At 65.5% G+C, this 55,842-nt stretch carries 58 protein-coding genes; 32 read left to right on the top strand and 26 right to left on the bottom strand.

The window, feature by feature from the left end; genetic code table 11:
* Window position 1: 1 nt before the first annotated feature.
* On the top strand, window positions 2-793 hold the full coding sequence (locus ATE67_RS00280) for a response regulator (protein WP_058814700.1): 792 nt from the start codon (window positions 2-4) through the stop codon (window positions 791-793).
* Window positions 794-800: 7 nt separating this feature from the next.
* Here the strand turns inward: ATE67_RS00280 and ATE67_RS00275 are convergent, their stop codons facing one another.
* Together ATE67_RS00275 and ATE67_RS00270 are read right to left on the bottom strand one after the other, a co-directional pair.
* Complete coding sequence (locus ATE67_RS00275; protein WP_443028728.1) at window positions 801-1,403, bottom strand: sigma-70 family RNA polymerase sigma factor; 603 nt, start codon at window positions 1,401-1,403, stop codon at window positions 801-803.
* Between the two features lie 97 nt (window positions 1,404-1,500).
* Window positions 1,501-1,905 (bottom strand): BLUF domain-containing protein, encoded by a 405-nt coding sequence (locus ATE67_RS00270; protein ID WP_058814698.1) that lies wholly within the window; start codon window positions 1,903-1,905, stop codon window positions 1,501-1,503.
* Between the two features lie 153 nt (window positions 1,906-2,058).
* On the opposite strand from ATE67_RS00270, the gene ATE67_RS00265 reads away from it, so the two are divergent.
* From ATE67_RS00265 to ATE67_RS00235, 7 genes are all read left to right on the top strand, one after another.
* Window positions 2,059-2,316 (top strand): NepR family anti-sigma factor, encoded by a 258-nt coding sequence (locus ATE67_RS00265; RefSeq protein ID WP_058814695.1) that lies wholly within the window; start codon window positions 2,059-2,061, stop codon window positions 2,314-2,316.
* A gap of 38 nt (window positions 2,317-2,354) precedes the next feature.
* The gene (locus ATE67_RS00260) at window positions 2,355-2,981 is read left to right on the top strand and encodes a sigma-70 family RNA polymerase sigma factor (RefSeq protein WP_058814693.1); all 627 of its coding nucleotides are present in this window, start codon (window positions 2,355-2,357) and stop codon (window positions 2,979-2,981) included.
* Window positions 2,982-3,062: 81 nt separating this feature from the next.
* Entirely contained in the window at window positions 3,063-4,238 is a 1,176-nt protein-coding gene (locus tag ATE67_RS00255; protein ID WP_058814691.1) for a PQQ-dependent sugar dehydrogenase, read from the top strand.
* Between the two features lie 10 nt (window positions 4,239-4,248).
* Window positions 4,249-4,989, top strand: a complete 741-nt coding sequence (locus ATE67_RS00250) for an esterase/lipase family protein (RefSeq protein WP_058814689.1) — start codon at window positions 4,249-4,251, stop codon at window positions 4,987-4,989.
* Window positions 4,990-5,046: 57 nt separating this feature from the next.
* Entirely contained in the window at window positions 5,047-5,367 is a 321-nt protein-coding gene (locus ATE67_RS00245; RefSeq protein ID WP_058814687.1) for a hypothetical protein, read from the top strand.
* A 236-nt stretch (window positions 5,368-5,603) separates the two neighbouring features.
* Window positions 5,604-6,818, top strand: coding sequence for a S41 family peptidase (locus ATE67_RS00240; protein ID WP_197411860.1), 1,215 nt, complete (start codon window positions 5,604-5,606; stop codon window positions 6,816-6,818).
* Window positions 6,802-7,287 (top strand): MarR family winged helix-turn-helix transcriptional regulator, encoded by a 486-nt coding sequence (locus ATE67_RS00235; protein ID WP_058814684.1) that lies wholly within the window; start codon window positions 6,802-6,804, stop codon window positions 7,285-7,287. Before ATE67_RS00240 ends, ATE67_RS00235 begins: the two co-directional genes overlap by 17 nt.
* Here ATE67_RS00235 and ATE67_RS00230 read toward each other — a convergent pair.
* Together ATE67_RS00230 and ATE67_RS00225 are read right to left on the bottom strand one after the other, a co-directional pair.
* Window positions 7,284-7,676 (bottom strand): acyl-CoA thioesterase, encoded by a 393-nt coding sequence (locus ATE67_RS00230; RefSeq protein ID WP_058814681.1) that lies wholly within the window; start codon window positions 7,674-7,676, stop codon window positions 7,284-7,286. The two genes, ATE67_RS00235 and ATE67_RS00230, sit on opposite strands and share 4 nt — an antisense overlap.
* On the bottom strand, window positions 7,673-8,920 hold the full coding sequence (locus ATE67_RS00225; protein WP_058814679.1) for a threonine ammonia-lyase: 1,248 nt from the start codon (window positions 8,918-8,920) through the stop codon (window positions 7,673-7,675). The genes ATE67_RS00230 and ATE67_RS00225 overlap by 4 nt, the downstream gene beginning before the upstream one ends.
* 59 nt (window positions 8,921-8,979) lie before the next feature.
* Here ATE67_RS00225 and ATE67_RS00220 point away from each other — a divergent pair, with 59 nt between their 5' ends.
* From ATE67_RS00220 to ATE67_RS00205, 4 genes are all read left to right on the top strand, one after another.
* Complete coding sequence (locus tag ATE67_RS00220; protein ID WP_156416840.1) at window positions 8,980-9,858, top strand: NAD(P)-dependent oxidoreductase; 879 nt, start codon at window positions 8,980-8,982, stop codon at window positions 9,856-9,858.
* A complete protein-coding gene (locus ATE67_RS00215) occupies window positions 9,855-11,519 on the top strand; it encodes an amidohydrolase (RefSeq protein ID WP_058814674.1) in 1,665 nt (554 codons plus the stop codon). The genes ATE67_RS00220 and ATE67_RS00215 overlap by 4 nt, the downstream gene beginning before the upstream one ends.
* Window positions 11,509-12,777, top strand: coding sequence for an FAD-dependent oxidoreductase (locus ATE67_RS00210; RefSeq protein ID WP_058814673.1), 1,269 nt, complete (start codon window positions 11,509-11,511; stop codon window positions 12,775-12,777). Before ATE67_RS00215 ends, ATE67_RS00210 begins: the two co-directional genes overlap by 11 nt.
* 106 nt (window positions 12,778-12,883) lie before the next feature.
* Entirely contained in the window at window positions 12,884-14,032 is a 1,149-nt protein-coding gene (locus tag ATE67_RS00205; protein ID WP_058815194.1) for an alpha-hydroxy acid oxidase, read from the top strand.
* Window positions 14,033-14,113: 81 nt separating this feature from the next.
* Here the strand turns inward: ATE67_RS00205 and creD are convergent, their stop codons facing one another.
* Window positions 14,114-15,550 carry a cell envelope integrity protein CreD gene (gene creD, locus ATE67_RS00200; protein WP_058814670.1) on the bottom strand — a complete coding sequence of 479 codons (1,437 nt, stop codon included), beginning with the start codon at window positions 15,548-15,550 and terminating at the stop codon, window positions 14,114-14,116.
* A gap of 43 nt (window positions 15,551-15,593) precedes the next feature.
* Here creD and ATE67_RS21970 point away from each other — a divergent pair, with 43 nt between their 5' ends.
* On the top strand, window positions 15,594-15,722 hold the full coding sequence (locus ATE67_RS21970) for a hypothetical protein (protein WP_269433422.1): 129 nt from the start codon (window positions 15,594-15,596) through the stop codon (window positions 15,720-15,722).
* Between the two features lie 50 nt (window positions 15,723-15,772).
* Here the strand turns inward: ATE67_RS21970 and ATE67_RS00195 are convergent, their stop codons facing one another.
* Both ATE67_RS00195 and ATE67_RS00190 read right to left on the bottom strand, forming a co-directional pair.
* The gene (locus tag ATE67_RS00195; protein WP_231727992.1) at window positions 15,773-16,474 is read right to left on the bottom strand and encodes a TorF family putative porin; all 702 of its coding nucleotides are present in this window, start codon (window positions 16,472-16,474) and stop codon (window positions 15,773-15,775) included.
* A gap of 356 nt (window positions 16,475-16,830) precedes the next feature.
* The gene (locus tag ATE67_RS00190; protein WP_058814666.1) at window positions 16,831-17,580 is read right to left on the bottom strand and encodes a TorF family putative porin; all 750 of its coding nucleotides are present in this window, start codon (window positions 17,578-17,580) and stop codon (window positions 16,831-16,833) included.
* A gap of 257 nt (window positions 17,581-17,837) precedes the next feature.
* On the opposite strand from ATE67_RS00190, the gene ispG reads away from it, so the two are divergent.
* Window positions 17,838-18,989 carry a flavodoxin-dependent (E)-4-hydroxy-3-methylbut-2-enyl-diphosphate synthase gene (gene ispG, locus ATE67_RS00185; protein WP_058814664.1) on the top strand — a complete coding sequence of 384 codons (1,152 nt, stop codon included), beginning with the start codon at window positions 17,838-17,840 and terminating at the stop codon, window positions 18,987-18,989.
* Between the two features lie 196 nt (window positions 18,990-19,185).
* The gene (locus tag ATE67_RS00180) at window positions 19,186-19,671 is read left to right on the top strand and encodes a GNAT family N-acetyltransferase (RefSeq protein ID WP_058815193.1); all 486 of its coding nucleotides are present in this window, start codon (window positions 19,186-19,188) and stop codon (window positions 19,669-19,671) included.
* Between the two features lie 4 nt (window positions 19,672-19,675).
* Here ATE67_RS00180 and ATE67_RS00175 read toward each other — a convergent pair whose 3' ends face one another.
* The 4 genes from ATE67_RS00175 to ATE67_RS00160 form a co-directional block, all read right to left on the bottom strand.
* Window positions 19,676-20,782, bottom strand: a complete 1,107-nt coding sequence (locus ATE67_RS00175) for a S41 family peptidase (protein ID WP_197411859.1) — start codon at window positions 20,780-20,782, stop codon at window positions 19,676-19,678.
* A 79-nt stretch (window positions 20,783-20,861) separates the two neighbouring features.
* Window positions 20,862-21,065, bottom strand: a complete 204-nt coding sequence (locus tag ATE67_RS00170) for a hypothetical protein (protein ID WP_058814661.1) — start codon at window positions 21,063-21,065, stop codon at window positions 20,862-20,864.
* 12 nt (window positions 21,066-21,077) lie between these two features.
* Window positions 21,078-22,211, bottom strand: a complete 1,134-nt coding sequence (locus ATE67_RS00165; RefSeq protein ID WP_231727991.1) for an acyltransferase family protein — start codon at window positions 22,209-22,211, stop codon at window positions 21,078-21,080.
* Window positions 22,212-22,329: 118 nt separating this feature from the next.
* Window positions 22,330-23,847, bottom strand: a complete 1,518-nt coding sequence (locus tag ATE67_RS00160) for an acyl-CoA carboxylase subunit beta (protein ID WP_058814657.1) — start codon at window positions 23,845-23,847, stop codon at window positions 22,330-22,332.
* A 56-nt stretch (window positions 23,848-23,903) separates the two neighbouring features.
* On the opposite strand from ATE67_RS00160, the gene ATE67_RS00155 reads away from it, so the two are divergent.
* From ATE67_RS00155 to ATE67_RS00145, 3 genes are all read left to right on the top strand, one after another.
* Entirely contained in the window at window positions 23,904-24,392 is a 489-nt protein-coding gene (locus tag ATE67_RS00155) for a thioredoxin family protein (RefSeq protein WP_058814656.1), read from the top strand.
* 10 nt (window positions 24,393-24,402) lie between these two features.
* The gene (locus ATE67_RS00150; RefSeq protein ID WP_058814653.1) at window positions 24,403-25,182 is read left to right on the top strand and encodes an SDR family NAD(P)-dependent oxidoreductase; all 780 of its coding nucleotides are present in this window, start codon (window positions 24,403-24,405) and stop codon (window positions 25,180-25,182) included.
* 196 nt (window positions 25,183-25,378) lie between these two features.
* Window positions 25,379-26,281, top strand: coding sequence for a DMT family transporter (locus tag ATE67_RS00145; RefSeq protein ID WP_058814651.1), 903 nt, complete (start codon window positions 25,379-25,381; stop codon window positions 26,279-26,281).
* A 182-nt stretch (window positions 26,282-26,463) separates the two neighbouring features.
* Here ATE67_RS00145 and ATE67_RS00140 read toward each other — a convergent pair whose 3' ends face one another.
* Window positions 26,464-27,411 (bottom strand): L-threonylcarbamoyladenylate synthase, encoded by a 948-nt coding sequence (locus ATE67_RS00140; RefSeq protein WP_058814650.1) that lies wholly within the window; start codon window positions 27,409-27,411, stop codon window positions 26,464-26,466.
* Window positions 27,412-27,462: 51 nt separating this feature from the next.
* Here ATE67_RS00140 and ATE67_RS00135 point away from each other — a divergent pair, with 51 nt between their 5' ends.
* The 6 genes from ATE67_RS00135 to ATE67_RS00110 all read left to right on the top strand — a co-directional run bounded on the left by ATE67_RS00135 (window position 27,463) and on the right by ATE67_RS00110 (window position 37,198).
* On the top strand, window positions 27,463-29,205 hold the full coding sequence (locus ATE67_RS00135; RefSeq protein ID WP_058814648.1) for an acyl-CoA dehydrogenase: 1,743 nt from the start codon (window positions 27,463-27,465) through the stop codon (window positions 29,203-29,205).
* A gap of 137 nt (window positions 29,206-29,342) precedes the next feature.
* A complete protein-coding gene (locus ATE67_RS00130; RefSeq protein ID WP_231727990.1) occupies window positions 29,343-31,613 on the top strand; it encodes an EAL domain-containing protein in 2,271 nt (756 codons plus the stop codon).
* A 688-nt stretch (window positions 31,614-32,301) separates the two neighbouring features.
* Window positions 32,302-34,260, top strand: a complete 1,959-nt coding sequence (locus ATE67_RS00125) for a ribonucleoside-diphosphate reductase subunit alpha (protein ID WP_058814645.1) — start codon at window positions 32,302-32,304, stop codon at window positions 34,258-34,260.
* Window positions 34,261-34,379: 119 nt separating this feature from the next.
* The gene (locus ATE67_RS00120; RefSeq protein WP_058814644.1) at window positions 34,380-35,444 is read left to right on the top strand and encodes a ribonucleotide-diphosphate reductase subunit beta; all 1,065 of its coding nucleotides are present in this window, start codon (window positions 34,380-34,382) and stop codon (window positions 35,442-35,444) included.
* A 129-nt stretch (window positions 35,445-35,573) separates the two neighbouring features.
* Window positions 35,574-35,804, top strand: coding sequence for a hypothetical protein (locus ATE67_RS00115; RefSeq protein WP_058814643.1), 231 nt, complete (start codon window positions 35,574-35,576; stop codon window positions 35,802-35,804).
* An 86-nt stretch (window positions 35,805-35,890) separates the two neighbouring features.
* On the top strand, window positions 35,891-37,198 hold the full coding sequence (locus tag ATE67_RS00110; RefSeq protein WP_082660112.1) for an ATP-dependent nuclease: 1,308 nt from the start codon (window positions 35,891-35,893) through the stop codon (window positions 37,196-37,198).
* A gap of 174 nt (window positions 37,199-37,372) precedes the next feature.
* Here ATE67_RS00110 and ATE67_RS00105 read toward each other — a convergent pair whose 3' ends face one another.
* Window positions 37,373-37,879, bottom strand: coding sequence for a hypothetical protein (locus ATE67_RS00105; protein WP_231727989.1), 507 nt, complete (start codon window positions 37,877-37,879; stop codon window positions 37,373-37,375).
* Between the two features lie 166 nt (window positions 37,880-38,045).
* On the opposite strand from ATE67_RS00105, the gene ATE67_RS21250 reads away from it, so the two are divergent.
* Together ATE67_RS21250 and ATE67_RS21965 are read left to right on the top strand one after the other, a co-directional pair.
* Complete coding sequence (locus ATE67_RS21250; RefSeq protein WP_156416839.1) at window positions 38,046-38,222, top strand: hypothetical protein; 177 nt, start codon at window positions 38,046-38,048, stop codon at window positions 38,220-38,222.
* 122 nt (window positions 38,223-38,344) lie between these two features.
* Entirely contained in the window at window positions 38,345-38,797 is a 453-nt protein-coding gene (locus ATE67_RS21965; protein ID WP_058814641.1) for a hypothetical protein, read from the top strand.
* 216 nt (window positions 38,798-39,013) lie between these two features.
* On the opposite strand, the gene ATE67_RS00095 is transcribed toward ATE67_RS21965, so the two are convergent.
* Window positions 39,014-39,253, bottom strand: a complete 240-nt coding sequence (locus ATE67_RS00095) for a DUF2171 domain-containing protein (RefSeq protein ID WP_058814640.1) — start codon at window positions 39,251-39,253, stop codon at window positions 39,014-39,016.
* 139 nt (window positions 39,254-39,392) lie between these two features.
* Between ATE67_RS00095 and ATE67_RS00090 the strand changes: the two genes are divergently transcribed.
* Complete coding sequence (locus ATE67_RS00090) at window positions 39,393-40,058, top strand: hypothetical protein (protein ID WP_156416838.1); 666 nt, start codon at window positions 39,393-39,395, stop codon at window positions 40,056-40,058.
* Here the strand turns inward: ATE67_RS00090 and ATE67_RS00085 are convergent.
* From ATE67_RS00085 to mnmA, 5 genes are all read right to left on the bottom strand, one after another.
* On the bottom strand, window positions 39,998-40,621 hold the full coding sequence (locus ATE67_RS00085; protein ID WP_082660111.1) for a thermonuclease family protein: 624 nt from the start codon (window positions 40,619-40,621) through the stop codon (window positions 39,998-40,000). The genes ATE67_RS00090 and ATE67_RS00085 overlap by 61 nt on opposite strands.
* Before the next feature lie 116 nt (window positions 40,622-40,737).
* The gene (locus ATE67_RS00080; protein ID WP_058814638.1) at window positions 40,738-41,049 is read right to left on the bottom strand and encodes a hypothetical protein; all 312 of its coding nucleotides are present in this window, start codon (window positions 41,047-41,049) and stop codon (window positions 40,738-40,740) included.
* A gap of 55 nt (window positions 41,050-41,104) precedes the next feature.
* On the bottom strand, window positions 41,105-41,791 hold the full coding sequence (locus ATE67_RS00075) for a DsbA family oxidoreductase (protein ID WP_231727988.1): 687 nt from the start codon (window positions 41,789-41,791) through the stop codon (window positions 41,105-41,107).
* 420 nt (window positions 41,792-42,211) lie between these two features.
* Window positions 42,212-42,631, bottom strand: a complete 420-nt coding sequence (locus tag ATE67_RS00070; protein ID WP_058814637.1) for a hypothetical protein — start codon at window positions 42,629-42,631, stop codon at window positions 42,212-42,214.
* 52 nt (window positions 42,632-42,683) lie between these two features.
* Window positions 42,684-43,820 carry a tRNA 2-thiouridine(34) synthase MnmA gene (gene mnmA, locus ATE67_RS00065; RefSeq protein ID WP_058815189.1) on the bottom strand — a complete coding sequence of 379 codons (1,137 nt, stop codon included), beginning with the start codon at window positions 43,818-43,820 and terminating at the stop codon, window positions 42,684-42,686.
* A gap of 226 nt (window positions 43,821-44,046) precedes the next feature.
* Here mnmA and ATE67_RS00060 point away from each other — a divergent pair, with 226 nt between their 5' ends.
* From ATE67_RS00060 to ATE67_RS00050, 3 genes are all read left to right on the top strand, one after another.
* Window positions 44,047-44,349, top strand: coding sequence for a hypothetical protein (locus ATE67_RS00060; protein WP_156416837.1), 303 nt, complete (start codon window positions 44,047-44,049; stop codon window positions 44,347-44,349).
* 2 nt (window positions 44,350-44,351) lie between these two features.
* Window positions 44,352-44,651 (top strand): CtrA inhibitor SciP, encoded by a 300-nt coding sequence (sciP, locus tag ATE67_RS00055; RefSeq protein ID WP_058814635.1) that lies wholly within the window; start codon window positions 44,352-44,354, stop codon window positions 44,649-44,651.
* Window positions 44,652-44,794: 143 nt separating this feature from the next.
* Window positions 44,795-45,070 carry a hypothetical protein gene (locus ATE67_RS00050; protein ID WP_058814634.1) on the top strand — a complete coding sequence of 92 codons (276 nt, stop codon included), beginning with the start codon at window positions 44,795-44,797 and terminating at the stop codon, window positions 45,068-45,070.
* Window positions 45,071-45,284: 214 nt separating this feature from the next.
* Here the strand turns inward: ATE67_RS00050 and ATE67_RS00045 are convergent, their stop codons facing one another.
* Window positions 45,285-45,920, bottom strand: coding sequence for a GNAT family N-acetyltransferase (locus tag ATE67_RS00045; protein WP_058814633.1), 636 nt, complete (start codon window positions 45,918-45,920; stop codon window positions 45,285-45,287).
* A gap of 212 nt (window positions 45,921-46,132) precedes the next feature.
* On the opposite strand from ATE67_RS00045, the gene ATE67_RS00040 reads away from it, so the two are divergent.
* Together ATE67_RS00040 and ATE67_RS21790 are read left to right on the top strand one after the other, a co-directional pair.
* Window positions 46,133-46,495 (top strand): helix-turn-helix domain-containing protein, encoded by a 363-nt coding sequence (locus tag ATE67_RS00040; RefSeq protein WP_058814632.1) that lies wholly within the window; start codon window positions 46,133-46,135, stop codon window positions 46,493-46,495.
* A gap of 523 nt (window positions 46,496-47,018) precedes the next feature.
* The gene (locus ATE67_RS21790) at window positions 47,019-47,297 is read left to right on the top strand and encodes a hypothetical protein (RefSeq protein WP_231727987.1); all 279 of its coding nucleotides are present in this window, start codon (window positions 47,019-47,021) and stop codon (window positions 47,295-47,297) included.
* A gap of 42 nt (window positions 47,298-47,339) precedes the next feature.
* On the opposite strand, the gene ATE67_RS00030 is transcribed toward ATE67_RS21790, so the two are convergent.
* From ATE67_RS00030 to ATE67_RS00005, 6 genes are all read right to left on the bottom strand, one after another.
* Window positions 47,340-48,119, bottom strand: coding sequence for an SDR family NAD(P)-dependent oxidoreductase (locus tag ATE67_RS00030; protein WP_058814630.1), 780 nt, complete (start codon window positions 48,117-48,119; stop codon window positions 47,340-47,342).
* Complete coding sequence (locus ATE67_RS00025) at window positions 48,116-48,934, bottom strand: glucose 1-dehydrogenase (RefSeq protein ID WP_058815188.1); 819 nt, start codon at window positions 48,932-48,934, stop codon at window positions 48,116-48,118. The genes ATE67_RS00030 and ATE67_RS00025 overlap by 4 nt, the downstream gene beginning before the upstream one ends.
* Window positions 48,935-49,051: 117 nt before the next feature.
* Window positions 49,052-50,875 (bottom strand): translation elongation factor 4, encoded by a 1,824-nt coding sequence (lepA, locus tag ATE67_RS00020; RefSeq protein WP_058814629.1) that lies wholly within the window; start codon window positions 50,873-50,875, stop codon window positions 49,052-49,054.
* Window positions 50,876-51,219: 344 nt separating this feature from the next.
* On the bottom strand, window positions 51,220-54,147 hold the full coding sequence (locus ATE67_RS21785; protein WP_058814628.1) for a DNA methyltransferase: 2,928 nt from the start codon (window positions 54,145-54,147) through the stop codon (window positions 51,220-51,222).
* 261 nt (window positions 54,148-54,408) lie between these two features.
* Window positions 54,409-55,293 carry a transposase gene (locus tag ATE67_RS00010; protein ID WP_197411857.1) on the bottom strand — a complete coding sequence of 295 codons (885 nt, stop codon included), beginning with the start codon at window positions 55,291-55,293 and terminating at the stop codon, window positions 54,409-54,411.
* A partial coding sequence (locus ATE67_RS00005; RefSeq protein ID WP_197411856.1) for a HEAT repeat domain-containing protein occupies window positions 55,281-55,842 on the bottom strand: 562 nt, incomplete at its 5' end. The genes ATE67_RS00010 and ATE67_RS00005, both read right to left, overlap by 13 nt.

The following is a 55,842-nucleotide window of genomic DNA, read 5'->3' as shown; positions in this document are numbered from 1 at the left end:
GATGAGCTTGGGTGAAGAAATCCGCGGGCATCTGCCGTTCCTGCGCCGCTACGCGCGCGCGCTGACGGGGAGCCAGCAGCATGGCGACAATTTCGTTCACACCACGCTTGAGGTCATCGTCGCCGCCCCCGACGAATTTCGCACCGGCGCCGATACCCGCATCGACCTCTACCGCAGTTTCCACCGCATCTGGGAAAGCGCCTTCATTTCCGACGGCGAGGGCGACGACGAAACCGACCCGCTGATCCGCGCCGCGAACCGCCGGCTTCGGCGGATCACGCCGCTCGGCCGCCAGATGCTGCTGCTGACCGCGCTCGAAGGCTTTTCGGTCGAGGAGACCGCGCAGATCACCGGCGCCGACAACGAAATGGTCGAAAGCCTGCTCGCCGAGGCGGTGGACGAGATGGACCGCGAGGCGCGCACGTCGGTGCTGATCATCGAGGACGAGCCGCTGATCGCGATGGACCTCGAACAGATCGTCCGCGGCCTCGGCCACGACGTCGCCGGGGTCGCGACCACGCACGAGGACGCGGTTGCCGCGTTCGAGAACAGCGACGCGGGGCTCGTGCTTGCCGATATCCAGCTCGCCGACGGTTCGTCGGGGATCGACGCGGTGCAGGACATTCTGGCGATCGCCCCGGTCCCGGTCATTTTCATCACCGCCTTTCCCGAGCGGCTGCTCACCGGCAACCGCGTCGAGCCGACTTTCCTGATTTCGAAACCGTTCGGCGAAAACACCGTCCGCGCCGCGATCAGCCAGAGCCTGTTGTTTACGCCGCAACTCGCCGCGTAGATCGCCGTCAATCGGGCGGCGACACGCCGCCCGACAGCTTGTCGACATCGCCCATGATGGTCGCGAAGGCGTCGTTGGGCGTAAGCGGGTCGTCGCTGCGCAGCGGCATTTCTCCGCCCTCCAGAATCGTCTGCAACGCCGAGCGCGCCCGCGACACGCGGCTTTTCATCGTGCCCACCGCGCAGCCGCAAATCTCGGCGCCTTCCTCATAGGATAGCTGTCCCGCACCGATCAGGATCAGCGCCTCGCGCTGGTCCACCGGCAGCATCAACAGCGCGCGCTGCACGTCGGCGAGGTGCAGGCTGTCCGCCTGATCGTCGGGCGCGACGAGCAATCGCTCGGCGGCGAGTTCGTCATACTCGGCGGTGAATTTCTTGCGCCGCATCTGCGACAGGAAGCAATTGCGCAGGATCACGAAGGCCCAGCTCTTCATGCTCGCCGGGCCGGGAATATAGCTGGCGCGCGCCTTCCACGCCTTCAGCATCGTTTCCTGGACCAGATCGTCGGCCAGATCGGCATTGCCGGTCAGGCTGCGGCCGAACGCGCGCAGGTGCGGCAACATCGCCGCCAGCTCCTGTTTGAAGCTGGCGTCGTCTAGCGGCTGGGGCACGGTGTCGCTGATAAATGGGCCTTTGTCGGTTGTGGAATTGGCAAACCCGGTGTCCCGGCTTAGCGCCTCGAAAGCGCAATGCAAGACCGCGTCCCGGTCACTTCCCCGGGTAGCGGCGGCCGAGCGCAATGAAATTGCTCATCATTTTCTCGTCTTCAGCATCCAGCCTGGCGTTCGCGGCGAGCCGCGCCAGATTCTCGCCATATCCAGCGAATCCGGGATCGTAGAGCATCGACCATTCGGCGAAATCGCGCACCTCGATGATGCGTCGGCGAATCTCGGTCATCCCGTTGTGCCGCGGATCGGCGCGAATGACGTCGAGGCATGTATCGACGGCCTTGGCCGGGCCTTCGAGCAGCTGCATGAAATTATGGCCGTTGTAGATCAGCGCGCCGGTCAGCCCGTCGCGGAGGTTGTTGCGGCGGGCCGCGATCAGGATGTCGGCAATATCCTTGTCGCGGATCAACGGATCGGCGACACTCACATAGATGACGGATAGCAAGGGGGGTCAACTCCGGTCGCTTCGGCACAGGCCGGGCAAAATGTGACCCCTCACGAAACCCTGATTAGGAACACTGTTGTTTCTTGGCAACGCATTCGTCGCAAAAAAATCGAAAGACGGGAACCAGCGCCGCATTTCCTCGTTGCTCCTGACATGGCAACGCATGGAAACGACAGGACCGAAAACGGACGGAACCGGCCCCAGCCCGCCGCCGACGAGCCGCGCCGGTCGAACGGGACGTTCCCGGGCACTGGCAGCGACCAGTGGCACCGCACGCTGACCGGGCGCCAATCGCCCGAGCCGGTGAGCGCGAAGCTGCGCATGATCTATGGCAATGTCGTCGCCGAGCAGCTTCCCGACAATATGCTCGATCTCCTGTCGCAACTCGACCAGAAGAATCCGAAGCAATAATGGCTTGCCCCAATGCTGTGCCCCCCAGCGCTGCTGCCATGCCGCAGGATGAGGCCCCCGCCGCCGAAAACACTCTGTCCGACGGCGAATTCAAATCGCTGCTGGCGGGCGTGATTCCGCACCTGCGCGCCTATGGCCGCAGCCTGTCGGGCAATCCCGACCTCGCCGATGACCTGACGCAGGATACGATGGTCAAGGCCTGGGCCTCGCGCGAGCGGTTCGAGCGCGGGACGTCGATCAAGGCGTGGACCTTCGTCATCCTGCGCAACACCTTCCTGTCGCAGATGCGCCGCAACAAGTTTCACGGCGAATATGACGAGGTCGTGGTCGAGCGCACGCTGTCGACACCCGCCAGCCAGGAGGACAGCGGCGAAATGGCCGACCTGCAGCGCGCGCTGATGGAGTTGCCGCAGGACCAGCGCGAGGCGCTGATCCTCGTCGGCGCCGGCGGCCTGTCTTACGAGGAGGCCGCAAGCATCTGCGACTGCGCGCTCGGCACGATGAAGAGCCGCGTCTCGCGAGCGCGCACCGCGCTCGAAGAGATCATGAACGGCGGCCAGTTCGCACAGAAGCGCGCCGACGCGCCGCCCGCCAGCGACGCGATCGACGCGATCATGGGGAGCGTCGAGGAGATCACGGCTCGCCGCGAGGCGGCCAGCCGCTGACGCCCCCTCGACTTTGTAGCCGCGGCGCGCCAGATTGATCCCCAGACCGATCCTCTGTCCCCCCAACAAAGCGAGCCCCCCATGAAGACACCCTCCGCCCTCGCCCTGTCCGCGGCGATGATCATTGCCGCCTGTTCGGCCGGCACCACCAGCAGTGCGGCGCCCGCCGATACGGCAAAGCTCGACGCCACGGGCGACCAGCCCGCAACCCCGCTCGCCGACGCGCCGTTCACGGTGCAGGAAGTCGCGGGCTTCAACGAGCCCTGGGCGATGACCTTCCTGCCCGGCGGCCGGCAGGCGCTCGTCACCGAGAAATCGGGCAAGTTGAAGTTTTGGCAGGAAAATGGGCCGACGCTCGACGTCGCGGGCGTTCCGGCGGTCGCCTATGGCGGTCAGGGCGGCTTCGGCGACGTAATCCTCGCCCCCGACTTCGCGACCAGCGGCACCATCTACCTCAGCTGGGTCGAGGCAGGCGACGGCGGCACCTTCGGCGCGGTCGCGGGCAAGGCGAAATTCGTTTCGGGCGGCGCCCCGCGGCTCGACGGACTGCAGATCATCTGGAAACAGGATCCGAAAGTCACCGGCCGCGGTCATTTCTCGCACCGCCTCGCCTTCTCGCCCGACGGCAAATATCTCTTCATCGGCTCTGGCGAGCGCCAGAAGTTCGATCCCGCGCAGGACATGAAGGCGAACCTCGGCAAGATCCTCCGCCTCAACCCCGACGGCAGCGTGCCCGCCGACAATCCGTTCGCGTCGCAAGGCGGCGTCACCGCGCAAATCTGGTCGCTCGGCCACCGCAATATCCTCGGCCTCGCCTTCGACGGCAGCGGCAAGCTGTGGAATCAGGAAATGGGGCCGAAGGGCGGCGACGAGGTCAATCTCGTCGCGGCCAAGGCGAATTATGGCTATCCGATCGTCTCGAACGGCGACCATTATGACGGCAAGGATATTCCCGACCATCCGACGCGCCCCGAATTCGCGGCGCCGAAGCTGTGGTGGAACCCCTCGGTCTCGCCCGCCGGGCTCGTCTGGTACGATGGCGACGTCTATCCGGGCTGGAAGAACAGCCTGCTGATGGGCGCGCTTTCGGGCGAGGGGCTGATCCGGATGGGCATCGACGGCGACGCGCTGCACAAATCCGACCGCTGGGATTTCGGCCAGCGCATCCGCGAGGTCGAGGTACGCGAGGACGGCACCGTGTGGCTGCTCACCGACGGCAGCGAGGGGAAGCTTTTGAAACTCGCGCCGAAGGGATAAGAGCCGCGGCATGATCCGCGGCTTCCTGACCCGGCGCGCCGAATGGCCCGCGCGCATTCCCGATCCCGACGCGCCGCCGCCGCTATCCCTGCTGTGGCGCGAAGCGGGGGCGTTGATCCGCGCCATGTGGGGCCGCATCCGCGCAATGCCGCGGGAGCCCAACCCCGACAGCGCCCACCCGCCGGTGATGGTGCTCCCCGGCTTCCTGTCGGGCGACTGGGCGACGAAGGCGCTGCGCGCCGACCTTCGGCGCGCCGGTTTCCGCTGCTACGCCTGGGGCCTCGGGTTCAACCGCGGCGCGACCGCCGACATCATCGAGCGCATCGATACCCGCGTGCAGTGGATCATCGACCGCACCGGTCATGCCCCCGCGCTCGTCGGCTGGAGCCTCGGCGGCATTTACGCGCGCGAATATGCCAAGCATCACCCCGACAAGGTCGCGCGTGTCGTGACGCTCGGCTCGCCTTTCTCCGGCAGCCGCCGCGCCAACCGCGCCTGGCGCCTCTATCACCTGATCGCGCGCCACCCGGTCGACAACCCGCCGATCGACTTCCACCCCGCGCCGCGCCCGACGATGCCGACCTTCGCGCTCTGGTCCGCGCATGACGGCGTCGTCGCGGTGAACAGTGCGCGCGGGGAGGTCCATGAAAGCGACCGGCAGGTCCAGGTCGACTGCGGCCACATGGGCTTCGCCTATGCATCCAATTCGGTTGCGGCCATCGCGAAGGCGTTAACCGAAGAGATAGGATGATCGGGCAAGCCGCGGCGTCGCCTCCCCTTGCCCTCCCCTTCGGAAAGACCCGACCCCATGCTGACAATGACGACCGCCGCGCTCGCCCTGATGATGCAGGGCGCGCCCGCCCCGGCCTGTACCCTCGGCCGCATCGCCGGCGATCCGCGCGAAAAGCGGATCTGGGCGTCGCTGGCGCCGTCGCCCGGCGCACGCAAGATCGCGAAGGTGAAGCCCGGTCAGCGCATCCTCCTGTGCGGCCGGAAGCGCGAGTGGATCTTGATCCGCTTCGCCGACCGCCGACACAGCTGCGGCGGCATCGGCGGCCGCCCGGCCGGCGCCGGCTCGACCTGCGCCGAGGCGTGGATCGAGAGGCGGCGGATCATTTCCGACCGCTAGAGCGGGCGGCGGCGCAAGCACGTCGGCCGGCCCCCTCAAGACCCATGTCCGAAATTTCATCCTTGCCCCGCTCATTTATACAATATATTGCGCAATATATTGTATAAATGAGCGGGGATGATAGAGTAATGCTGCGTTCGAAATTTCTGACGGCGCTTCTGGCGGGTATGACAGCCTTGTCCGCATGCCCCGCGTCGGCCAGCGAAGCTCCGCTTTCCGGCGCCGATCGCCGGGCCGTGGTCGACAATCTGGTCGGGGCGCTCGAGGCGAATTATGTCTTCCCCGACAAGGCGAAGACGATCGCAGCGGCTTTGCTCGCGCATCTCGACAAGGGCGATTACGACGATGCCGCCGACCGCCAAGCGCTCGCGGACGCGCTGACGCGGGACCTGATCGCGGCATCGGGCGACCTCCATTTCTTCGTCGGGGTCGACCCCCAATTCGTCGCCGATCATGCCGCCAAAGCCGATCCTGCGGTCGCCGCGGCGCTTCGCGAAAAGGAGCGGCAGGCCGAACAGCGCGACAATTTCGGGTTCGCCGACCTGCGCATCCTCGACGGCAATGTCGCCTATGTCGGGCTGACACACTTCGCCGATCCCGAACTCGCCTACGACACCGCCGCCGCCGCGATGCGCTTTATCGAGAACAGCGACGCGGTGATCTATGACATGCGCTACAACAATGGCGGGACGCTCGAGATGGCGCAGCTGCTCGCGAGCCAACTCTTCCGCGGCGACAGGGATCAGGAGCTGTTCGACTATTATTACAGCGACGACGACAAGCGGATCGAGCGCGGCCAGTGGGTGCTCCCTGCGCTGCCCGCCAAACGCCTGACCGGCAAACCCGTCTATGTCCTGACCGGATCGACCAGCTTCTCGGCCGCCGAATGGTTCGCCTATTCGCTCCACAAGCTCGGCCGCGCGACGCTCGTCGGCGAACGCACGGCGGGCGGCGCGCATCCCGTCGACCGCAAGCCCGTCGGCCACGACTTCTTCGTGCAGGTGCCGATCGGCCAGATCAAGGACCCCGTCGACCGCGGCGATTTCGAGGGACAGGGTGTCGCCCCCGACCATGCCGTTCCGTCCGCCGAGGCGCTGACCGTGGCGCATCGTCTGGCGCTGGCCGATATCGCAAAAGCCGATCCCGCCAAGCGCGCCGACGCCGACTGGTTTGCCCCGACACTCGCCGCGCCCGCCAAAGTCGCACCGGCCGAACTCAAGGCCGTCGCCGGCCAGTACGAGGGCCGCCGGATCGACTTTGCCGGCGGCAAGCTGCTCTACACCTGGCGCGAGCGTTTCCGCCTGACGCTCGAACCGCTGGGCGGCGACCTGTTCGGGCTGGAGGGCGTCCGCGACTTCCGCTTTCGGATCCTGCGCAAAGCGGGCAAGGTCGCGGCGCTGCAACGCCTCAACCGCGACGGAACGACGACCGACTATGCCCGCCTCGACTGACCTCCCGAATCCCCTCGACGACATCAGCTTCCTCGGCCGCCTCGCCGAAGCGCTGAGCACGCGGATCGAAGAGCAGACGCGCCCCTTGTTCGACGCCGCCGGCATCGTCGTGCCCGTCAAATCCTGCTCGTTGCTCACCGCGCTCGGCAAGGCGGGCGAAGCCTCGGCCGCCGAACTCGCCCGCACGCTTGGTCAGTCGCACCAGCTGGTCGTCCAGAAATGCCCCGCGCTGCTCCGCCTGGGGCTGATCACCCAGCACGCCGACCCTGCCGATGCGCGGCGCAAGATCTTCCGGCTGACCGACGCCGGCCGCGACCAGCTCGCCCGCATCGAGATATATAGCGCGCGGATCACCGGCGTGTATCGCAGCCTCTTCGAAGAGGTCGGCGATGTGCATCGCGTGATCGTGAAGGCGCTGCGGGCCTTGGAAAATAGGCCGCTCGCCGAACGCCTCGCGCCCGAGACCTAGCCCATAAAGGGCGCGACGATTTCGGCGGTCACGCGCAGCGGCCGGCCGCTCGCCTTGTCGAGCAGCGCCCACACCGTCCGCGCCCGCACATGCACTTTGCCGTCGGCGCCGGTGAATTCCATGAAGCGGTCGAACTTTGCGCCCTGCGGCTTGTCGGCGACCCACGTCCGCGCGATCACCGTCTCGCCGGGGCCAAGCGCGCGGAGATAATCGATCTCGTGCCGCACGACGACCCAGATATAGGCGTCCTTGTGGGTCTGCGGCGCGGCGGCGTCCCAATGTCCGGTGGCAACCTGCTGAATCCACTGGACCCAGACGGCGTTGTTGACATGGCCGAGCTCGTCGATGCTGTCGGGCGTCGCGACGAAGTCGAGCGTGAACTCCCTCACGCCAGCTCGACGGTTGTCACCATATAGCCCGCGTCGCGAAGCGAGGCGACGAGGCTGTCGAGATGCTCGCGGTCGCGCGCTTCGCACTCGATGTCGGTGATCAACCCCTTCGCGGGCAGCGTCGTGAAGATGCGCTGATGATAGATTTCGATGATGTTCACCTGCTTTTCGTCGAACAGCTTCATCACCTTGAATAAGGCGCCCGGCCGGTCCTGCAGGCGAATGCGCAGCCGCGCGATGCGGCCCGAGCGCGCGAGGTCGCGCAGCAGCACATTGGCGAGCAGCCGCGTGTCGATATTGCCGCCGGTCAGCACCAGCCCGACCTTGCGGCCCGCAAATTCCTCGGGATGCGCGAGCATCGCCGCGAGCCCCGCCGCGCCCGCGCCCTCGACCACGGTCTTTTCGATCTGGAGCAGCAGGCTGACCGCGCGTTCCAGATGGCGCTCGGCGACGAGCACGATGTCGTCGTTGAGTTCGGCGACGAGCCTCCGCGTGTAGCCGCCCGGCTCCTTCACCGCGATACCCTCGGCCAGCGTGTCGCCCTCGCACGCCATGTCGACGCCGTTCAGTTCGGCGTACATCGACGGATAGAGCTCGGCCTGCACCCCGACGAGGCGCATGTCGTTCTTGATCCCGCGCGCCGCGGTGCCCATGCCCGCGAGCAGCCCGCCGCCGCCGATCGGCACGATCAGCGTGTCGAGTTCGGGCACATCCTCCAGCATTTCGAGCGCGACCGTCCCCTGCCCCGCCGCGACATGAGGATGGTCGAAGGGGTGCACGAAAGTGAGCCCGCGCTCGACTTCCAGCTCGCGCGCGTGGGCATAGGCGTCGTCGAAGGTTTCGCCGTGGAGCACGATCGTCGCGCCATGGCTTGCGGTCTGCGACACCTTCACCTGCGGCGTCGTCTTCGGCATCACGATGGTGACCGGCACGCCGAGCCGCTTGCCATGATAGGCGAGCCCCTGCGCATGATTGCCCGCCGACGCCGCGATCGCGCCGCGCGCCTTCGCCTCGTCGCTGAGCAGCAGCAGGGCGTTGAGCGCGCCGCGTTCCTTGTAGGCGGCGGTGAATTGCAGATTCTCGAACTTCAGCCAGACCTCGGCGCCGACCAGCTCGGACAGGGTCTGCGAATGCAGCGTCGGCGTCCGCACGACCGCGCCGTCAATCCGCGCCGCCGCCGCGCGGACATCGTCGAGCGAGATCACCGGAAGGTCGGCGGCGGGAGCGGTTGCGAGGTCTGTCATAGCGCGGCTGGCCCTAGCCTATCTGGCGCGCCGCGCAAACCATGGTTATGACCTCTGCCATGAGTGAAGAAAAATTGCGCATCAGCTTCATCGGCACCGGCGTCATGGGCGGACCGATGGCGGGGCACCTCGCGAAAGCAGGGCACGACCTCACCGTCTACAACCGCACAAGGTCGAAGGCCGAGGCCTGGGTCGCGACCTATGGCGGCAAGTCCGCAGCCACGCCCGCGGACGCCGCGGCGGACGCCGACGTCGTGCTGACCTGCGTCGGCAACGACGACGATCTGGCGCAGGTGACGCTCGGCCGCGACGGCGCCTTTCGCGCCATGAAGAAGGGCGCGCTGTTCATCGACCACACCACCGTTTCCGCCCGCATCGCGCGCCAGCTGTCGGTCGAGGCCGACGGGCTCGGCCTGCTCTGCGTCGACGCCCCCGTCTCGGGCGGCGAGGCCGGGGCGCAGAACGGCACGCTCTCAACAATGTGCGGCGGCACCAAGGCCGCCTTCGCCGCCGCCGAGCCGGTGATGAAGGCCTATTCGGCGCGGATGGTGCATATCGGCGGCCCCGGCGCGGGGCAGACGACGAAGATGGTCAACCAGATCGCGATCGCCGGCGTGCTGCAGGGCCTGTCCGAAGCCTTGCGCTTCGCGCAGGCGTCGCGCCTCGATACCGACAAGGTGTTCGAGGCGGTCTCGGGCGGCGCCGCGGCGAGCTGGCAGATGCTCAACCGCTGGGGCACGATGGCGAAGGACGAATTCGATTTCGGCTTCGCGGTCGACTGGATGCGCAAGGATCTGGGCCTCGCGATCGACGAGGCGCGCGTCAACGGCGCGACGCTGCCGGTGGCAAGCCTGGTCGATCAATTCTACGCCGATGTGCAGAAGCTCGGCAACGGCCGCCGCGACACCAGCTCGCTCGTGACGAGGTTGAAGAAATGAAGCGCCTCGCCCTCACCGCGCTCGCGCTGCTGATAGCCGCCCCCGCGCACGCCGACACGCTGGTCGACAATGTCAACGGCATCACGCTCGACAAGGACGGCAAGCTCGTCCGCTTCACCGGGCTCGTCATCGGCACCGACGGCAAGGTCAAGCAACTACTCGACCGCAAGGACAAGCGCCCCGAGCGCCCCGACTTCAAGGAAGACGGCAAGGGCCGCACGCTGATCCCCGGCCTGATCGACGCGCACGGCCATGTCATGGGGCTCGGCTTCCAGCTGATGCTGCTCGATCTCAGCGGCACCAACAGCCTCGCCGAGGCGCAGGCCGCGATCAAGAAATATGCCGACGAGAATCCCGAAATGCCGTGGATCATCGGCTTCGGCTGGAATCAGGAAAAATGGGGTCTCGGCCGCTTTCCGACCGCCGCCGACCTCGACGCCGTGGTGCCGAATCGTGCGGTCTGGCTGGAGCGTGTCGACGGCCATGCGGGCTGGGCGAACACCGCAGCGCTGAATGCGGCCAAGATCACCGCCGCCACCAAGGCGCCCGAGGGCGGCCGCATCGAAATGGCGGGCGGCAAGCCCAGCGGCGTCTTCGTCGACGCCGCGATGAGCCTGATCGACGGCGCCAAGCCCAAACCGCTCGCGCGCGACCTCGACCGCGCCTTCCTGCTCGCCCAGCAGAAGCTGATCTCGCAGGGCATCACCAGCATCGCCGACATGGGCACGACCATCGCCGAATGGCAGGCGTACCGCCGCGCCGGCGACAAGAAACAGCTTGCGGTGCGCATCCTCTCCTACGGCGGGGACATCGACAATATGGCGATCATCGCCGGGTCCGAACCGACGCCATGGCTTTACGACGACAAGCTGCGCATGGTCGGGGTGAAGCTCTATCTCGACGGCGCGCTGGGTTCGCGCGGCGCATGGCTGAAGGCGCCTTACAGCGACGCGCCGGGGCAGAAGGGCCTGCCTTTGCTCACCCCCGCGCAGCTCCGCAACAAGATGGTGCGCGCGTCGATGGACAAGTTCCAGGTGGCGATCCACGCGATCGGCGACGCCGCCAATGCCGAGGCCTTGGGTGCGATCACCGACCTCACCGCCGACCTCCCGGGCGAGCGCCGCTGGCGCATCGAGCATGCGCAGATCATCGACCCCGTCGACATTCCGCGCTTCGCCACGCTCAAGGTCATCGCCTCGATGCAACCCGTCCACCAGACGAGCGACCGGCTGATGGCCGAAGCCCGCCTCGGCCCCGACCGGCTCAAGGGCGCCTATGCGTGGCGCAGCCTCGAAAACGCCGGCGTCCGCCTCGCCTTGGGCTCCGACGTGCCGGTCGAGAGCGCCAACCCCTTCCCCGGCATCGCCGCTGCGATCTCGCGTACCGATGCGGCAGGCCAGCCCGTCGGCGGCTGGCATCCCGAGGAGACGGTGAGCCGCGAAACCGCGCTCGACGGCTTCACCCGCACCGCCGCCTATGCCGCCTTCGCGGAGGACCGGCTCGGCACGCTGATGCCCGGCATGCGCGCCGACTTCGTGATGCTCGATGCTGACCCGCTGCTCGCGAGCCCCGACGAGATCCGCAAGATGACCCCACTCGAAACCTGGATCGGCGGCTATCGCTATTACAAGAAGAGCGAGGGCGCGACCGTTGGCCGGTGACACGCCGTCACGCCGTGCCGTCCTGACCGGCCTCGCGGCGCTTCCGGTCGCGACCGCAGCCGTCGCGGCCGAGCGCAAGGAGCGCAAGCCGAAGAAACGCAAGCCCGCGCGGCCCAAGATCCAGCATGTCGATGTCGCGATCATCGGCGCGGGCGTGTTCGGCGCCTGGACCGCCTGGCATTTGCTGCGCGCGGGAAAATCGGTGCGGTTGTTCGACGCCTATGGCGCGGGCCACTGGCGCGCCTCGTCGGGCGGCGAGAGCCGCGTCATCCGCATGGGCTATGGCGCCGACACCATCTATTCGGAGATGGCGAAGGAATCGCTCGCATATTGGAAAGACCTCTCCGACACCGCGAGCCTGCCGATCTTTCACAATACCGGCGTCCTCTGGTTCGCGCCGCAAGGCGACACCTATACCGCGCAGTCGCGCGCCTGGCTCCAAGCGAACCGCGTCGATCACGACCATGGCGACGTCCACTGGCTGCAGAAGAACTGGCGCCAGATCCAATTCTATCAGGGCGAGACCGGCATCCTCGAAAAGGACTGCGGCGCGCTGATCGCCGGGCGCGGGGTGCAGGAGGTGATCGCCGACGCGCAGATCGAGGTCGAACGCGTCGTCATGCCCGCGCCGCTGATCGCCAAGAAGATCAGAAAGCATACGCTGCCCGACGGCGGCACCGCCGACCATCTCGTCTATGCCTGCGGCCCCTGGCTCGCCGAACTCTTCCCGCAGCAACTGATGGGCAAGATCGTCGCGACGCGGCAGGAGGTCTATCATTTCGGCGCGCCGCAGGGCGACACGCGCTTCACCCCCGCCGAGCTGCCCGTCTGGGCCGACTTCAACAACGGCCGCATCGTCTATGGCATCCCCGACCTCGAGGGCGCGGGGTTCAAGATCGCGATCGACGTTCATGGCCCGGTCGTCGACCCCGACACGCAGGACCGCGCGCCGACCCCCGCGGGCATCGCCGAGGCGCGCGCCTATATCGCGCAGCGCTTCCCCGGCCTGACCGACGCGCCGCTGATCGGCGCGCGCGTCTGCCAATATGAGAACAGCTCGAACGGCGACTATCTGATCGACCGGCTACCCGGACAGGAGCGCATCTGGCTGGTCGGCGGCGGATCGGGGCACGGGTTCAAGAACGGACCCGCGGTGGGCAAACGCGTCGCCGCGCATATCCTCGATCCCGCGCTGCCGGTCGAACCGCGCTTCAGCTACGCGACCAAGGGTGCGGTCGCGGCGCGGACGGTGTTCTAATCCCAAGCCGTTTGCCCTGAGCTTGTCGAAGGGCCGTCCTTTCCTTCATAGGCGTCTAAGAAGAACAGTCCTTCGACAAGCTCAGGACGAACGGGGGTAGATGAGCGTGCGCCTGACCGACTGCCACAATATCGACGATTTCCGCGCGCTCGCGAAGCGGCGCCTGCCGTGGCCGGTGTTCGACTATATCGACGGCGCCGCCGACGACGAGGTCACACGCCGCCGCAACCGCGAAGCGTTCGACCGCTGCGACCTCGTCCCGCGCGTCCTCGCCGGGGTCGAAAGCATCGACATGCGCACCACGCTGTTCGGACGCGAGATGGCGATGCCGCTGTTCCTCTCGCCGACCGCGCTCCAGCGCCTCTTCCACTGGCAGGGCGAACGCGCCGTCCTCCGCGCCGCCGCGAACGCCGGCACCGTCGCCGGCATCTCCAGCCTCGCGACAATCGGCCTCGCCGAGGCCGGCGCGCTGACCGACGGCCCCAAGCTGTTCCAGCTCTACGTCCATCACGACGAAGGCCTCAACAAGGCGATGCTCGACGCCGCGCGCGAGGCGAAGTTCGACGCGGTCGCACTCACCGTCGACACGATCGTCGGCGGCAACCGCGAACGCTGCCTCCGCTCGGGCTTCACCTCGCCGCCGCGCTTCACGGCGCGCAACATGCTGAGCTATGCGATCAAGCCCGGCTGGGGCCTGAACTATGTCCTTCGCGAAAAATTCAGCCTCCCGAACCTCGCGACGCATGTGTCCGAAGGATCGAGCGTCCCCAAATCGGTCGCCGAATATTTCACGACGATGCTCGACCAGAGCCTCGACTGGAAACGCGCCGCGGCGATCCGCAAGCAGTGGGACGGCCCCTTCTGCCTCAAGGGCATCGCCGCGGTCGAGGACGCCAAGCGCGCGGTCGATATCGGCGCGACCGCGATCATGGTGTCGAACCACGGCGGCCGCCAGCTCGACGGCAGCATCGCGCCCTTCGACGCGCTCGCCGAGATCGTCGATGCGGTCGGCGACACAATCGAGGTGATCTGCGACGGCGGCATCACGCGCGGTACGCATGTGCTGAAGGCGCTGTCGGTCGGCGCGAAAGCCTGCTCGGGCGGCCGCCTCTACCTCTATGCGCTCGCCGCCGCGGGCGAAGAGGGCGTGAGCCGCGCCGTCGGCCTGCTCCGCGCCGAGATCGAGCGCGGTATGAAATTGATGGGGGCCAGGACCCTAGCGGACCTCGGCCCCCACAATCTGCGCTGGCGGTAGCGAAATGGAGTGAACCCCGGCGAAAGCCGGGGCCCACGGAGTTTTACGCTATGCTGGGCCCCGGCTTTCGCCGGGGTTCACCTAGGCAGTCGCCACCTCCTCCTTCTTGCCGAGCCCGCCCCAGTCGATGTTGCGCGTCATGTACATCACGCCCGCGAGCGCGAAGAACATCAGCACCGATCCGATCAGCAGCGAGTAGGCCTCGAGGTTGAGCAGCACATAGAGCAAGGCATAGAGCCCGATCAGCATCGCCGCGAGGAAGCGCGCGCGCTTCCAGCTCTTCAGCACCGCGGCGCTGTAGAAGGTCAGCAGCCCGATGATGCCCGCCGAGGCCAGCAGATAGGCCGGCGTGAAGCCGATCACCTCGGCGAACGCGAGCAGCAGCACGAAGAACAGCACCAGCGCGACGCCGGTCAGCAGATATTCGGCCGCCGCGACCCGCGCGCCCGCGATGATGTCGAACATCAGGAAGGCGACGAAGGTGAAGCCGATGAACAGGAAGCCATATTTGATGCTGCGGTCGACCTGGCTGTAAAGATCGACCGGCTCGACGAGGCTGATCGCCACCGCCTTCGCGGTCCCGCCCGCGCTTTCCATCGTCCCGTCGTTCGCCGCGGGCGCGGCGACGTCGACAGCATAGGGGTCGCGCGCGCCATAATTGGTCGCGACCGGCGGCGACAGGTCGCCGGTCAGCACCTGCGCCTGGCCCAAAGCGAGGTTCGGGATCGCATAGGTCGCGGTGAAGCCGCTCGCTGTCACGCTGCGCTTCGCGGGCAGAAAATCGCCGCCGAAACTCGGGTTCGGCCAGCTAGACTTGACCGTCCAGCGCGTATCGACCCCGCGCGGGATCAGCTTGAAATCGCCAAGCCCGCGCACGCCGATCCTGTAATCGATCTTCAGCGGCGCGGCGCCGGTCCAGTCGACGAAGGCGAAGGTGCCCGAATTGCCGGTCGAGGCGAGCCCCTTGCCTGGCTGAAGCGGCACGGGCGTGCCGTTCACCGCCAGGCTGTTGCCGTCGACGAGCCCGCGTGCGTCGCTGATGCCGAGGCGGACTTCGGCGCGGTCGAGCAGCAGCGCCTCGCGCGCCACGCCATAGCGCGCAATGTCGGCGGGCAGCACGAAATCGGCGCTCCCCGCAATCTGGCTTTCATAGACGACGGTCTCGTAAATCGCCTTCCTGCGCTTCTCGGGCTTGATCGCGACCTCGGCCTTGTTCGCCTGCGGCGACAGATAGAGATTCCTGATCGTGTTGACGGTCCGCGTCACGTCGCGGCCGTTCTCCTGCACCGTCTGCGTATCGGTCGCGCGATAGGGGATCACGATCACCGGGCCGCCAATCGTCTGCTGACCGCCCCAGCCCTGCCCGATCGAGGCCTGCGCGGTCTCGGCCTGCTGCTGGCGATCCCACAGCAAGCCATAGACCATCAGCAGCGGCACCATCAGCGCGACCGCGATCAATACCGCGATGACCAGCTTGACGCCGGGACTGCGCTCGCCGCTGCCGCGGGTTGGCGGCATGGGAGGAACCGATACGCTTTGGGGGGATTGAGACGCTTGAGGCATGGGGGTTTCGCTCCAGCTACTTCAACTCGTCGATGAAATTGCACGGTTCACCGACAGCGTCAAGCGCATTGCGATCAAGCGCGCGGGCATGACAAAAGCGGCCGAAGCGGCCGCTCTTTCCGTCTAATCAGGAAGGATGGGGGCGGCCTCCCCCCAGAGGCCGCCCCGCGCCCGGCGTCAGAAAGCCGCGCCGAGCGAGAAGATCACCGCCCCGTCGGCCCCGACGGCTTCCTTGTACCCGCCGATCTTGGGCGCATCGGTGTTGACGTAGGCGACGCCCAGGGTGAGCGCCTTCCAGGTGAAATCGACCCCGACCGAATAGTCGATCACATTGCCGTCGAGACCGCCGAGAAAGCTGTCGCTGTCGGCATAGCCGAAGTGGCCCTTCAACTTGATCGGGGTATCGGGAATCGCGACGCCGACGTCGGTGTAGAGATAGATGGCGCTTTCGTCGCCAAGCGAGTTCTGCCCCCCGGGCGCCCATGCGACCCCGCCCTTGACCGTCGCCGGACCGATTGCGCCGGTCAGCGAGGCATAGGGTTCGATCACCGTCGCGTTGTTGGTGCCGGGATAGAGATAGGCGGTCACCCCGATATCGCCGGTCAGGCCGGGGGTCAGTTCGGTGGAGAAGCCTCCGTACACGTCGATTTCGGTGCCGTTGGCAAAGCCGATGCTCGACCCCCAGGTGCCGACATAGAGGCCGCTTTCGTGCGCGATGGTGAAGGTGCCCTGGATCGCGGCCTCTTCGTCCGACTGGCTGAAACCGCGGAAGCGATAGTCCGAAACGACGGTCGCGCCGCCGGTGATCGTGATGCTGCTGCTTTCCTCCTCCTCCTGGGCGTAGGCCGTCGCCGGAAGCGCAGAAAGAACGAGAGCCATGCCAAGGCATGCGCGGGAAAGATTTTTCATGGACGGATCCTTTGTTGGTTGTCGGATCGTCCCTGCCTGCCGCGGGGCAGCCAGCCTCTCTATGGGCTGGTCAGGTCCCGCAGGGCCTGTGTGTTGACCAAATTGCTGCGCCGCACAAACAAAAAATGCAGGGCACGCACACAAAAAAGGCTGCGATGCGACATTTTCGCAACAGCAGATTACGCAAATGCGGTTTCAATCGAAACAATATTGCGTTGCCGATCGGGGCAAGCCTTTGAATAGACGCGATGCGCCCACGAAAAAGGGGGCGGCTTCCCCCCGAAAGCCGCCCCCTCCAGAGCGTGGTCGCTGACCGGCTCAGACGATCAGAAAGAAACGCCGAGCGTGAAGACCACGGTAGGATCGTAAAGCGTGTCGACGGCCTTGATACCCGTCTTCTTGAGGTCGGTGTCGATATACTGGACCGAGAAGGTCGCCGGACCCGCCGCGAACGACGCGCCCACCGACCAGTCCAGATAGTTGCCGTCGGCGGCCAGCGCGCCGAGCGAGCCGTCGGTGTAGCCAAGGCCCGCGGTCAGCGTGACGGGGCTGTTCGGAATGCCATAGCCCAGGCCGAGGTTCAGATAGAGATTGTCGTCGCTGCCCAGCGACTTCTGATCGGGGGCATAGGCGACAAGGCCGGTGGCCGAGACCGGGCCGATGTCATGCGACAGCTTGCCGATGATTTCGACATAGTCGCTCGGACCGGCAAATTTTTGGTTGCCCGGATAGATATAATAGGTCGCGCCGATGTCGATCGTCGTGCCGGGCGCGATTTCGGTCGCATAGCCGGCATAGGCGTCGAGCTCGAACTTGCCATAGAGCGGGCTGTCGGGAAGGCCCGAACCCCACGCGCCGACATAGAAGCCGCTCTCATGGCTCAGCGTCAGCGTCGGCTGCACTTCGACCTTTTCGTTCGACAGCGAAATGCCGCGGAAACGATAGTCCGAAACGACCGAGATGCCGCCCGAAAGCGTCAACGGGCCGCTCGCTTCTTCTTCCTGCGCGAAGGCGGGGGTCGACATGGCCGACGCGGCGAGCAGCATGCCGAAGCAAGCCTTGGTAACAAACTTCATTGGGAAAGCCCCCTTGGATAGTGAAACACTTGATCCATCCTGCCGCCAGGACGCGCGCCTCTGCGGACGTCTCGTCTCGAACGAACGGGAAAATCGCGCAAAATTTTGCAATGCACAAATAAAATATCCGTAAAATTGTCACATAGCGTGCCGAATGTGGCTTTTGCGTCACAGGTTGCTTTTGCGCCGCTTCGCTTTGCCAAGCCGCGTACAAGCGACTAAAGAGCAGCGCATATCTCCCTCATTCGGGCAAAATCATGAGCGACCACAACCCCGGCCTGCGCCCCTGGCGCGACATCGCGCGGCGCAGCAGCCGCCAGATCATGGTCGGCGCCGTCCCTGTCGGCGGCGGCGCCCCGATTACCGTCCAGACGATGACCAACACGCTGACCAGCGACGCGGTGGCGACGATCGACCAGATCCGCCGCTGCGAGGAAGCGGGCGCCGACCTGATCCGGGTCTCGTGCCCCGACACCGATTCCACGGCCGCGCTCGGCAAGATCGTCCGCGCCGCGCGCATTCCGATCATTGCCGATATCCATTTTCATTATAAGCGCGCATTGGAAGCCGCCGACGCCGGTGCCGCGTGCCTGCGCATCAACCCCGGCAATATCGGCTCGTCCGAACGCGTCGGCGAGGTTGTCCGCGCCGCAAAAGCCAACGGTTGCGCGATCCGCATCGGCGTCAACGCCGGCAGCCTGGAGAAAGACCTGCTCGAAAAATATGGCGAGCCCTGCCCCGAGGCGCTGGTCGAAAGCGCGCTCGACCATATCAAGCTGCTCCAGGACCACGACTTCCACGAGTATAAGGTCGCGGTGAAGGCCAGCGACGTTTTCCTCGCGGTCGCGGCTTACGCCCAGCTCGCCGACGCGGTCGATTGCCCGCTGCACCTCGGCATTACCGAGGCGGGCGGGCTGATCGGCGGCACCGTCAAGTCGGCGCTCGGCATCGGCAACCTCTTGTGGGCGGGCATCGGCGACACGATCCGCGTGTCGCTCTCGGCCGAGCCCGAGGAAGAAGTGCGTGTCGGCTATGAGATCCTGAAATCCTTGGGCCTCCGCACCCGCGGCGTTCGCGTCGTGTCCTGCCCCAGCTGCGCGCGGCAGGGCTTCGACGTGATCCGCACCGTGCAGGCGCTCGAAGAAGCGCTCGGGCACATCAAGACGCCGATGTCGCTCTCGGTCCTCGGCTGCGTCGTCAACGGCCCCGGCGAGGCGCGCGAGACCGACATCGGCATCACCGGCGGCGGCAACGGCAAACATATGGTCTATCTCTCGGGCGTCACCGACCACCATGTCGAGGATGCCGACATGATCCAGCACATCGTCAAACTCGTCGAGGCCAAGGCGGCGGAGATCGACGCGGGCAGCGCGGTGAGCATGGACGTGGCGCACGGCAAGGCGGCGTAAGGTCGGGAGAGCGCGGGCGGACCGCGATTTCGGCTTCGGGGTGGGGAGCGGACGTTAAAATAGTCCGTCGCCCCCGCGAAGGCGGGGGCCGTCGTCGGCCTTGCGCAACGGCTCCAGCGGCCCCCGCCTTCGCGGGGGCGACGGCATCTACCGGTCGAAAGTTGACAGCAAGCGATTGACCCCACAAATCGCCGCCATGACTCTCTCGATCCGCCCCGCCACCGCCGCCGACCTGCCGCTGATCGCGCAGTTCATCCGCGACCTCGCCGAGTATGAAAAGCTTGCGCACGAGGTCCGCTTCGACGAGGCGAAACTCGGCGAAAAGCTGTTCGGCCCGCGCCCCTATGCCGAGGTCGTGATCGGCGAGATCGACGGCGCGGCACAGGGCTTCGCGCTTTTCTTCCACAATTTCTCGACCTTCGAGGGGCGCCCCGGCATCTATCTCGAGGACCTGTTCGTCCGCCCCGAAGCGCGCGGCTCTGGCCTCGGCAAGGCGCTGCTCGCGCATCTGGCGAAGCTCTGCGTGACACGCGACTGCGCGCGCCTCGAATGGTGGGTGCTCGACTGGAACACCCCCTCGATCGGCTTCTACCAGAGCCTTGGCGCGAAGCTGATGGACGAATGGACGGTGATGCGCGTCGACGGCGACGCGCTCACCAGCCTTGCCGGCTCGGCGGCCTGACGGCCTATTTCGCCCCGCGCGGTTTCCGCCGCTCCATCGGCCATTTGGGCATATGCGCGTCGGACAGCGTCTTGGCTTCGGCCGGTGCGACGCCAAGGTCGGTCAGCACGCGCACCAGCGCATCCGCCGGCGCGACCGCAATGTCGGGCTGCACCCCGTCGCCTTCCCAATCCTTGCCGGTCTTCGGATCATAAGTCCGGCCGACCGGGATGAACGCGCCATAGCCGCCGCCCAGATCCTCCCCGCGCCCGAAATGATTGGCCCCCGCGGTCGGCGCGCCGACGAGCACGCCGCGTCCCATATGCTTCATCGCCAGCGCGAAATGCTCGGCCGCCGACGCGCTCGCGCCCGATGTCAGCACATAGACCTTGGCCTTTTTCAGCCGCTTGTCGGCGTTCGGCGTCACCCAATGCTCGCGCGTCACCATGCCGGCGTCGCCCGTCACGATCCGCATCGAGGGGATGCCGTCGATCGGCGATCCGCCCTCGGCGTCGACCGAGGCGCGCGTCGCCATCGCCACCAGCCGCGTCGGCTTGTCGAACAGCCAGGGAAAGATCACGTCCATCTGATCGAGCCCGCCGCCATTGTGGGTGCGAATGTCGAAGACGATCGCTTTGGCGTCGGCATGATCGGCCATGAATTTCGCCGCCGTCGCGGTCACCGCCGCATCCTGCGGAAAGACGTTGAAGCGCACGAAGGCGATCCCGGGCGCGATCCAGCCGGCCTGTTCGACCGGCTCCTTGCGCGGCCGCGGCGCGGGCGCCGTCGCGCCCGGTCCGGCGGCGGCCGCCGATGCGCCCTCGGGCACGCGCAGCCGCAAATGACCATCGACCGCGACCGCATTCACATCGGCGTCGATCGCGCTGCCCAGCGCCTCGCCGCTCAGCGTCTTGTAACGTCCGGCCTTGATCGCAGCGCGCAGCGCCGCGGCATAACGCTTGCCAATTTCGGGATAGACATAGTCGCGCTCGAGCAGCGCGGCATAGGTTTCTGCGACAGCATCGCCGCTGGCTTCATCGGCGGCGAAGGCGGGCGGCGGCGCGATCAGGGGCGCCGCGACCATCGCGGCCGCCACCAGCAGGCCGGGCAAAAGACGCGAAGAACGAATCATCATAGAGCTCCAATCCAACCCCGGATTGGCGAAGGTGTATCATATAAGTAACACAGATCAACTACAAATGTAGTCGCTTTCAGGCGGGCCGCTTCCTTGCGAACCAGATCAGCACGACGCCGACCACGGCCAGTACCGTCCCGTTGCGCGTCCAGGTGACGTCGCCCAGCATGAAGCTGCTTTCGGGCCAGCGCACGATGTCCAGCCCCTGCAAGATCCACAGGCCGCCCATCAGGACCGCCGCGACCCCCACGATCGCCAATATCCCCTTCACTGCACCCATATCATCCTCCCCCTATTTGCGTTGCAGTCCGATCAGCGGCCGCAGCCAGCCGATGGTGCGCCCGATCGCGTAGAAAAGCCAGCATCCGGTGGCGGTCGTCGCCAGCAGGATCAGGAAGGAAGGCAGCGCGGCGACATCGGCTTGCCGCAGGTGCCAGCCGACCACGACGATGATCGTCTGGTGGATGATGTAGAACGGAAACACCGCCTCGGCGAGCGTCGCGCGCCAGCGATGGTCGCGGTTCCAGAATCGGTCGGCGACGCCCACTAGCGCGACGATCGTCGCCCAGCCCTGCACCTGCCGCGCGACATGGAACAGCGTGACCGCCCAATCTGGCGCCCTCGTATCGCCCGGCCAGGTCCACTCGACCCAGCCGATCGGCAGGAAGGCAAGCACCGCAAGCACTGCCGCCACCTTCCAGCAGCGCGCCACCGCCTCGAACAGCAAAGGCCGCACGCGCAGCAGCCAGCCGACCCCGAACGCCGCCAGATAATGAAGATGCGACGGCCCGTCGTCGAACAGCGCATGCGTCTCGTCATGATCGGGAAAGGCGCCATAGACGGCGAGCCACCAGAGCATCGGAACGATCAACAGGCCCCAGCCGCCGAGCAGCCGCGCCGCGCCATCGGCCGCCTTTGCGCGCGCCTCCGCCGGGATGACCGCGAGCAGAAAGGCCGCGAGCATCGTATAGACCCACAGATAGACGACGAACCACAGATGCTGCCACGTCGGCAGCACGATGCCGTCGAGTTTGCCGAAGCGGAAATAGTCGCTCGTCCAGAAATGGAGGAAGCTATGCGCATAGCCATGCTGCCCCATCAGCTCGATCCAAGGCTGCGGCGGGACGACGACAACGATCCCGAAGGCGAGCGGAATCAGCAGCCGCGCGCTCCGCGACCGCGCGAACGCCCCCGCCCCGCCGAGCTTTCCGGCCAGCGCCGCGCTGGCATAGCCCGACACGAGGAACAGCAAGGCCAGCCGCCAGCCGTTGGTCGCGAGCATCGGGATCGCCGTCCACTCCAGCGGATCGGCGATCTTCACATGCCAGTCCCAATGCACGAAATACATGCCGATATGATAGAAGATCAGCAGCGCGAACGCCCCGATGCGCAGCCAGTCCATGCCGAGATGGCGTCCAGCATTCACGGCAAATCCCCTCTACCGTTCGCCCTGAGCCTGTCGAAGGGCCGTTCTCTTCTTCTGACGATGCTAAAAGAAAGAACAGTGCTTCGACAAGCTCAGCACGAACGGGTTTTGAGACCCGCTACCCCACCACCCGCCACGCCAGCTCGGCAAACTCGCACAGCAACGGCCGCGTATCGCGCGGGTCGATAATATCCTCGACCCCGAATTTCTCGGCGGTGCGGAACGGTGATCGCACGCGGTTCAATCGCTCCCTGATCGACTCCAGATGCGCCGCCGGATCCTCCGCTGCCTCCAGCTCGCTCTTGTACGCAACCTCGACCCCGCCCTCGATCGGCAGGCTGCCCCAGTCGCCCGACGGCCAGGCGAAGCGATATTGGAAGCGCTCGGCGTTCGACATCGCGCTGCCTGCGATGCCGTAAGCGCGCCGCACCACCACCGACGCCAGCGGCACGCTCGCGCGGTAGATCGCGTTCATCGCCTGCACCCCGTACCGGATCGTCCCCGTCCGCTCGGCCTCGCCGCCGATCATGAAGCCCGGATTGTCGACGAGGTGGACGATCGGCAGCCGGAACTGGTCGGCGAGCTTCACGAAGCGCTCGGCTTTCTCGCTCGTCTTCGCGTCCCACGATCCGCCAAGATAAGAAGGATCGCTCGCCAGCACCGCGACCGGATAGCCGTCGAGCCGTGCGAAGGCCGTGATGACGGCCCTGCCCCAGCGCCCGCCCATCTCGAAGAAACTGCCCGCATCGAACACCGCATTGGCGATGCGCCGCATCGAATAGACCTGCTTCGCCTCGCGCGGGACGATCGACAGCAAGGCCTCCTCGCGCCGGTCAACCGGATCGCTGCACGCGGTGCGCTCGGCCCGGCCGTGGATCGACGACGGCAGATAGGACAGGAAGCGCCGCGCCGCCGCGAAGGCTTCGGCTTCGCTCGCGACCTCGTCATCGACGACGCCGTTGCGCGTATGGACGTCGCTACCGCCCAGTTCTTCGCGGTCGAGCGTGTCGCCGATCGCCGCCGCGACCGCCGGCCCCGCCGCGAACAGCTGCGACAGCCCGCGCACCATCACGCTGTAATGGCTCGCGACCACGCGCGCCGCGCCCAGCCCTGCGGTCGGCCCCAGCGCCAGCGCCACCACCGGCACCGTGTCGAGGTTCGCGATAATCTGGTCCCAGCCGGGCACGTGCGGGATATAGGTATAGCCCATATCCTCCAGCGTCTTGACCGACCCGCCGCCGCCGGTGCCGTCGATCATGCGGATCAGCGGCAGGCGATATTCGTGCGCCATCGCCTCGCACTGGACGAACTTCCTGTGCAGCGCCGCATCGGCTGCGCCGCCGCGCACGGTGAAATCGTCGGCGCTGGCGACGACGGGCCGTCCGTCGATATTGGCGCGCCCGAAGATGAAATTGGACGCCGCCAGATGTTCCAGCTCGCCATCGGGCCCATAGGTGCCGCGCCCCGCGATCTTGCCGATCTCGCGAAAGCTGCCCGGATCGACGATCGCCGCGAGCCGCGCCCGCGCGTCCATCTTGCCGCGGCTGTGCTGCCGCGCGACCTTCTCTTCCCCGCCCATCGCCTCGGCCATCGCGCGGCGCGCGGCGAGTTCGCCGACTTCTTTTTCCCAGCTCATGGCGCGAAGGCTAACTGACGTTGACGGAAACGTCATGCAAAACCTATCGTCGCGCGATGATCCTGCCCATTCTCGCTCTCGCGCTCCAACTCGGCACCCCGGCGCCGCGGACGCCGCCGCCGGGACCGCCGCCCGTTTCCGATCCCTATTTTACCATGGCTTTCGATCCTGCCGCGCCCGCCATGGCCGCGGTGGACAATGCGCTGACGGCGGCGCGGCATAGCGGCAAGCAGGTCCTGCTCATCATGGGCGCCAATCGCTGCCACGATAGCGCCTATCTCGCGAACAAGATCGACAGCCCCCGTTTCGTCGGTCCCGTCAACGCGCGCTATCATGTCGTTTTCGTCGATGTCGGCATGCCCCAGCTCGGCCAGGGCCGCAATCTCGACGTTGCCGCGCGCTTCGGCTTCAAGACGATCAAGGGCACGCCGACCGTCGCGATCCTCGACGCCGACGGCCATGTCCTCAACCGCAAGGCCGCGCCCAAATGGCGCAACGCCGCCAGCCGCAGCGACGACGACATCTATAAAGAACTGATCGACTAGGGAGAGAGACATGGCCGAGATGAACCTTGCGGGGCGCGTCGCGCTCGTCACCGGCGCCTCGCGCGGGATCGGCCGCGGCATCGCCGTTGCGCTCGCCGAGGCCGGCGCCGACGTAGCGGTGAACTATACCCGCGACGAAGCCGCAGCTGCCGAAACCGTCGCCGCGATCGTGGCGCTCGGCCGCAAGGCGAAGTCGTATCAGGCCTCGGTCACCGACGAAGAGGCCTGCGCCGCGATGATCGCCGCGATCGAAGCCGACTTCGGCCCGATGTCGATCCTCATCAACAATGCCGGCATCGCGAGCCGCGGCAAAAGCGTCGCCGACACCGATCCCGCCGAGCTCGAACGCGTCGTCGCCACGCACGCGCTCGGCCCACACCGCATCAGCCGCCTTGCCCTGCCGCAGCTCCGCACGCATGCCCGCAGCGACATCATTATCATCTCGAGCGTCGCGACGCTGAACCACAACGCCAACGGCGCGCCATACAATATGGGCAAGGCGGCCGGCGAAGCGCTGGCGCTGACGCTCGCCAAGGAAGAGATGAGGAACGGCGTCCGCGTCAACATCGTCGCCCCGTCGCTGACGGTCAGCGACATGGGCGTGAAACTCGCGCGCGCGATCACCGGGCAGGACGACATCCACCACCTCGACGCCAAATTCCCTTTCGGCCGCGTCTCCACGCCGGAAGACGTCGCCGCGGCGGTGCTGTGGTTCGTCAGCGACGCCAACCCCTATTGCTCGGGGCAGAAACTCAACATCGACGGCGCGGGAATGGCGAGCTTTCGTTAAAGCCAAACTCTCTCCCCTCGGGGAAAGGGATGCGCAAGCTTGGTAGCTTGCTGCCTAGCTGGAGCTGGGTGAGGGTTCAGCCAGCTCCATGAGCGCCGACAATGCGCACGCCCTTATCCGTCGCCGCCCAGCCGCTCCGCGGCAAGGCTCCATATCCTTCTCCCCCAAGCGGAGAAGGAAAGGTACAGCCTCCACCATGCGTCCCGATTCGCCCTCCCCGGTCATCCCGTTCCTGATCGCCTGCGCGGGGATCGCCACCTTTTCGACGATGGACGTGCTGATGAAGCAGCTGTCAATCGACATCGGCTCATACAACGCCGTCCTCTGGCGCACCGGCACCGGCACGATCCTCAGCGGCCTCGTCTATCTCGCGACGCGTCCCGCGCTGCCCGACCGCGCCACGATGCGGATCCACGCGTGGCGCGCGCTGTTCGTCGCGGGGATGGCGATCACCTTCTTCTGGGCACTGGCGCGGCTGCCGATGGCGGAAGCGATCGCGCTCGCCTTCGTCGCGCCGCTGATGACGCTCTATATGGCCGCGATCTTTTTGGGCGAGACGATCGGGCCGCGCTCGATCGCCGCCTCGCTGCTCGGCCTCGTCGGCGTGATCGTCATCGTCGCGGGCAAGCTCGGCGACGGCACTTATGCGCCCGAGGCGCTGTGGGCGGTCGGCGCGGTGTTCCTCTCGGCGGTCTTCTATGCGTACAACCTCATCCTCGCGCGGCGGCAGGCGAAGATGGCCGAGCCGATGGAGATCGCCTTCTACCAGAATTTTTTCGTGACCCTGTTCCTCGCCTTCGGCGCGCCGTGGTTCGCGGTGCTTCCGGGATCGAGCCACTTCCCCGCGATCACCGGCGCCGCAATCCTCGCGACCCTGTCGCTGCTGCTGCTGAGCTGGGCCTACGCCCGCGCCGAGGCACAGATCCTCGCGACGACCGAATATACCGGCTTCCTCTGGGCGATGCTCTTCGGTTGGATCTTCTATAACGAACCCGTCACATGGCCGACGATCGCGGGCGCAGTGCTGATCGTCGCCGCGTGCCTGATCGTCGCCCGCAACACCCCGCACGGCGACCCGGTGGAGCCGGCGGCGGCTTAAGAGATATCTCACGCAAAGGCACGAAGGCACAAAGAAGTCTCAAAATCCGTTCGCCCTGAGCTTGTCGAAGGGCCGTTCTTTCTTTCGGCGTCGCAAGAGAGAAGGGTGCTCGACAAGCTCAGCATAAGCAGAATTGACAGGGGCAACTTCTTCGCGGCTTCGCGTCTTCGCGTGAATCAAGTTCACACCGCCGCGCGCGCCAACCGGTCGTTGATCGCCGCACCCAACCCCTCCACGGGGATCGCCGCCACCGCAATCTTCGCTTTCGCACTCGCTGCCCCGGCATGCAGCGCGTCGAACAGCCGCGCCGCAGCCTCGGTCAGATCGCCGGCATCGCTCAGGCTGTAATCGCCCGCGACATCGCCGAAGCCGATCCCGAACTCGTCGTCCGTAAAATCCGTCGCCCCCAGCCGCACCGGCTTGCCCGGCGCATAATGGCTCGCCAGCATCCCCGGCGCGACGATTTCCGACCCCTCGACCCCGGTCACCGGCAGGCCGCTGGCGGCACTCAACATATCGGCCGTCACCGGCCCCGGCCGCAGTATCTGGACCGCGCCGTCTTTGACCCGCACGATCGTCGACTCCACCCCCGCGGTCGTCGCCCCGTCGTCGATCACCAGCGCGATCCGCCCGTCGAGGCTCGCGAGCACATGGGCTGCCTTCGTCGGGCTCACCCGCCCGCTCGCATTGGCGCTCGGCGCGGCGAGCGGCGCGCCGGTCTCGGCCAGCAACGCCTGCATCGCGCGGTGCCCCGGCACCCGCAGCGCGATCGTATCGAGCCCCGCCGTCGCGATGCTCGCCACCGGGCAACCGGCCGATCGCGGCACCACCAGCGTCAGCGGCCCGGGCCAGAAATGCTGCGCCAGTGCCCGCTCGATTTCGCCGAAAACACCGAGCCGCTCGGCGGCCGCCAAATCGGCCACATGCACGATCAGCGGATTGAAGTCGGGCCGCCCCTTCGCCGCATAGATGCGCGCCACCGCTTGCGGGTTGCGCGCATCGGCAGCGAGGCCATAGACCGTCTCGGTCGGCACCGCGACGGGCTTGCCCGCCGCGATCAGCGCGGCCGCCTCGGCGATAGCAGCGCTATCGAACGCGCGAACAATTGTGGGCTTTGAGGCTTCGGCCATGCCGCGCTATAGCGCCGACGCAACGAGATTCACCAGCAAAGTCGGGACGAGATGACCTACACGCCGCCCACCGCCGAACAGCTTTTCGTCCTCGACCATGTCGCGCGCATCGACGCGATGGCCGCGCATGACAAATATGCCGCCGCGACCCCCGATCTGGTCGAGGCGATCGTCACCGGCATCGGCGAGTTCGCCGCCGACGTCTACGCGCCGCTCAACCGCGTCGGCGACGTCCAGAACCCCCAGTGGCAGGACGGCAAGGTCACCATGCCCCCGGGCTTCAAGGAAGCGTACCGGCAGTTCGTGGAGGCCGGCTGGGGCAGCCTCGACGGTCCCGGCGACTATGGCGGACAGGACCTGCCTTTCACCCTCGCCGCCGTCGCGATCGAGGCGCTCGGCACCGCGAACATGGGCTTCACCCTCTGTCCGATCCTGACCGCGGGGTCGATCCACGCGCTGATGGCCTATGGCACCGACCAGCAGCGGGCGACCTGGCTGCCGAAGCTGGTGACCGGCGCGTGGAACGGCACGATGAACCTGACCGAGCCGAGCGCCGGCAGCGACGTCGGCGCGCTCCGCTCGACTGCAGAGAAAGTCATCGATGGCCCGAACGCGGGTCTCTACCGGATCAGGGGGCAGAAGATCTTCATCACCTTCGGCGAGCACGACCTCACCGACAATATCGTCCACCTCGTCCTCGCGCGGACGCCCGGCGCGCCCGAGGGGACGCGCGGCATCTCGCTGTTCCTCGTCCCCAAATACCGCCTCGATGCGGATGGAAATCCGACCATCTCGAACGGCGTCCACTGCGCCTCGATCGAGCATAAGCTCGGGATCCACGGCTCGCCGACCGCGGTGATGGTCTATGGCGATGGCGAGGATTGCCTCGGCGAGATCGTCGGCGACGAGATGGGCGGCATGAAGGCCATGTTCGTGATGATGAACAACGCGCGCCTGATGGTCGGCTGCCAGGGCGTCCAGATCGCCGAGCGCGCGCTGCAACAGGCGGCGCGCTATGCCGCCGAACGCGTCCAGTCGTCGCTCGCGGGCAGCGCCGACCGCACGCCCGTCACGATCGAACATCACCCCGACGTCAAGCGCATGCTGTGGCGGATGCGCGCGCAGACCGAAGCCGCGCGCGCGCTCATCTATTACGCCGCGGCGCAGACCGACTTCGGCAAGCTCGGCGACGAGGCCGCGGCGCTGCGCGCCGATGTCCTCATCCCGCTGGCGAAGGCGCACGCGACAGACATCGGCTGCGAGGTCGCCAGCCTCGGCGTGCAGGTCCATGGCGGCATGGGCTTCATCGAGGAAACCGGCGCCGCGCAACATTATCGCGACGCGCGCATCGCCCCGATCTACGAGGGCACCAACGGCATCCAGGCCGCCGACCTCGTCGGGCGCAAGCTCGGCCTCGCGGGCGGCGACGGCGTCCGCAGCCTGATCGACGACATCGCGCGCGGCGCCGCCGATTTCCCGCAGCTTGCCGAGCTTGCCGAGGCGTGCCGCCACGTCACCGACTGGCTCGCACAGGCGAATGCACCCGACCGGCTCGCCGGCAGCTATCCCTATCTCACCATGCTGTCGACCGCGACCTGCGGTTGGCTGCTCGCGATCCAGCATCGCGCGGCGAAGGCGGGGATCGAAAGCGGCGACGGCGACCAGGCGTTTCTCGAAGCAAAGCTCGTCTCGACGCGCTTTTACCTCGAACAGATCGTCCCCGCCGCGACCGGCCTCGCCGCCTCGGCGCTCGCCGGCGACGCGGCGCTCGCGCCGTTGCCCGCCGTCGCCTGAAGCGCGCAGAAATCCTGCCGTTCGGGCGCCGTCGGGGCGACAGGGTTTCGTTCATAATTAACGGGGCGCTAACCAATATAGATTAACTACGCCGGGTCCTCGTCGGAGACCCACGCGTGCCGCTTGAAATCAACAGGATGATCATCAGCTGGCGCACCTTTGCGCTGACCCTGCTGATCAGCCTTCTTGTCGGGATCAGTTCGGCGAGCGAGCTTGCCGACCGCCTGCTCGACGCCGCGGTCGGGCGGCTGGGCAGCCGTGCGGTATCGGGCGACGTTGTCATCCTCGCCCTCGACGAACGCACGATCGCCAGCTCGCGCAACCGCGATTTCACCCCGACGCAATATGCCGAAGTCGTCGACAAGGTGAATGCGGCGGGCGCCAAGCGCCTGCTGATCGATTTCTATTTCGACCGCCGCGAGAACGACCGCGACTTTCCGCTGTTCGTCTCGGCGGTCAAGAAGATGGGCGACCGGGTCGTCCTCGCCGTCCCCACGCGCACCGACCCCGGCACCGGCCAACAGGTCTCGATCTTTCCCAGCCCAAAGTTCGGCCCCGAAGTGCCGATCGCCAGCATCGCTTGGGATATCGAATTCTGGCAGGTCTGGCGAATGCCGATCACCTATGTGGCCGAAGGTCGGCCGTTGCCGACCTTCGCATCGGTGATCGCGAACAAATATAGTCCTACGCCGGCGAAGTTCCGGCTCGACCTGTCCTACAATCCCGCGACGATCACGACCTACAGCACCCGCGATCTCCTCGACGGGCGCATTGGCGCGCGCGAACTCCGCGGCAAGGACGTAATCTTTGCGCCGACCGCGCCCAATTTCCAGGACACCTCCTATCTTCCCGGACAGGAACGGCTGCCCGGCGGCTACATCCATCTGATCGCGGCCGAAACGCTGAAGCGCGGCGATCCGGTCGATATCGGCTGGGTGCCGCCGCTGCTGTTCACGATGATCGCGATGGCCGCTGCGCTGCGGCTCCGCAATCCGCGTCATTTCGCTCCTGTGGCGCTTGCGACTGCGGCGCTGCTCGTCGCGGGAAAGATCGCGCTCGGGCTGATGCTCGTCACGACGTGGATCGGCGCATCGATCTTTTGCATCGCCGTCCTCAGCACCGCCGTCTCGCGCAAGCGGCGCCGTGTCTCGGCGCAGCGTCAGAACCCCGTGTCGGGCCTGCCGACCTTCGAGGCGATGCGCAATCAGGTGCCCTTCGGCAGCGCCACGGTCATCGCCGCCAAGCTCGTCAATTTCGAGGATCTCGCTGCCTTCCTGCCGGGCGAGGGCAGCCAGCAGATGGTCGATCAGGTCGCGCGCCGTCTCGCGCTCGCGTGCCACGGGACGCAGCTTCACCACGATCTCGACGGCACCTTCGCCTGGCTCGTACCCTATTATCAGCATAGCCAGATCGAGGGTCAGCTTGCGGGCCTCGCCGCGCTCTTCAACGCCCCGCTGACGATCGGCGAGCAGCGCGTCGACGTCGCGATCGCGTTTGGCGTCAACGACGAGTTCGAGGGATCGAACGCACAGCGCCTCGCCGCCGCACTGGTCGCCGCCGAACAGTCTATCCGCACGCGCTCGCTGTGGACCAAATTTGCGCCCCGCGGAAAGGAAGACGCGGGCTGGCAGCTTTCCTTCCACTCGCAGCTCGAGGACGCCCTCACCGGCGGCGACATCTGGGTCGCCTTCCAGCCGCAATATGCGGTCGCGACGCGCCAGCTCGTCGGCGTCGAGGCGCTCGTGCGCTGGACGCACCCGACGCGCGGCCCGATCCCGCCCGACGAGTTCATCGTCCAGGCCGAAAAGAGCCAGGACATCTATCGCCTCACCCTGTTCGTCATGGATCAGGCGATCCGATCCGCCGCGCAGCTCCAGCAACTGGGGATCGACATCCACATGTCGGTCAACCTGTCGGCGACCCTGCTCGACCACAGCGACCTCGTCGGCACCGTCCGCGTCATGCTGACCGCGCATCATCTTCCGCCCGAAAAGCTGACGATCGAGATCACCGAAACCGCCCAGATCGAAAATAGCGGCCAGGCGCGCCAGACGCTCGCGCAGCTCCGCCGTGCCGGCATCCGCCTGTCGATCGACGACTATGGCACCGGCCAGTCGAACCTCGAATATCTGACCGAGATCGAAGCCGACGAGATCAAGATCGACAAGCGATTCGTGATGACGATGCGCGATTCGCAGCGGAACCTCGAAGTCGTCAAATCGACGATCGACCTGGCGCACCGCCTCGGCGCCGTCGCGGTCGCCGAAGGCATTGAAGACGCACCGACTTTGGCGCTTCTCGAACAATTGGGCTGCGACGTCGGCCAAGGTTATCTGCTTGGAAAACCGCAGCAATTCTCCGAGCTACTGAACAGTCTCTCCGATACCCCGCACAGTCGCACCGCATAACTTCCAAATCGGTTGTAATCCTTATAGTTAAGACTCGCTTTACCATATCCATTAAGGTATATGCTCCGTTAACTGTCCTGCGTAGACAGTGCCAACAGGAGATCTGACATGGGTTGGTTCTGGAGATGGCTGGGCGGCGGCGGCACCGATAGCGGTGGCGGCCAGGCCTAAGCCAAACACAAAATAGAAGAGGGCCTCGACATCGTCGGGGCCCTTTTTCTTTGGCCGGAATTGCTGCCCGGCTTCATCCGATTCGGGCCCCGCGCTTTGCCTTGCGACAGCGCCCCTATGCCGTCCGCCCGGCGGCATTGTCCTCGCGCCGCGTTCCGATCCGCCGAAGCCCGCGGAAATGCTCGGCCTCGTCCGCCAAGGCGCTCCGGGGGCGCGACGAAACGAATCAAATTATCGACGAATTGAGTCTCCAACCTGTCATTTACCGTCTTGCGCCCCACGACAGACGTGGCACTATGGATGGTGGGTAGACCACGGGGGCACCCCAATAAATTGTGATTGGCTGTAATTGGCGGATTTCCGTCGCCCAGGGCATATGGGTACGGAAAAACCCTTTCTGCGGCCAAAAAAAGTGCCCCGGGCGGTCGCATTAGATGCTAGGACTGGGACTTCGTCCCGAGTCGAACAAGACAGGAACAAACGCGCCGATGGCGCGTCGTAATCGGGGGCGAGCTAGATGGATTTTCGTGAGACGGAACGGGTGGAGACGAGCGACGTGGCGACGGTGGAACTGACAAAGACTGAGGCTCCCGCAGCGCCGGAAACGAACGGCGAATCGAAGAGCGAATCGCCCCCGGCCGCCAAGCTCAACGACAGCGGCGAGCCTGCGGTCCACGCGCGCCGGTTCGACGTCACTGTCGATCGCGGCCGCGATTCGCTGCTCACCGACTTCGGCAAGGAAACGCTCGAGGATCGCTACCTCCTCCCCGGCGAATCCTATCAGGACCTCTTCGCGCGCGTCGCGTCGGCCTATGCCGACGATCAGGACCACGCCCAGCGCCTCTACGACTATATCTCGAAGCTGTGGTTCATGCCCGCGACCCCTGTTCTCTCGAACGGCGGCACCGGCCGCGGCCTGCCGATCAGCTGCTACCTCAATTCGGTCGACGACAGCCTCGAGGGCATCGTCGGCACCTGGAACGAGAATGTCTGGCTCGCGAGCCGCGGCGGCGGCATCGGCACCTATTGGGGCGCGGTGCGCGGCATTGGCGAACCGGTCGGCCTCAACGGCAAGACCAGCGGCATCATCCCCTTCGTCCGCGTGATGGACAGCCTGACCCTCGCGATCAGCCAGGGCAGCCTCCGCCGCGGTTCGGCCGCCTGCTACCTCGACATCTCGCACCCCGAGATCGAGGAGTTCCTCGAGGTCCGCAAACCCTCGGGCGACTTCAACCGCAAGGCATTGAACCTGCACCACGGCGTGCTGATCACCGACGAGTTCATGGAGGCCGTCCGCGACGGCGCCGAATTCAACCTCCGTTCGCCGAAGGACCAGAGCGTCCGCGGCACCGTCGACGCGCGCAGCCTGTTCCAGAAGCTCGTCGAGACGCGCCTTGCGACCGGCGAGCCCTACATCATCTTCATCGACCAGGTGAACCGCATGATGCCGAAGCATCACCGCGACCTCGGCCTCAAGGTGTCGACCTCGAACCTGTGCAGCGAAATCACGCTGCCCACCGGCCGCGACCATCTCGGCAATGATCGCACCGCGGTCTGCTGCCTTTCGTCCTTGAACCTCGAAACCTGGGACGAATGGAACGGCGACAAGCAGTTCATCGAGGATGTCATGCGCATGCTCGACAATGTCCTGCAGGACTATATCGACCGCGCCCCGCCCGAAATGGCGCGCGCCAAGTACAGCGCGAGCCGCGAACGCTCGGTCGGCCTCGGCGTCATGGGCTTCCACAGCTTCCTGCAGGCGCGCGGTCTGCCGTTCGAGGGCGCGATGGCCAAATCGTCGAACCTGCGCATCTTCAAGCATATCCGCGCGCAGGTCGATCAGGCGTCGATGCTGCTCGCCAAGGAACGCGGCCCCTGCCCCGACGCCGCCGATCAGGGCGTGATGGAGCGCTTCAGCTGCAAGATGGCGATCGCGCCGACCGCGTCGATCAGCATCATCTGCGGCGGCACCAGCGCGTGCATCGAGCCGATCCCGGCGAACATCTACACGCACAAGACGCTGTCGGGCAGTTTCTCGATCCGCAACCCGCACCTGGAAGCCCTGCTCGTCGACAAGGCGAAGAACAGCGACGCGGTGTGGAACTCGATCCTGGAGAAGGGCGGCAGCGTCCAGCACCTCGACTTCCTGACCCAGGACGAAAAGGACTGCTACAAGACCAGCTTCGAGATCGACCAGCGCTGGCTGCTCGAACTCGCCGCCGACCGCACGCCGTACATCGATCAGGCGGCCTCGCTGAACCTGTTCATCCCGGCCGACGTCGAGAAATGGGATCTGCTGATGCTCCATTACCGCGCGTGGGAACTCGGCATCAAATCGCTCTACTATCTCCGCTCGAAATCGGTGCAGCGCGCCGGCTTCGCCGGCGGGGTCGAGGCCGACAACACGTCGGAAGCGCCGAAATACGAACTCAGCGCCGAGAGCACCGACTACGACGAATGCCTGGCCTGCCAGTAAGATAAACCGCTCCGCGTGATCCCCGGCGCAAGCCGGGGCCCAGAGCGACCTTACGCCAAGCCATGCTGGATCCCGGCTTTCGCCGGGACACACAAGAGACAAGAACCGAGGAAACGCCGATGCCTTTGCTGGAAGCCCGCAAGACCTACAAGCCCTTCGAATATCCCTGGGCGTTCGATTTCTGGAAGCGCCAGCAGCAGATCCACTGGGTGCCCGAGGAAGTGCCGCTGGGCGAGGATTGCCGCGACTGGGCGCAGAAGATTTCGGACCACGAGCGCAACCTGCTGACGCAGATTTTCCGCTTCTTCACGCAGGCCGATATCGAGGTGCAGGATTGCTACCACGAAAAATATGGCAGCGTGTTCAAGCCGACCGAGATCAAGATGATGCTGACCGCGTTCAGCAACATGGAAACGGTGCATATCGCGGCGTACAGCCACCTGCTCGACACGATCGGCATGCCCGAGAGCGAATATGGCATGTTTCTCGAATATGACGAGATGCGCGCCAAGCACGACTATATGGGCACCTTCGGCGTCGACAATGACGAGGATATCGCGCGCACGCTCGCGATGTTCGGCGGCTTCACCGAGGGCCTCCAGCTTTTCGCCAGCTTCGCGATGCTGATGAACTTCCCGCGCTTCAACAAGATGAAGGGCATGGGCCAGATCGTCAGCTGGTCGATCCGCGACGAAAGCCTCCACTGCGAAGGCATCATCAAGCTGTTCCACACCTTCACCAAGGAACGCGGCTGCCTGACCAAGGCGGTGAAGGAAGACATCATCGACACCTGCCAGAAGACGGTGCGGCTCGAGGATGCGTTCATCGACCTGGCGTTCGAACAGGGCCCCGTCCCCGGCATGACGCCCAAGGAGATCAAGCGCTACATCCGCTACATCGCCGACTGGCGTCTGGGCCAGCTCGGCTTCGCGCCGATCTACATGATCGAGGAGCACCCGCTCCCCTGGCTCGCCCCGCTCTTGAACGGCGTCGAGCACGCCAACTTCTTCGAAACGCGCGCGACCGAATATAGCAAGGGCGCGACGCGCGGCGACTGGAACACCGTGTGGAACAGCTTCGACAGCCGCAAGAAAGCCAAGACCAGCGACGACGCCGCGCCCGTCAACGACGCCGAAGCCGACGGCGAGGACATGTTTGCGAAAGCAGGGATCGCCGCGGAGTAAGGCACCACCAAAACCCCTCCCGCCTGCGGGAGGGGCAGCAAGACTTGGGAGCTATGCTCCCTAGTCGCCGCGGGGAGGGCCAGCGACGCCGAAGCCACGGCACACCGCAACAGACTCAAAGGCCCCGAAATGACCGACAAGAAAAAACTGAAACTGCTGATCCTCAGCCAGCCCCAGCGCGCCACGCTGGAGGGCCTGTCCAACCGCCGCCCCCAACTCCCGAGCGACCCCATCCGCGACGAACTCGTGGCGCTGGGCCTGGTCGTTCAGCAAGGCGCCAAATGGGCGCTGACCCCGACGGGCAAGAAAGTGCTGGCGGCAGGGTCGAACCGGCGCAACTCGGGCGGGTTTTCGGTTTAAAAGGCAACTATGATGCCCGATGCTTTCACCGTCTACGGAAAGACGAGATCGATGACTGCCGCTCCTGAATATTGTGTTCGACTATAATGGCTATACGATTTAACGAGCTGGCGTTTCATCCTAGCGTAAGTGAGATTGTTCCAGATACACCGCAAGGAAAATTAGTAGTATTCACCGGCGGGAACAATTCAGGAAAATCAGCCTACCTGAAGAAAGCCATTGAGGATCCTAGAAAGCTCTACATTGGAGTTAATAGGTTCTACTCGTTTCATCATTTGTCGTTCTATACTCAGAATGAAAACGAGATTAATGAATGGTATAACAATCACCAACATCAGTCCCAGCATGGACAGTTCCAAAATTTTGAGCAGTCATTCTTCAACTGCTCTACCGCCATCACCCGCTTAAGTGACGCGCGCTGCTCAGTGCTATTTTCAACATTCGAAGAGCTTTTCGGCACAAAGGTACAAGTGGCCTCTGAAGATGAAAACAATGCCTTCAGCAATAGGTACATATCTGTCGGGGGTGACAGCCTTAGCGTTACGTCTAGTGGGACGCGCCTGTTTCTAGGCATTCTTGCTGCGTTGATGGATGAAAGATTTACAGCTGTAGCGATTGATGAGCCGGAATTGGGCCTTTCTCCTACGCTCCAACGTCGCCTCGCCGAGATCGTAATTCGTGGTGACCGGAAATTCGAGCTTTTCCCACACAATCCAAACATCATATTGAGCACGCATTCCCACCTGTTTTTGGATCGTGACATTCCCGGCAACAATTACGTCGTATCCAAGGACGGCAATTTAATCAGCGCTCGGCAGTGCGCGGATTTTCACGAGATCCACGACATCCAATTCCGACTGCTCGGCAACGATCTAAGTCAGCTTTTTCTTCCTGACGCGGTTGCATTTGTCGAAGGAGAGACCGACCGCATGTATCTCGAAGCGGTCACCAGACTTCACTGCCCTAAACTTCGCGTTATCATTCAGGCTTGCGGCGGCGACATCGCCAAGCGCCTTGCATATTGGTCAGAATCAATCGGTGACCTGCAACTTAGCCCATATCGCAATAGAACGCTGGTTATCTATGATTCCGTTAAGCAGCCCGGCATTGAACGGGCATGTTCAACTGCTGGCCTCCCGTCGGAGGCAAAGATCGTGTGGGAAGGAAATGGGATTGAATATGTCTATCCTGACACAATTCTCCAGCAGATTTATCGGGATAAAAACCTGCAAGCGACAAATCTTCGGATTGACGCCGATAGCGTTTCACACAACGGCATTGCATACAAAAAAATTGAACTATGCCGTCTCGTTTGTGACCAACTACATGATGCAACGCTGCTCCCCGTGGAATTGACGGACAAGTTTCTTCGCCCGCTTTCCGCGATTTCATAATTGACCTGTATGATGGCGTTACAGTGGCGGGGATTATGGTGCAGGTGAAAAAATCCCAAGTTAGTCCAATGCCGCATGGACCCCTGATCAAGTCCGGGGTGACGAAGGTGGAAAAGCCAAACCTCTTTGTGTCTTTGTGTGAAATCCGAATGCCCGACCGCGCGGCAGACCCCATCAATTCACCGTCACCCCACCCGGCACCCCGCGCATGCCCGTCGCCGCGAACAGCACCCCGCCGCGCACCGCCTCGGCCGATCCGTCGAGCAACGGCAGCGGCACCAGCGCGCGCGTGACTTCGCTATCGTCGTCGACGACCAGCCGCAGCGTGGGCACGCCGAGCGCGCCGCGCTCGATCACCACGTCGCGGATCGCCGCCAGCGGCCACGACAGGGTGCTGCCACGGTACAGCCGCACACCGTCGTGGAACACATAGGAGCCGCGCCGGCGCCACAGCCGCCAGCAGGTCCGGAAGGCGAAGGCCGCGGCGATCATCGCCGCCGTCGCCACCGCATCGCCGAACAGCAGCGCGCGGATCATCTCCCCCGCCCCGTCGGCGCGCACCGGCCATGCCTGGCTCCACGCCAGCCCGGCGAACGCCAGCGCGCTGACCACCTGCCCCGCCAGCAGCGGCTTCGCCTTCAGCCGCGCGACGACGATCATTTGCCGGTCCCAATGCTTCATCACGCGCACAGATAGGGATGACTGCGCCGCAGCGCCAGCACCGGCGAGCGTCGATTCCCGCGCCGCTCGCCTCATCGCAATTCCGCCCTCGCCCGGCCCGGCGCCGGGAACCTGCCGCGCCGGGGGCCGTTCTCGGTGCGGGGCAGCAGATTCTCGCCCCGCGGGAGTGACCATCATCGAGACCCGGACCCTGTTCGCCTATGCCCTGATCCTGCTGCTGGCGGGCGCCGCCATATTCGGCATCGTCCTTGCCCGCTACAACAGCCACGAGCGCAAGCTGCGCCGCCGGCGCCGCCGCGAGCGCGCCCAACGCGCCGATGCAGAGGTGAAGCCGCGCGACTGACGCAGGGTCGCCGCTCGTCGCAACAGAGCGGCAACCCGCCGCCGCGGGCGCAACATCCTGCTTTGCCAGCGGTTTCTGGGTCAGAGGGCGCCGCTCCGGCCGCCCGAGCCAAGGAGAAAATCATGCGCAAGGCCTTTGCCCTGTTCGCCGCCGGCGCCGCCTTCGTCGCCGCCCCCGCCCTCGCTCAGCTGGCCGGGGGCACCGTCGATGCCGGCGCCGGCGTCAACACGTCCCCCATGGGCGGCACCGTCGGGGGCGTGACGGATCGCGTCGGTCGGACGGTCGACACGGTCGATGGCGCCGCCAGCCGAACGCTCGATTCGACGAAGCTCACCCTCGCAACCAGCGAACAGGTGCGCGCGGGCGTGACCATCACCGATCGCGCCGGCACCAGCCTCGGCACGGTGCAGAGCGTCGATGGCGACAATGCGATCATCGTCGATGGCGGCAAGCTTTACACGATCCCGCTCGGCTCGCTCTATTCGAGCGCCGAAGGAGCCGCCAACACGCTGGTGACGAAGCTGCCCAAGGCGCAGATCGCCGCCCGCGTGCAGGGCAGCGCGCAAAGCCGCTAGCGCATAACGGTCGTCACGCGACCGACGGATGGAGCCGGGGCCGCCCCCTCCCCCGGCTCCATCCACCTTATGCCGATCCGGCCACCGCGCCGGACCTTTCACATTGCCCAGACAAGAGCCGGACAAGAGAAAGGCCTGCTTCGCCGCGTTGGACGCGGGGAAGCAGGCCGGTTCTCCAGTTGCGGCCCGATCGCGCCGCGGCGATCTGATCGCCGGCTATTCGGCCTCTTCGAACAGGTCGACCGCGTTCGCCGCCGTCGCCGACAGCCGCACCGTGTCGCCCTCGACCGCGGCAACCAGGCCGGCGGGGAGGTAATGATGCTTGCCGTCGCCGCTGTCGGCCTTGGTCAGCTTGATGCGTTCGCCGTCGAGATGGTCGACGGTGCCGACATGGACGCCATCGGCGCCGATGACGTACATATGTTCCTTGATCGCGCTGTGGTCATGCTCGGCCATATCGGTTCTCCTTGCGGCTCCGGGGAAGGGAGCGCCGCTGATGATACACGCCAGCGCCGAGTCGGCTCCATCGCTTTGGACGAGCCGACCCAAAGCCGCGCCGCTTTCCAATGTCGCCGCGCGCCGTTACGCTCGCGCCATGCGCATTCTCCCCTCGCTCGCCGCGCTGACGCTTCTCGTCGCACCGCTTCCCGCCCTCGCCTGCTCGCCGGTCGCCGGTTACCGCATTCCGACCAATCTCGAACTGGTCGGTCAGGCGGACATGATCGTGCTCGCGACCGTCACCGGCGGAACCCCGGTCGAGACGGGTGCGGAGTCGATGCGCATCGACATCCGGCCCGACGCGGTTCTGAAGGGCGATCCCGCCGCCGCGCCGACGTCGCTCGCCATCGCGCTCGCGACCGATCGCTATGCCTTGCCCAGCAATCCCTACGACCTGGCAGAGGCACATCCGCTCGCCTTCATCGGCGGTTGCTATCGCTACATGGTCCCCAAAGGATCACGCCTGCTGTTCCTGCTGCGCGGCACGGCGGAACACTGGATCCCGGCGGGCGGACCGTTCAGCCGCTGGGCCGAGGATGTCCTGACCGACGACGCTCCGTGGCTCGACGCCGTGAAATTCTATATCGACGTGCAAAAGCTTCCCGAATCCGACCGCCAGGCCGCGCTCGAAAAGCGCCGCGATGAACTGCGCGCAAAGCAGGGCGACTTCATTGCGCAACTTCTTGCTGAAGACATCGACCGTCAACTCGCGGGCCCGAACAGGCCGCTCCGCGAAGAGCTGCCGCCGGCGCCCGAGGATTGACACCAGGGCCGGCGATACCCTTCCCAGCGCCGTGCCAGCCCCTCGTCGACCAGCGCGTCGCCGACGCTCGCGCCGCCGCGCGTCACGATCCGCAGCTTGCGGTCATATTGGTCGGTGTCGCGACCGGCCGGCTCCAGCGTGAAGGTGCCCGCGTTCAACCAGTCGCGGAGGCGCCGCGTCGCCGCCTCGCCCAGCGCGGCTTCCTGGGCGCAGCGCGCGGGGTGCGTTTCGGGGGCGTCGATGTCGGCGATGCGGTATCTCTCGCCGGCGAACCAGAAGGTATCGCCATCGACGACGCAGTTGCGCCCGCCGCCGCTATGGCAAAGGCCGAAGCGCGCCGACAGCGTATCGGCACGGCTGGCACCAGACGTTTCGATCGTCGGCAGGCCCGCAACCGACTTGGGAATTTCGGGACCGACCTGCAAAGCCGCAAATGTGCCGGCGAAACCCCCGCCCGCGATCAGCACAAGCCATAGCCCGAAGCCGCTACGCGCCCGCCGCTTCGGCGCGCGGCGATCAGCTCTGCGCGGCCGACGGGCCGCCCGGAAGGAAGCGCGGGACATGCGCCGATCCTACCGCGTCAGGTTTAGCAAAATCCCAACGTCCCTGTCCGCTTCGGCGCCCTTCGGCGCCCTGGCGCGTCCACGGCGGCGCCGTTTTCGAGCGGTATCGACGCGGCTTAGGGCGCGCCGCGCGGGCCGCCATCCTCGATCCCACCCTCGCCCAATTGATCGTCCTCGTCATCGTCGCTGCGCTCGCCGCGATAGGCGTCCATGTCGATCCGGCCCGACCGCTCCATCTGGCGCATATGATCGACCAGATCCTCGGTGTCGTCGTCCTCATAGCGCGCTTTCGGCTTCCGGCTCTCGCCCAGCGGACGTTCGCGCCGCGCGTCCTCGGCGACGCTGTGCGCCTGCGCTTCCTCATCCTCCTGCTCGCGATTGATCGCCTCGGGGGGAAGGTTTTCGGTGTTGCGGCTATCGTCGGCCATGGGGGGCTCCTTTCAGGGACAGGGCAAAAACGCGCCGTGCCGCGCCGCCGTTCCGTCAGGCCGCGGCGGCCAGCACCTTATTTTCGATCACACGGATGAACACGTCGGGATCCTGCGCGCCGGGGATCAGCATCCGCCCGTCCAGGATGAAGGCGGGAACCCCGGTGATATTCCGGTCGGCCCAATAGGCTTCCTCGACGCGCACCATCTCGCCATAGTCGTCGCCGGCCAGTATCGCCGCCGCGCGGTCGGGGTCGAGCCCGACCGAAGCTGCGACATCGGCCAGCACTTGCGCGTCGCTGACATCGCGGTTGTCGGTGAAATGCGCCTCGAACAGTGCCAGCTTCAGCGCCGTCTGCACGCCCGTCGCGCCGTCCTGCTCGGGCTCCTCCAGCGCGCCCGCCCAGGTCAGCAGCCGGTGCGCGTCAAAGCTGTTGCGCATCCGGAAGCCGGGTCCGCGGTTGAAGGTGAAGCCCAGTTCGCCCGCGATACCCGCCATCTTGCCGCTGTTCGCGCGGCTCTGTTCGGCGCTGATGCCATATTTGCGCATCACATGCGCCGCCGCATCCTCGCCCTCGGGCGGCATGTCGGGGTTCAGCTCGAAGGGGTGCCACTGGACGCGAAAGGCCAGCCGCCCCTCGAAATGCGCCATGACCCGGCGGAACTTCAGCCAGCCGATGATGCACCAGGGGCACATCACGTCGGACACGATATCGACCGAAAGGCGCGGCACGTCGTTCACGGCAATTCTCCTGCCGGCGCGGCCAGCGTCCGGTCTTCGATCAATCCGCCGACGGCTCGCGCCGATCCTTGCCCGACCTGCGATCGGACTGGCGCCGCTCGGGGCCCTCGTAATTCGGATCGTCGGCCAACCGCCGATCCGCTGCGCGCCGCTCTGCCGGTCTGCGCGGTTTCTCCACTGACATACGCTTCTCCCCTCCACCACAAAGGAAACAGAAGCGACCCGCCGTCAGTTACTCACAATCCTGTCAAAAAGACAAGGCGGCGGCGGTTTTGGGGTGGGGAAGCGGCCGTTCCCTTATGTGATCCCCGGCGAAAGCCGGGGCCCATCTTCCCGCGGTGCAACTGGGCCCCGGCTTTCGCCGGAGATCACATCAGCTAGGTCCGCTATCGGTCGCTAGCCGACATCCACCCCATGCGTTCAACGCACGCTATCGACCGGCCCCTCGGCCACCGCTGCGGGCCGCGAGAGCACCCACCAGCTTCCCGCCATCAGCGCGACCGACAGCGCCTCGATGATCATCGCCTGCACGATTCCCGAGTTGACGAGATCGCCCATCCCCATGCCGATCAGCCGGCCGACCAGCGCGGTGCCGTAGAGCGCCGCGGGAACGAGCAGCGCGCGCGTCCAACCAGGAACCAGCGCACCGACCGCCGCCCCGCCGGCGGCAACGAGAAAGAAGGCCGACAGGTCGGCCCGCACCGTGTTCGCGGCGGCGCCGTCGATTCCGATAGCGAAAGTTTCCACGAACGTCGCCGGGTCGAGAATGCCCTGCACGCCGAGAATGGTGAAAAAGGCGGCCCACAGCAGGACCGCGCCGCGCAAAACCCAGTTGACCATATCTCTTCTCCCTGAAGCCCGCAGGCTGCGGCATCGGGGGGAAAAGTGCAATCTATTCTGCGGGAAACGTCTCTTCGATCCAGCCGCCGCCGAGCACGCGGCTTTCGTCGGCGGCGTCGTAAAGCACCGCCGCCTGCCCCGGCGCGACGCCATATTCGGGCGCCGCGAAGACCAGCCGGTCACCCGCGACATGCGCCGGCACCGGCTTCGCCATGCTGCGCACCTTGGCGAGCACGGCGCGCCCGTCGACGTCCGCGAGCCAGTTCGCTTCGCCCAGCCGCGCGCCCGACACCGCGAGCGAGCGCCGCGGCCCGACGATCACTTCCTTCTTCTCCGCATCGAGGCGGACGACATAGAGCGGCTCGGCCTGTCCGCCGATCTCGATCCCGCGCCGCTGGCCGACCGTATAATGGATCAGACCCTTGTGTGCGCCGAGCACCGTCCCGTCGACATGGACGATCGCGCCCTGATCGTCCGCCTCGGGGCGCAGCGTCCTGACCAGCGTCGCATAGTCGCCGTCGGGGACGAAGCAGATGTCCTGGCTGTCGGGCTTGCCCGCGACGCCGAGGCCAAGCTCGCGCGCGATCTCGCGCACGACGCTCTTCTCGAGCCCGCCGAGCGGGAAGCGCAGGAAGTCGAGCTGCTCCTGCGTCGTCGCGAACAGGAAATAGCTCTGGTCGCGCGCCGGATCGACCGCGCGGTGCAGCTCGGCGCCCGCGGGGCCCATCACGCGGCGGACATAATGGCCGGTCGCCAGGCAGTCGGCGCCCAGATCCTTGGCCAGCTGGAACAGATCGGTGAACTTGACCCCCATATTGCAGCGCACGCACGGGATCGGCGTCCGGCCTGCCAGATATTCGTCGGCGAACTGGTCGATCACCGTGTCGCGAAAGCGGCTCTCATGATCGTGAACATGATGCGCGAAGCCCAGCCGGTCGGCGACCGCGCGCGCATCGCGGATGTCCTGCCCCGCACAGCAGGCGCCGACACGCTTCGCCTTGGCGCCATGATCATAGAGCTGGAGCGTCACGCCGATGACTTCAGCGCCCGACCGCGCGGCGAGCGCGGCAACCACGCTCGAATCGACTCCGCCCGACATCGCGACGACGATTCGCCGGTCCTTCAGCGGTTCATTCAACTGAAAGTCGGCGCGGGCGAGCCCGGCGGGGGAGGAAATCGTCTCGATCATGACCGGCGCCATCTAGGGACGCGAGGGCGAAAATGCCAGCTTTTCCGCCGCGCCCGTCAAGATATTGACGCGGATTAAGTTTCACTAACAGCGACTGAAACGGGCATTTACTGGACCTTAGGCCCTCGGCGCTACACCGATTCCCATGAATTTCGTCCCGTCCGATCTTCCGCGAGTCCTTGACGCGGCGGCGCTGTCGAAGCCCAGCTTCGACATCTTGCGCGCCGTGTCCGACGCGCGGCAGGCGTCGCTGCCGACGGTGCGGATGCTGAAGGCAGAGGCGACTCGCGAAGTCCATGCGACCCGCGTTAACGCGCTCAGCCATTTGCTCGCCGCCGCGCCCGCCGCGACGGAACAAAATGCGGTGCGGCCCGTTCGTTTCTTCGATTTGTCCGATCAGGCAAACGACCTGCCCGAAACTATGAATCACCTGTTTACCAGAGGGTTTCAGCCGATGTTGAGTCCCTCTGATCTAGACCCCTGTTTGTCGGTCAATCCGATCCCCCACGACGAAGACAATATGGAATGAACATGATCGAGAATCAGAAAATCCGGCCTGCCCAGGTTATCGGTCCGCTCGGCGAACCGCTGACGCTCGACTCGCTGCCGCCGCCGAACACGACCCGCTGGGTTGTGCGCCGCAAGGCAGAGGTCGTCGCCGCGGTCAATGGCGGCCTGTTGTCGGTCGACGAGGTCTGCGAACGCTATGGGCTGACGCTCGAAGAGTTCGCCAGCTGGCAGCGCTCGATCGATCGCAGCGGCATGCCGGGCCTGCGCGTCACGCGCATCCAGCACTACCGCGACCTCTACGAGCGCCAGCAGCGCTTCTGATCGAGAGGACGCACAAAGGGTCATGAAGAGGGCGCCTCCGGGCGCCCTCTTTTTTTGCGCGATTTCCGCAATCTGCATCCGGTCATGCAACCTTGCCATTCATGCCGCGTTAAGCCCCCAGTCAACCTTGGGAGTAACTGATAATGCGCAAGACGATCATCGCCCTCACCGCCGCTTCGGCCCTCGCCCTCGGCGCCTGCCAGAGCAAGGAAGCCGACCAGGTCGAGGACACGGCCGAAGCCCAGGCCGACGCGATCGACGCCCAGGCCGACGCCATGCCCGAAGGCCCGGCGAAGGAAGCCACCGAGGCCAAGGCCGACGCGGTCGAAGCCGCCGGCGAGGAAAAGGCCAACGCGATGGACGACAATGGCGAGATCGCCCCGTCGGAAGTGGCTCCGGCCGATCCCGCGAAGAAATAAGCCTGCCCTAACCGGGTAGCAGAAGGCGCCGGAGCGAGTCTCCGGCGCCTTTTTTGCGCATCCGCGCCCGACTTTCCGATTTTGTGATCCATGTCACCGCGCCGCCATGACGTCGCCGCTAGAGCGGAGGCGCGGGACGGCGACGCTTCGGCAGCGCAGCCCTGCAACCCTCCCGTCGCGGTTCGCGACCCGCCGCGGCGGGAGGGACTAGGCCTTATCGATCCAAGCCCTCCAACTGCACGAACACATCCTGCACCCCGCGCGCATCCGTGTCCGCGCGCAGCGCCGCGAGCGCGGTCTCGATGTCGATCCGATATTCGGCGACCCCCGCGCTCTCGCCTTTCCAGGTGCCGCCCAGCGCATGGACCAGCGCCACCGCGGCGCGGTTCTCCGAAAGCGTATTCACGTCCAGCGCCGCCAGCCCCTCGGCGCGGCAGTCGATCAGCAGCGCCGCGGTCATCATCCGCGCCAGCCCCTTGCCGTGAAAGGCGTCGAGCACCGCGACCGAATATTCGCCCACCCGCCGCTCGGTCCCGTCGGCGCCGTCCGGATACCGCACCGCATGCACCGCGCCGATCGCGGGCCAGCCGGGACAATCGCTGCAGATCGCGCCCCATGCGATATGGTCGTGCCCGTCGACATCGGCGAGCCGGCGCACCACCGCATCGGGAAGCGACGGCGCGGGCGAGAAGAAACGCAGATAGCGCGACTCCGCCGACAGCTTCGATATCCCCTCGCGCAGCAGCGCCTCGTCGTCGGGGTGGATCGTCCGCAGGCACACCTGCGTGCCGTCGCTGAGTTCACTGTGCACGACGATGCCGTCGAGCGGTCTCGCGCAGGCTCCCGTCATCTCGCGGCCCCTCTCTGCTCCGAAGAGCGCCAGATTAGCCCCACGGCAGGCGCCCCGCAACGGCCCGCCGCAACTGCCCAACCGGTCATGCCGATTTGGGAGAAGTTGAAAGTGACGCGCGATTTAACATGGTAGGGCAGGGTCCGACAAAAAACAAAAGGTTCGACGGGCTCGTGCACCACAGCAAATCCTTCTCTCCTCCCTTCCACCCTGTGGAGGGCGCCGCCGGACCGGTCGCATCCGGCGGCGATACCTCCCCCGACATCGCGGACGAAACCGTGGGCGAGCGCCTGGCGCGCCTGCGCAAGCAAAAGCTGCTGACGCAAGGCGAACTCGCAAGCCGCCTGGGGGTCACCGTCACCTCGGTCTGCTATTGGGAACAGGACCGCTCGCGGCCCAAGGCGGCACGGCTCGAAGCGCTCGCGACGCTGCTCGGCGTGCCGGTCGCCGAACTGACCGTCGACGCCGCCCCCGAACGCCGCGACCTCCAGTCGCTCGTCGCCCGCGTCCGCAGCCAGATCGCCAGCGCCGCCGGGACCAGCCCCACCAAGGTCCGCATCCTGATCGAGATGTAGGCGGGGCCCGGACCCGCCCCTTCATCGTCACCCCGGCCTTGATCGGCATTCGCACCATTTAAGCAGCTATGGTTCCCCGGCGAAAGCCGGGGTCCAGAGCGTTTGCAAACAAACATCGCATCATTACGCGCTGGACCCCGGCTTTTCGCCGGGGAACAATCGGATAGTGTCTCAAGGGGCTAATCGCGGTGAAGCCAACAGGCGACACTTCCCCGCCTCGTCATCCCGGCGATGAAAGGGGAATAGGCGTCACCTGCCTCAAGAGGACAATCTCCGATCCGCGCCGGGACGACGAAGCATGATCGCGGCTCGCAAAAAACCGCTTTCCTACAATGTTCCAATATGGTTCGCTTAATTCGTCCAAGCGAACCAAGGAGCATGTGATGACCGAAGAAAGCCTCCCGTCCCTCCGCGCCGGCGATGAAGCCGACGTGTTTTCCGTCGATCCCGACGACCTGCCCGACGATCCCGACGACCTGCCCGACGATCTCCGATTCGAACCCGTCACTTATGTTAAGCAGCGGTGGAACAGCATCACCGACGCCCGGCAGCGGGGTTTCATCGCGCATCTGGCCGCCAGCGGCAGTGTGACGGCGGCTGGATCGACTATCTGGATTTCGATCCCGGCAAGACGCAAATCTGCCTGTCGGTCGGCCGCCTGATCCACGACGACGATTGCGTCAAGGTCCTCGCCGGATCGGCCATGCTCGTCGGCGACGAGGATTTGCACATCAGCGGGATCATCGAGATTCCGGCGCGGTGCGTGGTGAGCATTGTGCGGTTGGAGGAGAAGAAGCCGTAGGCTCGACCGATACCGGGCGGGGCGAGGGAGAGGGTTGGGCCGCTAGACCTGCGAAAAGCCGCCGTCGATCAGGAACTCGCTACAGGTCACGAAGCTGGCGGCGTCGGAAAGAAGGTAAACCACGCCGCCGCCGATCTCGTCGGGCCGCCCCATGCGGCCGATCGGGTGCGCCAGCTTCATCCCCGCCTCGGCCGCTTCACGCGACGGCGCCGCGCCCAGCTCGACATAGCGTTCGATGATGCCGCTGAGCATCTCGGTGTCGATGCCGCCGGGATGGACGCTGTTGCAGCGGATATTATATCCGAGCGCCGCAAATTCGGCTCCCATGCACTTCGACAGCATCTTTACCGCCGCCTTGCTGGTGCAATAGGCCGCGTTGAACGCCGCGCCGCGCAGGCCGCCGACGCTGGAGAAATTGACGATCGAGGCGCCGCTCGTGCGCGCCTTGCCGCCTTCCTTCAGCAGCGGCAACAGCGCCTGCGTGCCGATGATGACGCTGTCGACATTGACCGCGTTGACCCGGTGCCATTCGGCGAGCGGGCTGTCCTCGATCCGCGTGACGATCGAGATGCCGGCATTGTGGACCAGCCCGTCGAGCCGGCCCCAGCGGCGGCCGATTTCGCCGGCGATCCGCCGCCAGTCGGCCGCGCTCGTCACGTCGTGGCGGAAATAGACGTCGCATTCGACGTCGGGCGCGTCGTCGGCGAGGTCGGTCGCGACGACGATCGCGCGCGCCGCCGTCAGCGATTTGCACAATTCGCGGCCGATGCCGCCCCTGGCGCCGGTGACCAGCGCGACGACATTGTCGAGGGCGATGGTCATTGCGCGGTCCACCCGCCGTCCATGACCAGCTCGGCGCCGGTCATATAGGCGCTGTCGGCGCTGGCGAGGAAGAAGGCGCCCGCCGCCAGTTCGGCCGGATCGGCCAGCCGCCCCATCGGGGTCGCGCCCGCCATCGCGTCCATCAAATCCTGCTTCCTTTCGGCAAATCCGCTGTCGACCCAGCGCTGAAAGCCCGCCTCCAGCAAGGGGGTCATCACGAAGCCGGGGTGAAGCGAATTGGCGCGGATCGGCATCTGCTTCTGCGCAAATTCGATCGCGATGCCCTTCGTGAACATCCGCACGGCCCCCTTCGATGCGTTATAGGCGGAGACTTCGTTATAGCCGACCAGTCCCATGATCGAGCTGACATTGATGATCGAGGCGCCGCCCCGCACCCCCTTGCCGCTCTCCGCCATCATCGGCACGAAGGTCTTCACGCCGAGGAACACCCCGTCGACATTGATGTCCATGATCCGCCGCCAGCGTTCCATGCTCAGCGTTTCCACCGCGCCGGTCAGGTCGGTCCCGGCATTGTTGACCAGGATATGGAGCCGGCCGTGGCGGTCCTGCACCGCGTCGCGCGCGCGGTGCCAGTCCTCTTCCTTCGTCACATCCGCCTGAACATAGCTCGCCGCCTGCCCCAGCCGCGCCATCACCGCGGCCGCGACATCGCTGTCCGGGCTATCGAGATCGGAGAGGATGACCTCGGCCCCCTCGGCGAGGAAGCGTTCGGCGCACGCAAGGCCGATGCCCCGCAATCCGCCCGAAATGAAGGCGACCCTGCCGGTCAGCCGCTGCGCGCCCGAATCGCTCATATCCCAATCATCCTCGCCCATCGTCGCAGCCTGCTTGGCCGATTTTCGGGCGAAGCGAACCTATGATTTAAGCGGGGGGTCGCGCAGCGAGGGGGTCCCCGGCGGCAGGTCCTGACCCTAGGCGTCGTCCCCCATCCGCAGCGCGGCGATGAACGCCTCCTGCGGGATGTTGACGTTGCCATATTCGCGCATCCGCTTCTTGCCCTCTTTCTGCTTTTCCAGCAGCTTCTTCTTGCGGGTCGCGTCGCCGCCATAGCATTTGGCGGTCACATCCTTGCGCAGCGCGGCGATGGTTTCGCGGGCGATCACTTTCCCGCCTATGGCTGCCTGGATCGGGATCTTGAACATGTGGCGCGGGATCAGATCCTTCAGCCGCTCGCACATGCCGCGACCGCGGCTTTCCGCCGAGCCGCGGTGGACGATCATGCTCAGCGCATCGACCGGCTCGTTGTTGACGAGGATGCTCATCTTGACGAGGTCGCCGGGGCGGTGGCCGATCTGGTGATAGTCGAACGACGCATAGCCGCGGCTGATGCTCTTCAGCCGGTCGTAGAAGTCGAACACCACCTCGTTGAGCGGCAGTTCATAGGTGATCTGCGCGCGGCCGCCCACGTAGGTCAGATTCTTCTGCACCCCGCGGCGGTCCTGGCACAGTTTCAGGATCGGCCCCAGATAATCGTCGGGAACATAGATCACCGCCTCGATCCACGGTTCCTCGATCTCGTCGATGCGGTTCGGGTCGGGCATGTCGGCGGGGTTGTGGAGCTCGATCTCCTTCGCCGCCTCATTCTTGGTGTGGCTGAGCTTCAGCTTGTAGACCACCGACGGCGCGGTGGTGATCAGGTCGAGGTCATATTCGCGGGTCAGCCGCTCCTGGATGATCTCGAGGTGCAGCAGGCCGAGGAAGCCGCAGCGGAAGCCGAAGCCGAGCGCGGCGCTGCTCTCCATTTCGAACGAGAAGGAGGCGTCGTTGAGCCGCAGCTTCTGGATGCTTTCGCGCAGCTTCTCAAAGTCGTTCGCGTCGGTCGGGAACAGGCCGCAAAAGACGACCGGCTGGACTTCCTTGAACCCCGGCAGCGGCGCCGCGGCGGGTTTCTTCGCGTCGGTGACCGTGTCGCCGACGCGCGCCTGGGCGACGTCCTTGATCTGCGCGGTGATGAAGCCGATTTCGCCCGGGCCGATCTCGGTCAGCTCCTCGCGCTTGGGCGTGAAGCAGCCGACGCGGTCGATCAGATGGGTGGTGCCCGCCTGCATGAACTTGATCTGCTGGCCTTTTTTTAAGATCCCGTCGACAACGCGAACGAGGATGACGACGCCCAGATAGGGGTCGTACCAGCTGTCGACGAGCATCGCGAGCAGCGGCGCCGCGGCGTCGCCCTTCGGCGGCGGGATGCGCGTGACGATCGCCTCGAGGCATTCCTCGATGCCGATCCCCGACTTGGCCGACGCAAGCACCGCGTCGTCGGCGGGCAGCCCGATAATATCCTCGATCTCGGCCTTCACCTTGTCGACATCGGCCGCGGGCAGATCGATCTTGTTGATGACGGGGACGATCTCATGGTCGTGCTCGATCGACTGATAGACGTTGGCCAGCGTCTGCGCCTCGACCCCCTGCGCCGCGTCGACGACGAGCAGCGCGCCCTCGCACGCGGCGAGCGACCGCGACACTTCATAGGCGAAGTCGACGTGGCCCGGCGTGTCCATCAGGTTGAGCTCGTACGTCTCGCCGTCCTTCGCGGTATATTTCAGGCGCACCGTCTGCGCCTTGATCGTGATCCCGCGCTCCTTCTCGATGTCCATATTATCAAGGACTTGGGCCGACATCTCGCGCGCGGTCAGCCCCCCGGTGAACTGGATCAACCGGTCGGCGAGCGTCGACTTGCCGTGATCAATATGGGCGATAATGCTGAAATTGCGGATGTGGGACAAAGGCGTGGTCATGCGCGGCGCCCTAGCAGGCGAAAGCCGCGCTGTCAGCAAGGGTCTTGAGGCGACAAAAGACACGGACGTGCAGCCCAAACTGTCTCCTTTGTCGTTTTTAGCGGTGCAAAGTTCAGGAAAGGTCGGCCTAATGAAGCATACCGTCCCGGTCACTTCAGACCGGCACCAAAGGTCGCGAAGGTCGCCCACGGCGCGCGCGGCGGAAAGATGGCAAAGGTCGCACCGCCGCGATCTTCGGCGCGGGCGGCGGGGCAGCGGATTTCGACGAGTCAAAGAGCCAGAACGGGAGGCTGGCATGGCGGGATAATGTAGGAAAGGATTATTTCGCGCGGAGACGCGGAGGGTCAGTCCTGCTTGGCCGCCTTGCGCGCCACGCGCTTGTTCTGCTTCGCCGCCTCGCGTTCGAGCGGATTGACGAGCGCTTCGTAGCGCCCGAACAGATGTTCGACGCGATCGCGGTCGGACGCGAAGGACGCGGAGCGATAGAGTTTATCGACCGCGGCATCGAGCGCGGCGTGCGCTTTGCGCAAATTGCCGGGCATAGCGTCGGGATCATAGAGATCGGCGAGGCTAGAGGTCGGATGCGCGGCGCGGGCATCGAGGACGGCTTGGGCGAGGTTTTCGATTTTGGTGCGCTGCGTGGGGGTGGCGTTGGGCCAAGGGAAGGTGTTGTAGACGAGACCGATCGAATAGCGAAAATCACTCTTTAGTCGTCCCCCGATATGCCCTAGCCAAGCCATATTCATTCGGCTGGTCAGAATACCGAAATCATAGAGGTCGGCGTCCAAAAGTGTCTGGACCAAATTCGACGGAATTGTGGGAGGTTCAAGCCATCCTATTGGCACATAGTCTCGTCGCTCGGAACTGACTTCCGGGAACACAAGAAAGCTAGATTGCGGAATCGTGCTCACCTCAAATTGAGTCGGATAGTCCGCCAATTTTCGCGTCGCTTCTTTCTTGCTCGACAGTCGAAACTCCCGGACTGCCTTAACCCGATCCATAATTGTAGGCAGGCCGCGATATTCATCGGGGGAAATTCCGGAAAGCGCGAGGACCCAACGGCGTCCCCCATTTATATATTCAAGCGATCCGACGAGTGGGACCAGATATTTTTCCGCTTTAGGCTCGTCCTCAAGAAAGGCAGCACGCTGGGTCTGATTAAGAATGTAATGACCGCCGTCGACGATCTTACTGCCCATTCGCATCGGCGTGACGTCGCATAGGGGTTTTCGCTGATCGCGTACGACTAGATGTGTATTCGCGACGCCTTTGCCATCAAACAAATAAGCCGTCAGCGCAACATGCCGACTCTCAACCGGATCCCCCTTGATGTCGGGATAGCTGAACAGCCTTTTTTCGGTGGGTTCGTGATCGCGGTGCGCGAGGCCGATGATGACGACATGGACATGCGCCTTGCCGCGCGCTTCGCTGCCCCAGCTAAAAGTGCGGTGCGCGAAGGCGATTTCGAGGCCGTAGCGGTCGAACAGGAGCGGCCAGAGCTGTGCCACCTGTTCGCCCTGAGTGATCGAATTGGTCGAGACGAAGCCGATGCGGATGCGCCTGTTCCCACCCCTCTCCCCTTGCGGCAGAGGTCGGCCCGCAGGGCCGGGAGAGGGGTCGCGGCGCGTCTGCGCCGCAATATCTTGCCGGGTCGCGTATGCTCCCGCGACCTCTCCCGCAAGGGGAGAGGGGACATGGTTCACATATTGCCCTGCCTTGATGAACCAAGCCGCGACATAATCCAACGAACCGGCGCGTCCCGATGGCGCATTGATCACACGCGCCATCTGTTCGCGCTGAAACGGCGACTGGTAACTTTGCCCAATGAAGGGCGGGTTCCCCATGATATAGCTGCATTTTTCGGGCGGCAGCAGTTCGGCCCAATCGCTTTCCAGCGCGTCGCCATGCAGGATCGTCGCGCCGCCTTTCAACGGGATGCGCGCGATGTTCGTGTTGAACGCCTCGTTCATCCAGTTGTTGGCGATATGATCGGCCATCCACATCGCCACTTCGGCGATGCGCGCCGGAAATTCTTCAAATTCGATGCCGTAGAATTGATCGACCGTCACCTGGCTCATCAGCGCGGCGTTCATGCCGCCGTCGGGGTAGCGCAGGCGCAGCGCGCGCAGTTCCAGCGCGCGGATTTCGCGATAGGCGATGACGAGGAAATTGCCGCAGCCGCACGCGGGATCGAAAAAGGTCAGCCGCTTCAGTTTCGCCAGAAATTCGGTGAGCGCGGCGTCGCGGCCCGTCTTGCGAAGGGCGAGCCGATCGAGTTCGTCCTTCAGATCGTCGAGGAAAAGCGGGCCGATGACTTTCAGGATATTCGCCTCGGTCGTATAGTGCGCGCCCTTGGCCCGGCGCTCCTTGGCATCCATCACCGACTGGAAGAGCGAGCCAAAGATCGCGGGCGACACGGCAGACCAGTCGTGGCGCGCCGCGTCGAGCAGATGGTCGCGCATCTTCTGGTCGAATTGCGGGATACGCAGCGGGCCGCTGAACAATTGGCCATTCACATAGGGGAAGGCGTCGAGTTCCCCTGACAGGCCCTTTTGCCGCTTGCCCTCGGGCGTATCGAGGACGTCGAAAAGCTGGCTGAGCACCATGCCCGTATCGCTGCCATCAGGCCGGGTGTCGTTGTCGATCAGTTGAAGGAAGATATCCTTCGGCTGAAAAATGCCGGTGTCGTCGGCGAACAGACAGAAGAGGATGCGGACGAGAAATTGTTCGAGGTCGTGGCCGATGTAGCCCGCCTCCTCCAGCGCGTCGTGGAGCTTGCCCATCAGCTCCGCCGCCTTGATCGTCACCCCCGCCTGATTTTCGAAGCTGACGCGCCGCCCGAGCATGAAGTCGAAGGCAGTGATGTGCTTGTGTAGGTCGGCGAGCTTGAAGCTGAGCGGATCGCTCCGGCTATCACGGTCACGCAACACCCAATTCTGGAAATCACAGGTCAGAATGAAGCGCGGCTGTTCGGTTTCGGGCAAGCCGGCGACATAGTTGAGCGCTTGTTCCTCTGCCTTGCCGAGGTCCAGCCGGCTGCTTTTCTGTTCGATCAGCAGCGTGCGCGGCCAGAACAGGTCCATGAAGCCGTGCTTGTTATCGAGCAGTTTGACCCGCCGCTCATAGTCGGCGACGGTGCGGCGCTTGATCCCGAAGATTTCGAAGAAATCGTTGTAGAAGCTTTGCGTTTCGCCCTTTTCATAATGGGCGTCGCGCCATTCCTCGCTGAACGCCTTGGCGCGGCGTTTGATCTCGTCCCAACTCAGTCGCATGCCGCCCCCTTATGACGACCCAACGCTAGACGAAGCCGATTCGGGCGCCAAGGGGCAAGCTTCGCCAAGTTGAAGCGAAAGCTGGATTCCCGCCTGCGCGGGAATGACGGAGGGCGGGTGCGGATATAGAATCCTCCTCGTGGCGAAGCCATGGGGAGGGGGACCGCCCGCAGGGCGGTGGAGGGGCCGCGACGGCGGCGCCATTGCCCCTCCGTCAGCGCTTCGCGCTGCCACCTCCCCATCGCTGCGCGACAGGGAGGATCAGGTTGCCAGCCGCCTTAGGCAATCATCCCGCACCCGCGCATCGACATCCCCCACCCCCCGCTCCAGCACCGCCGCCCTTCCGTCGCCCTCTGCCACTGCCGCCAGCGCCGCGATCGCGTTCGCGCGGACCCGTGGCACCGGGTGCGCTTTCGCGAAATGCTCGGCGATGTCCTTGGCGTTGTCGGTCAGGTGGACGGCGCAGCGGAGGAGCATTTCGCCGGGGGTCAGCGTCGGGCGCCTGGCGATCGTGCCGCGTTCCAGGTCGACGATATATTGGTCGCGCCAGGGGATGTGCTCGCCCTCGTCCATGATGTTGAGGCTGACCGACAGGCGCTCCGGCGGGAGCTGGCTGTGGATGTCGCGGTGGGCGCGGTAGAGCATCATCTTGCCTTCGCTCAAGCTGCTGCGCTCAACGAAGTGCAGATTTAACGACTCCTCGGCGCGGCCGTCGACGGCTTCGGCGTCATACTCATAATAGTCGCTGACATAGCCGGGGCCCCAATAGCCGGTGGTGAGGAAGTGGAAATTATGGTCGTGCGGCAGGCCGTAGGCGAAGGCGGCGGGGCCGCTCGCGGCGTAGACCGCGTCGGTCGCGGCGGGCCAGAGGTTGGCGCGGAGGAAATGCCCGCGCGGGCTGCGGTGGAGCAGGAAAACCTGCGCCGAATAGCGGTTCGCGGCGAGCTGGCCGGCGTAGCTGGCCTTGAGCTCGGCGATGATGCGGTCGGCGAGGAAGCTGCGGTTGCGCTGGAGGCCGGCGAGGAGGCCGGCGCAGCGCGCGACGCTGGCTTCGTCGGAAAGGTCGACGCCGCTTTCGTCGAGGCGGGCGGCGACTTCTTCGAGGTCGTATTCGCAGGCCGCGGGTGGATCGATCAGGCGGGGCACTTGCACGTCTCCGGTGCCGGGGCTTCGACAGACCCTCCCCCAACCCCGCCCGCCGGCGGAAGGGGAGCATAGAGCGCCAGTGTCGCGGCGGCGGCGCGGCGGATTTCGGGGTGCGGGTCGGCGGTGGCCATGCGTTGAAGGTGCGGGCGCGCCGCCGCGGGATCGAGCGCGACAAACTCGCGCATCGCGGCCCAGCGTGCGGCGAAATCCTGCGCCTGCGTCTCGGCGGCGAAGAGCGGGGCGGCGTCGGTGCGTCCGAAGCTGCGCAGCAGGGCGAGCGCCATCTGGCGCACGCTGCTGTCGCGGCGGGAGGCCGAGGCGCGGACGAGGCGGCCGCTGGCGATGTCGTAGGTGCGGGTCGGGAGCGACGACGCGGGCTGGACCGCGATTTCGAGAAGCAGGACATCGCCGCTGCCGCCCGCAAGCGTGAACGCCTCGGCCGCGGTGTCGAGCGTCCATATTTCGCCGGGAACGAGCGGGCGCGGCGCGCTGCTGTGGCAGGCGGCGGCGGTCGCCGTGCGGAAGGCACCGGCGCGCTCGTCCGCGGAG

The sequence above is a fragment of the Sphingopyxis sp. H050 genome (genome assembly GCF_001468265.1).
Taxonomy (GTDB): domain Bacteria; phylum Pseudomonadota; class Alphaproteobacteria; order Sphingomonadales; family Sphingomonadaceae; genus Sphingopyxis.
This window is presented reverse-complemented; position numbering and strand designations above follow the sequence as displayed.

Bases quoted from the DNA above. Each gene is read 5' to 3' on its own strand.
- ATE67_RS00280 (WP_058814700.1), top strand. From the start codon at position 2: ATGAGCTTGGGTGAAGAAATCCGCGGGCATCTGCCGTTCCTGCGCCGC.
- ATE67_RS00265 (WP_058814695.1), top strand. From the start codon at position 2,059: ATGGCAACGCATGGAAACGACAGGACCGAAAACGGACGGAACCGGCCC.
- ATE67_RS00260 (WP_058814693.1), top strand. From the start codon at position 2,355: ATGCCGCAGGATGAGGCCCCCGCCGCCGAAAACACTCTGTCCGACGGC.
- ATE67_RS00255 (WP_058814691.1), top strand. From the start codon at position 3,063: ATGAAGACACCCTCCGCCCTCGCCCTGTCCGCGGCGATGATCATTGCC.
- ATE67_RS00250 (WP_058814689.1), top strand. From the start codon at position 4,249: ATGATCCGCGGCTTCCTGACCCGGCGCGCCGAATGGCCCGCGCGCATT.
- ATE67_RS00245 (WP_058814687.1), top strand. From the start codon at position 5,047: ATGCTGACAATGACGACCGCCGCGCTCGCCCTGATGATGCAGGGCGCG.
- ATE67_RS00235 (WP_058814684.1), top strand. From the start codon at position 6,802: ATGCCCGCCTCGACTGACCTCCCGAATCCCCTCGACGACATCAGCTTC.
- ATE67_RS00225 (WP_058814679.1), bottom strand. From the start codon at position 8,920: ATGACAGACCTCGCAACCGCTCCCGCCGCCGACCTTCCGGTGATCTCG.
- ATE67_RS00220 (WP_156416840.1), top strand. From the start codon at position 8,980: ATGAGTGAAGAAAAATTGCGCATCAGCTTCATCGGCACCGGCGTCATG.
- ATE67_RS00215 (WP_058814674.1), top strand. From the start codon at position 9,855: ATGAAGCGCCTCGCCCTCACCGCGCTCGCGCTGCTGATAGCCGCCCCC.
- creD (WP_058814670.1), bottom strand. From the start codon at position 15,550: ATGCCGCCAACCCGCGGCAGCGGCGAGCGCAGTCCCGGCGTCAAGCTG.
- ATE67_RS21970 (WP_269433422.1), top strand. From the start codon at position 15,594: ATGGGGGTTTCGCTCCAGCTACTTCAACTCGTCGATGAAATTGCACGG.
- ATE67_RS00195 (WP_231727992.1), bottom strand. From the start codon at position 16,474: ATGGCTCTCGTTCTTTCTGCGCTTCCGGCGACGGCCTACGCCCAGGAG.
- ATE67_RS00190 (WP_058814666.1), bottom strand. From the start codon at position 17,580: ATGAAGTTTGTTACCAAGGCTTGCTTCGGCATGCTGCTCGCCGCGTCG.
- ispG (WP_058814664.1), top strand. From the start codon at position 17,838: ATGAGCGACCACAACCCCGGCCTGCGCCCCTGGCGCGACATCGCGCGG.
- ATE67_RS00180 (WP_058815193.1), top strand. From the start codon at position 19,186: ATGACTCTCTCGATCCGCCCCGCCACCGCCGCCGACCTGCCGCTGATC.
- ATE67_RS00175 (WP_197411859.1), bottom strand. From the start codon at position 20,782: ATGATTCGTTCTTCGCGTCTTTTGCCCGGCCTGCTGGTGGCGGCCGCG.
- ATE67_RS00170 (WP_058814661.1), bottom strand. From the start codon at position 21,065: ATGGGTGCAGTGAAGGGGATATTGGCGATCGTGGGGGTCGCGGCGGTC.
- ATE67_RS00160 (WP_058814657.1), bottom strand. From the start codon at position 23,847: ATGAGCTGGGAAAAAGAAGTCGGCGAACTCGCCGCGCGCCGCGCGATG.
- ATE67_RS00155 (WP_058814656.1), top strand. From the start codon at position 23,904: ATGATCCTGCCCATTCTCGCTCTCGCGCTCCAACTCGGCACCCCGGCG.
- ATE67_RS00150 (WP_058814653.1), top strand. From the start codon at position 24,403: ATGGCCGAGATGAACCTTGCGGGGCGCGTCGCGCTCGTCACCGGCGCC.
- ATE67_RS00145 (WP_058814651.1), top strand. From the start codon at position 25,379: ATGCGTCCCGATTCGCCCTCCCCGGTCATCCCGTTCCTGATCGCCTGC.
- ATE67_RS00140 (WP_058814650.1), bottom strand. From the start codon at position 27,411: ATGGCCGAAGCCTCAAAGCCCACAATTGTTCGCGCGTTCGATAGCGCT.
- ATE67_RS00135 (WP_058814648.1), top strand. From the start codon at position 27,463: ATGACCTACACGCCGCCCACCGCCGAACAGCTTTTCGTCCTCGACCAT.
- ATE67_RS00130 (WP_231727990.1), top strand. From the start codon at position 29,343: ATGATCATCAGCTGGCGCACCTTTGCGCTGACCCTGCTGATCAGCCTT.
- ATE67_RS00125 (WP_058814645.1), top strand. From the start codon at position 32,302: ATGGATTTTCGTGAGACGGAACGGGTGGAGACGAGCGACGTGGCGACG.
- ATE67_RS00120 (WP_058814644.1), top strand. From the start codon at position 34,380: ATGCCTTTGCTGGAAGCCCGCAAGACCTACAAGCCCTTCGAATATCCC.
- ATE67_RS00115 (WP_058814643.1), top strand. From the start codon at position 35,574: ATGACCGACAAGAAAAAACTGAAACTGCTGATCCTCAGCCAGCCCCAG.
- ATE67_RS00110 (WP_082660112.1), top strand. From the start codon at position 35,891: ATGGCTATACGATTTAACGAGCTGGCGTTTCATCCTAGCGTAAGTGAG.
- ATE67_RS00105 (WP_231727989.1), bottom strand. From the start codon at position 37,879: ATGAAGCATTGGGACCGGCAAATGATCGTCGTCGCGCGGCTGAAGGCG.
- ATE67_RS21965 (WP_058814641.1), top strand. From the start codon at position 38,345: ATGCGCAAGGCCTTTGCCCTGTTCGCCGCCGGCGCCGCCTTCGTCGCC.
- ATE67_RS00095 (WP_058814640.1), bottom strand. From the start codon at position 39,253: ATGGCCGAGCATGACCACAGCGCGATCAAGGAACATATGTACGTCATC.
- ATE67_RS00090 (WP_156416838.1), top strand. From the start codon at position 39,393: ATGCGCATTCTCCCCTCGCTCGCCGCGCTGACGCTTCTCGTCGCACCG.
- ATE67_RS00085 (WP_082660111.1), bottom strand. From the start codon at position 40,621: ATGTCCCGCGCTTCCTTCCGGGCGGCCCGTCGGCCGCGCAGAGCTGAT.
- ATE67_RS00080 (WP_058814638.1), bottom strand. From the start codon at position 41,049: ATGGCCGACGATAGCCGCAACACCGAAAACCTTCCCCCCGAGGCGATC.
- ATE67_RS00070 (WP_058814637.1), bottom strand. From the start codon at position 42,631: ATGGTCAACTGGGTTTTGCGCGGCGCGGTCCTGCTGTGGGCCGCCTTT.
- mnmA (WP_058815189.1), bottom strand. From the start codon at position 43,820: ATGATCGAGACGATTTCCTCCCCCGCCGGGCTCGCCCGCGCCGACTTT.
- sciP (WP_058814635.1), top strand. From the start codon at position 44,352: ATGATCGAGAATCAGAAAATCCGGCCTGCCCAGGTTATCGGTCCGCTC.
- ATE67_RS00050 (WP_058814634.1), top strand. From the start codon at position 44,795: ATGCGCAAGACGATCATCGCCCTCACCGCCGCTTCGGCCCTCGCCCTC.
- ATE67_RS00045 (WP_058814633.1), bottom strand. From the start codon at position 45,920: ATGACGGGAGCCTGCGCGAGACCGCTCGACGGCATCGTCGTGCACAGT.
- ATE67_RS00030 (WP_058814630.1), bottom strand. From the start codon at position 48,119: ATGACCATCGCCCTCGACAATGTCGTCGCGCTGGTCACCGGCGCCAGG.
- ATE67_RS00025 (WP_058815188.1), bottom strand. From the start codon at position 48,934: ATGAGCGATTCGGGCGCGCAGCGGCTGACCGGCAGGGTCGCCTTCATT.
- lepA (WP_058814629.1), bottom strand. From the start codon at position 50,875: ATGACCACGCCTTTGTCCCACATCCGCAATTTCAGCATTATCGCCCAT.
- ATE67_RS21785 (WP_058814628.1), bottom strand. From the start codon at position 54,147: ATGCGACTGAGTTGGGACGAGATCAAACGCCGCGCCAAGGCGTTCAGC.